At 61.0% G+C, this 56,174-nt stretch carries 57 protein-coding genes (2 of these 57 cut by a window edge); 38 read left to right on the top strand and 19 right to left on the bottom strand.

The genetic code is table 11. The annotated features are described in order from the left end of the window. Nucleotides 1-8, top strand: the end of a protein-coding gene (gene scpB, locus ACP15O_RS14010; RefSeq protein WP_425096735.1) for an SMC-Scp complex subunit ScpB. It extends 592 nt beyond the left edge of the window; 8 of the gene's 600 nt are visible here — the last part of the coding sequence; its start codon lies beyond the left edge, outside the window; its stop codon occupies nucleotides 6-8. A 47-nt stretch (nucleotides 9-55) separates the two neighbouring features. On the opposite strand, the gene ACP15O_RS14015 is transcribed toward scpB, so the two are convergent. Then, on the bottom strand, nucleotides 56-433 hold the full coding sequence (locus ACP15O_RS14015) for a VOC family protein (protein ID WP_425096736.1): 378 nt from the start codon (nucleotides 431-433) through the stop codon (nucleotides 56-58). A 180-nt stretch (nucleotides 434-613) separates the two neighbouring features. On the opposite strand from ACP15O_RS14015, the gene ACP15O_RS14020 reads away from it, so the two are divergent. The 8 genes from ACP15O_RS14020 (at nucleotide 614) to ACP15O_RS14055 (ending at nucleotide 8,726) form a co-directional block, all read left to right on the top strand. Further along, on the top strand, nucleotides 614-1,015 hold the full coding sequence (locus ACP15O_RS14020) for a winged helix-turn-helix transcriptional regulator (protein ID WP_425096737.1): 402 nt from the start codon (nucleotides 614-616) through the stop codon (nucleotides 1,013-1,015). Nucleotides 1,016-1,164: 149 nt separating this feature from the next. After that, a complete protein-coding gene (locus ACP15O_RS14025) occupies nucleotides 1,165-2,157 on the top strand; it encodes a nucleotidyltransferase family protein (RefSeq protein ID WP_425096738.1) in 993 nt (330 codons plus the stop codon). Nucleotides 2,158-2,287: 130 nt separating this feature from the next. Beyond that, on the top strand, nucleotides 2,288-3,190 hold the full coding sequence (locus ACP15O_RS14030) for a LysR family transcriptional regulator (RefSeq protein WP_425096739.1): 903 nt from the start codon (nucleotides 2,288-2,290) through the stop codon (nucleotides 3,188-3,190). 121 nt (nucleotides 3,191-3,311) lie between these two features. Further along, on the top strand, nucleotides 3,312-4,475 hold the full coding sequence (locus ACP15O_RS14035; protein WP_425096740.1) for an ABC transporter substrate-binding protein: 1,164 nt from the start codon (nucleotides 3,312-3,314) through the stop codon (nucleotides 4,473-4,475). Between the two features lie 64 nt (nucleotides 4,476-4,539). Next, on the top strand, nucleotides 4,540-5,523 hold the full coding sequence (locus ACP15O_RS14040; protein ID WP_425096742.1) for an ABC transporter ATP-binding protein: 984 nt from the start codon (nucleotides 4,540-4,542) through the stop codon (nucleotides 5,521-5,523). Beyond that, nucleotides 5,520-6,473: an ABC transporter permease gene (locus ACP15O_RS14045; RefSeq protein ID WP_425096744.1), complete on the top strand. Its 954-nt coding sequence runs from the start codon at nucleotides 5,520-5,522 to the stop codon at nucleotides 6,471-6,473. Before ACP15O_RS14040 ends, ACP15O_RS14045 begins: the two co-directional genes overlap by 4 nt. Continuing rightward, nucleotides 6,463-7,272, top strand: coding sequence for an ABC transporter permease (locus ACP15O_RS14050; protein ID WP_425096745.1), 810 nt, complete (start codon nucleotides 6,463-6,465; stop codon nucleotides 7,270-7,272). The genes ACP15O_RS14045 and ACP15O_RS14050 overlap by 11 nt, the downstream gene beginning before the upstream one ends. 29 nt (nucleotides 7,273-7,301) lie before the next feature. Then, entirely contained in the window at nucleotides 7,302-8,726 is a 1,425-nt protein-coding gene (locus ACP15O_RS14055) for a gamma-aminobutyraldehyde dehydrogenase (protein WP_425096746.1), read from the top strand. Nucleotides 8,727-8,861: 135 nt separating this feature from the next. Here ACP15O_RS14055 and ACP15O_RS14060 read toward each other — a convergent pair whose 3' ends face one another. Further along, the gene (locus tag ACP15O_RS14060) at nucleotides 8,862-9,500 is read right to left on the bottom strand and encodes a TetR/AcrR family transcriptional regulator (protein WP_425096747.1); all 639 of its coding nucleotides are present in this window, start codon (nucleotides 9,498-9,500) and stop codon (nucleotides 8,862-8,864) included. Between the two features lie 321 nt (nucleotides 9,501-9,821). Here ACP15O_RS14060 and mhpA point away from each other — a divergent pair, with 321 nt between their 5' ends. The 9 genes from mhpA to ACP15O_RS14105 all read left to right on the top strand — a co-directional run bounded on the left by mhpA (nucleotide 9,822) and on the right by ACP15O_RS14105 (nucleotide 18,503). After that, nucleotides 9,822-11,468 carry a bifunctional 3-(3-hydroxy-phenyl)propionate/3-hydroxycinnamic acid hydroxylase MhpA gene (gene mhpA / locus ACP15O_RS14065; RefSeq protein ID WP_425096748.1) on the top strand — a complete coding sequence of 549 codons (1,647 nt, stop codon included), beginning with the start codon at nucleotides 9,822-9,824 and terminating at the stop codon, nucleotides 11,466-11,468. Nucleotides 11,469-11,485: 17 nt separating this feature from the next. Further along, a complete protein-coding gene (locus ACP15O_RS14070; protein WP_425096749.1) occupies nucleotides 11,486-12,544 on the top strand; it encodes a maleylacetate reductase in 1,059 nt (352 codons plus the stop codon). Nucleotides 12,545-12,575: 31 nt separating this feature from the next. After that, entirely contained in the window at nucleotides 12,576-13,841 is a 1,266-nt protein-coding gene (locus ACP15O_RS14075) for an ABC transporter substrate-binding protein (RefSeq protein ID WP_425096750.1), read from the top strand. 55 nt (nucleotides 13,842-13,896) lie between these two features. Continuing rightward, on the top strand, nucleotides 13,897-14,616 hold the full coding sequence (locus ACP15O_RS14080; protein ID WP_425096751.1) for an ABC transporter ATP-binding protein: 720 nt from the start codon (nucleotides 13,897-13,899) through the stop codon (nucleotides 14,614-14,616). After that, nucleotides 14,613-15,326 (top strand): ABC transporter ATP-binding protein, encoded by a 714-nt coding sequence (locus ACP15O_RS14085; protein ID WP_425096752.1) that lies wholly within the window; start codon nucleotides 14,613-14,615, stop codon nucleotides 15,324-15,326. The genes ACP15O_RS14080 and ACP15O_RS14085 overlap by 4 nt, the downstream gene beginning before the upstream one ends. Continuing rightward, nucleotides 15,323-16,186: a branched-chain amino acid ABC transporter permease gene (locus ACP15O_RS14090; RefSeq protein ID WP_425096753.1), complete on the top strand. Its 864-nt coding sequence runs from the start codon at nucleotides 15,323-15,325 to the stop codon at nucleotides 16,184-16,186. The genes ACP15O_RS14085 and ACP15O_RS14090 overlap by 4 nt, the downstream gene beginning before the upstream one ends. A gap of 9 nt (nucleotides 16,187-16,195) precedes the next feature. Further along, nucleotides 16,196-17,221 carry a branched-chain amino acid ABC transporter permease gene (locus ACP15O_RS14095; RefSeq protein ID WP_425096754.1) on the top strand — a complete coding sequence of 342 codons (1,026 nt, stop codon included), beginning with the start codon at nucleotides 16,196-16,198 and terminating at the stop codon, nucleotides 17,219-17,221. A gap of 28 nt (nucleotides 17,222-17,249) precedes the next feature. Further along, nucleotides 17,250-18,098, top strand: a complete 849-nt coding sequence (locus ACP15O_RS14100) for a dioxygenase family protein (protein WP_425096755.1) — start codon at nucleotides 17,250-17,252, stop codon at nucleotides 18,096-18,098. 72 nt (nucleotides 18,099-18,170) lie between these two features. Continuing rightward, nucleotides 18,171-18,503 (top strand): hypothetical protein, encoded by a 333-nt coding sequence (locus ACP15O_RS14105; protein WP_425096756.1) that lies wholly within the window; start codon nucleotides 18,171-18,173, stop codon nucleotides 18,501-18,503. Here the strand turns inward: ACP15O_RS14105 and ACP15O_RS14110 are convergent, their stop codons facing one another. Further along, entirely contained in the window at nucleotides 18,504-19,259 is a 756-nt protein-coding gene (locus tag ACP15O_RS14110) for an IclR family transcriptional regulator domain-containing protein (protein ID WP_425096757.1), read from the bottom strand. A gap of 110 nt (nucleotides 19,260-19,369) precedes the next feature. On the opposite strand from ACP15O_RS14110, the gene ACP15O_RS14115 reads away from it, so the two are divergent. The 13 genes from ACP15O_RS14115 to ACP15O_RS14175 all read left to right on the top strand — a co-directional run bounded on the left by ACP15O_RS14115 (nucleotide 19,370) and on the right by ACP15O_RS14175 (nucleotide 32,935). After that, a complete protein-coding gene (locus tag ACP15O_RS14115) occupies nucleotides 19,370-20,077 on the top strand; it encodes a 3-oxoacid CoA-transferase subunit A (RefSeq protein ID WP_425096758.1) in 708 nt (235 codons plus the stop codon). Next, entirely contained in the window at nucleotides 20,074-20,757 is a 684-nt protein-coding gene (locus ACP15O_RS14120) for a 3-oxoacid CoA-transferase subunit B (protein ID WP_425096759.1), read from the top strand. The genes ACP15O_RS14115 and ACP15O_RS14120 overlap by 4 nt, the downstream gene beginning before the upstream one ends. A 9-nt stretch (nucleotides 20,758-20,766) precedes the next feature. Then, entirely contained in the window at nucleotides 20,767-21,963 is a 1,197-nt protein-coding gene (gene pcaF / locus ACP15O_RS14125; RefSeq protein WP_425096760.1) for a 3-oxoadipyl-CoA thiolase, read from the top strand. Between the two features lie 233 nt (nucleotides 21,964-22,196). Further along, nucleotides 22,197-23,678, top strand: a complete 1,482-nt coding sequence (locus tag ACP15O_RS14130; protein ID WP_425096761.1) for an AfsR/SARP family transcriptional regulator — start codon at nucleotides 22,197-22,199, stop codon at nucleotides 23,676-23,678. Between the two features lie 72 nt (nucleotides 23,679-23,750). Next, nucleotides 23,751-24,986 (top strand): cytochrome P450, encoded by a 1,236-nt coding sequence (locus tag ACP15O_RS14135; protein WP_425096762.1) that lies wholly within the window; start codon nucleotides 23,751-23,753, stop codon nucleotides 24,984-24,986. A 2-nt stretch (nucleotides 24,987-24,988) separates the two neighbouring features. Next, a complete protein-coding gene (locus tag ACP15O_RS14140; RefSeq protein WP_425096763.1) occupies nucleotides 24,989-26,050 on the top strand; it encodes a PEP/pyruvate-binding domain-containing protein in 1,062 nt (353 codons plus the stop codon). A gap of 31 nt (nucleotides 26,051-26,081) precedes the next feature. After that, complete coding sequence (locus tag ACP15O_RS14145; protein ID WP_425096764.1) at nucleotides 26,082-27,893, top strand: PEP-utilizing enzyme; 1,812 nt, start codon at nucleotides 26,082-26,084, stop codon at nucleotides 27,891-27,893. A gap of 53 nt (nucleotides 27,894-27,946) precedes the next feature. Continuing rightward, entirely contained in the window at nucleotides 27,947-28,552 is a 606-nt protein-coding gene (locus ACP15O_RS14150) for an HD domain-containing protein (RefSeq protein WP_425096765.1), read from the top strand. An 11-nt stretch (nucleotides 28,553-28,563) separates the two neighbouring features. Beyond that, a complete protein-coding gene (locus tag ACP15O_RS14155) occupies nucleotides 28,564-30,003 on the top strand; it encodes an aldehyde dehydrogenase family protein (protein ID WP_425096766.1) in 1,440 nt (479 codons plus the stop codon). Next, nucleotides 30,000-30,623: an HD domain-containing protein gene (locus ACP15O_RS14160; protein ID WP_425096767.1), complete on the top strand. Its 624-nt coding sequence runs from the start codon at nucleotides 30,000-30,002 to the stop codon at nucleotides 30,621-30,623. The genes ACP15O_RS14155 and ACP15O_RS14160 overlap by 4 nt, the downstream gene beginning before the upstream one ends. Continuing rightward, complete coding sequence (locus ACP15O_RS14165) at nucleotides 30,616-31,377, top strand: SDR family NAD(P)-dependent oxidoreductase (protein ID WP_425096768.1); 762 nt, start codon at nucleotides 30,616-30,618, stop codon at nucleotides 31,375-31,377. The genes ACP15O_RS14160 and ACP15O_RS14165 overlap by 8 nt, the downstream gene beginning before the upstream one ends. Before the next feature lie 7 nt (nucleotides 31,378-31,384). Next, on the top strand, nucleotides 31,385-31,699 hold the full coding sequence (locus ACP15O_RS14170; protein WP_425096769.1) for a 2Fe-2S iron-sulfur cluster-binding protein: 315 nt from the start codon (nucleotides 31,385-31,387) through the stop codon (nucleotides 31,697-31,699). A 3-nt stretch (nucleotides 31,700-31,702) separates the two neighbouring features. Then, nucleotides 31,703-32,935, top strand: coding sequence for an NAD(P)/FAD-dependent oxidoreductase (locus ACP15O_RS14175; protein WP_425096770.1), 1,233 nt, complete (start codon nucleotides 31,703-31,705; stop codon nucleotides 32,933-32,935). A 176-nt stretch (nucleotides 32,936-33,111) separates the two neighbouring features. Here ACP15O_RS14175 and ACP15O_RS14180 read toward each other — a convergent pair whose 3' ends face one another. The 16 genes from ACP15O_RS14180 to ACP15O_RS14255 all read right to left on the bottom strand — a co-directional run bounded on the left by ACP15O_RS14180 (nucleotide 33,112) and on the right by ACP15O_RS14255 (nucleotide 50,882). Further along, nucleotides 33,112-34,170 carry a phosphotransferase family protein gene (locus ACP15O_RS14180; protein WP_425096771.1) on the bottom strand — a complete coding sequence of 353 codons (1,059 nt, stop codon included), beginning with the start codon at nucleotides 34,168-34,170 and terminating at the stop codon, nucleotides 33,112-33,114. Next, nucleotides 34,167-35,774, bottom strand: a complete 1,608-nt coding sequence (locus ACP15O_RS14185) for an AMP-binding protein (RefSeq protein ID WP_425096772.1) — start codon at nucleotides 35,772-35,774, stop codon at nucleotides 34,167-34,169. The genes ACP15O_RS14180 and ACP15O_RS14185 overlap by 4 nt, the downstream gene beginning before the upstream one ends. After that, nucleotides 35,767-36,987, bottom strand: a complete 1,221-nt coding sequence (locus ACP15O_RS14190; RefSeq protein ID WP_425096773.1) for an acyl-CoA dehydrogenase family protein — start codon at nucleotides 36,985-36,987, stop codon at nucleotides 35,767-35,769. The genes ACP15O_RS14185 and ACP15O_RS14190 overlap by 8 nt, the downstream gene beginning before the upstream one ends. Nucleotides 36,988-36,995: 8 nt before the next feature. Continuing rightward, nucleotides 36,996-37,742, bottom strand: coding sequence for an SDR family NAD(P)-dependent oxidoreductase (locus tag ACP15O_RS14195; protein WP_425096774.1), 747 nt, complete (start codon nucleotides 37,740-37,742; stop codon nucleotides 36,996-36,998). Nucleotides 37,743-37,762: 20 nt separating this feature from the next. After that, nucleotides 37,763-39,211: an aldehyde dehydrogenase gene (locus ACP15O_RS14200; protein ID WP_425096775.1), complete on the bottom strand. Its 1,449-nt coding sequence runs from the start codon at nucleotides 39,209-39,211 to the stop codon at nucleotides 37,763-37,765. Between the two features lie 12 nt (nucleotides 39,212-39,223). Next, a complete protein-coding gene (locus tag ACP15O_RS14205) occupies nucleotides 39,224-40,003 on the bottom strand; it encodes a coniferyl-alcohol dehydrogenase (RefSeq protein WP_425096776.1) in 780 nt (259 codons plus the stop codon). Between the two features lie 12 nt (nucleotides 40,004-40,015). Further along, the gene (locus ACP15O_RS14210) at nucleotides 40,016-41,509 is read right to left on the bottom strand and encodes a flavin-containing monooxygenase (RefSeq protein WP_425096777.1); all 1,494 of its coding nucleotides are present in this window, start codon (nucleotides 41,507-41,509) and stop codon (nucleotides 40,016-40,018) included. Between the two features lie 18 nt (nucleotides 41,510-41,527). Further along, nucleotides 41,528-42,397 (bottom strand): alpha/beta fold hydrolase, encoded by an 870-nt coding sequence (locus tag ACP15O_RS14215; protein ID WP_425096778.1) that lies wholly within the window; start codon nucleotides 42,395-42,397, stop codon nucleotides 41,528-41,530. Nucleotides 42,398-42,571: 174 nt separating this feature from the next. Beyond that, nucleotides 42,572-43,339, bottom strand: a complete 768-nt coding sequence (locus ACP15O_RS14220) for an SDR family oxidoreductase (protein ID WP_425096779.1) — start codon at nucleotides 43,337-43,339, stop codon at nucleotides 42,572-42,574. A gap of 10 nt (nucleotides 43,340-43,349) precedes the next feature. Beyond that, complete coding sequence (locus ACP15O_RS14225) at nucleotides 43,350-44,105, bottom strand: SDR family NAD(P)-dependent oxidoreductase (protein ID WP_425096780.1); 756 nt, start codon at nucleotides 44,103-44,105, stop codon at nucleotides 43,350-43,352. Between the two features lie 94 nt (nucleotides 44,106-44,199). Beyond that, nucleotides 44,200-44,910, bottom strand: a complete 711-nt coding sequence (locus tag ACP15O_RS14230) for an ABC transporter ATP-binding protein (RefSeq protein WP_425096781.1) — start codon at nucleotides 44,908-44,910, stop codon at nucleotides 44,200-44,202. Then, entirely contained in the window at nucleotides 44,907-46,631 is a 1,725-nt protein-coding gene (locus ACP15O_RS14235; protein WP_425096782.1) for a branched-chain amino acid ABC transporter ATP-binding protein/permease, read from the bottom strand. The genes ACP15O_RS14230 and ACP15O_RS14235 overlap by 4 nt, the downstream gene beginning before the upstream one ends. Further along, entirely contained in the window at nucleotides 46,618-47,487 is an 870-nt protein-coding gene (locus tag ACP15O_RS14240) for a branched-chain amino acid ABC transporter permease (protein WP_425096783.1), read from the bottom strand. Before ACP15O_RS14240 ends, ACP15O_RS14235 begins: the two co-directional genes overlap by 14 nt. A 66-nt stretch (nucleotides 47,488-47,553) precedes the next feature. Then, nucleotides 47,554-48,738, bottom strand: coding sequence for an ABC transporter substrate-binding protein (locus ACP15O_RS14245; protein WP_425096784.1), 1,185 nt, complete (start codon nucleotides 48,736-48,738; stop codon nucleotides 47,554-47,556). An 83-nt stretch (nucleotides 48,739-48,821) separates the two neighbouring features. Further along, a complete protein-coding gene (locus ACP15O_RS14250) occupies nucleotides 48,822-49,685 on the bottom strand; it encodes a 3-ketoacyl-ACP reductase (RefSeq protein WP_425096785.1) in 864 nt (287 codons plus the stop codon). A 210-nt stretch (nucleotides 49,686-49,895) separates the two neighbouring features. Then, nucleotides 49,896-50,882, bottom strand: a complete 987-nt coding sequence (locus ACP15O_RS14255) for a helix-turn-helix domain-containing protein (protein WP_425096786.1) — start codon at nucleotides 50,880-50,882, stop codon at nucleotides 49,896-49,898. 319 nt (nucleotides 50,883-51,201) lie between these two features. Between ACP15O_RS14255 and ACP15O_RS14260 the strand changes: the two genes are divergently transcribed. From ACP15O_RS14260 to ACP15O_RS14290, 7 genes are all read left to right on the top strand, one after another. Continuing rightward, nucleotides 51,202-51,990: a FadR/GntR family transcriptional regulator gene (locus ACP15O_RS14260; protein ID WP_425096787.1), complete on the top strand. Its 789-nt coding sequence runs from the start codon at nucleotides 51,202-51,204 to the stop codon at nucleotides 51,988-51,990. A 183-nt stretch (nucleotides 51,991-52,173) separates the two neighbouring features. Further along, nucleotides 52,174-53,160, top strand: a complete 987-nt coding sequence (locus tag ACP15O_RS14265) for a thiamine pyrophosphate-dependent dehydrogenase E1 component subunit alpha (RefSeq protein WP_425096788.1) — start codon at nucleotides 52,174-52,176, stop codon at nucleotides 53,158-53,160. 21 nt (nucleotides 53,161-53,181) lie between these two features. Continuing rightward, nucleotides 53,182-54,207 (top strand): alpha-ketoacid dehydrogenase subunit beta, encoded by a 1,026-nt coding sequence (locus tag ACP15O_RS14270; RefSeq protein WP_425096789.1) that lies wholly within the window; start codon nucleotides 53,182-53,184, stop codon nucleotides 54,205-54,207. A gap of 72 nt (nucleotides 54,208-54,279) precedes the next feature. Further along, nucleotides 54,280-54,513, top strand: a complete 234-nt coding sequence (locus ACP15O_RS14275) for a biotin/lipoyl-containing protein (RefSeq protein WP_425096790.1) — start codon at nucleotides 54,280-54,282, stop codon at nucleotides 54,511-54,513. Continuing rightward, complete coding sequence (locus ACP15O_RS14280; RefSeq protein ID WP_425096791.1) at nucleotides 54,510-55,199, top strand: 2-oxo acid dehydrogenase subunit E2; 690 nt, start codon at nucleotides 54,510-54,512, stop codon at nucleotides 55,197-55,199. The genes ACP15O_RS14275 and ACP15O_RS14280 overlap by 4 nt, the downstream gene beginning before the upstream one ends. Continuing rightward, nucleotides 55,169-55,894, top strand: coding sequence for a lipoate--protein ligase family protein (locus ACP15O_RS14285; protein ID WP_425096792.1), 726 nt, complete (start codon nucleotides 55,169-55,171; stop codon nucleotides 55,892-55,894). The genes ACP15O_RS14280 and ACP15O_RS14285 overlap by 31 nt, the downstream gene beginning before the upstream one ends. A 32-nt stretch (nucleotides 55,895-55,926) precedes the next feature. Beyond that, on the top strand, nucleotides 55,927-56,174 hold the start of the coding sequence (locus ACP15O_RS14290) for a hypothetical protein (protein WP_425096793.1). The gene runs 346 nt beyond the window's last position; the window shows 248 of its 594 coding nt (coding positions 1-248); the start codon lies at nucleotides 55,927-55,929; its stop codon lies off the right edge, out of view.

The raw sequence follows: 56,174 nt of genomic DNA on the forward strand, positions 1-56,174 counted from the left end.
AGAAATAATACGGGCCGATTGCGGGCAACCGGCACCAGCAGAAACGCAGGGCTGCCTAGGGGGCGCCTGTCAGATCCTCGGCCAGCATGAAGGCATTGCCATCCGGATCATAGAAGGTTGCTGTCTTGACCATGCCTTCGACGACATCGGTTGGACCGTCAAATTGCACCTTGGCCTGTTCCAGCTTTTGCCGTGCCGTGTCCAGATCGGCGACGCCGAAGACGGGGACGCAATTTCCGGGGGCAGGTTTCGTGTGTTCGCCCAGGCCTATCGTCACCCCGGTCGTATTGGTTTGCAGCTCTGACCATCCGGCCTCGTCTGCATGATAGATCGTGTCAAACCCCAGCATCGTTTTGAACCACTCGGCGCTTGCATGGCGATCGCTGACCGAAAACGAAATAGTGATGGTGTTGTCCAATGAAACTAGCGACATAGTATTTCCTTTGTTGTGAAATTATATTAACTATACATTATGGACATTAAGACACTTGTCAACACCACCTCAAGGGCCTGGACCATACCGATTTTGGCGCAGTTGCACGCGGGTGTCGCTGGGCGGCAGGCGCCGCTTCTGGCCGCCACTGGCGCAAGCCGGACGGCATTCGCGCAGAGCATGGAACATTTGATTTCTATAGGCCTGTTAGAGCGGAACCCCGGTTACGGCCACCCGCTGCGCCCCGAATTTCGCCTGACAAAACATGGTGTTACGGCTGCGACCATCGCCAGCAAAATCCTAAATGTCACCGCTGACGAGGATCAGGGCCTGTTGCGCCGGTCCTGGACGGTGCCGGTGCTGACGGCTCTCCACAGGCCCAGCCATTTCAATGAGATCAAGCGAAACCTGCACACGATTTCGGACCGGGCTTTGTCGCAGTCGCTGAAAACGATGGAAGCCAAAAACTGGGTGCAGCGGAATGTGGACGAGACCGCCCGCCCGCCCCGGCCGCTCTATCGTGCTGCGAACACTGGCGCGCTGGTCAGCCGGGTCACGGCGGCCGAGGTTCGCCTTCTCTAACCAGGTCTGAACCGCAGGTATTCCTGGGCGTTACGGATGGCCTTGACGATGCTTGCTCGCTCTTGCCTAGCAATTTATAGTTTTGATAGGTATATTATGCCAAGCAAAACCAGAAAGTGATAGGTATGGCCCCTCTCAGCAGTATCGCAATGAGCGCATACACCGATCTTGTGCGGCTTTTGAAGGACGATGCCCTATCCGGTGTCGAGGGCAAGCCGACGCTCAAAACCCGTGGGGATAAGGCCTATTGGTATGCGGCGCGCCGGGTCGGGCGGGCAATGCGCTTCTTCTATATTGGAGAAGATTCAGAGGAAACCCGCACCCGCATTGACCGTATCGAAGACCTGCGCGCCACGGCCAAAGAGCGTCAGGCCGAGCGGTCTCGTCTGGTTCGGCTGCTGCGCGCGGAGGGCATGACGCCGACGGATCGGGCGACTGGCTCGATCCTCTCGGCGATGGCCGGGGCGGGGACGTTCCGGCTGGGCGGTACGCTTGTCGGTACGAATGCGTTCCGGCTCTATGAGGGCGAGCTTGGTGTTCGCCTGCCTCTGGGCGGTATGGCCAATACCGGCGATATCGACATTGCCCAGTTCGAAAAGCTGAGTGTCGCGCTGCAAGATCAGGTTGATCCGGGGCTGGCGCAGACATTCTCGACCCTGAAATTCGCGCCTGTTCCGGGGCTTGACCGGGGGCGGACCTGGCGATGGGCGCAGGGGGGCAGCGGCCAGCTGGTCGAGTTCCTGACCCCTGCTTTCGGCCATGAAACCATCCGTGACCTGCCGGCCCTGGGCGTTTGTGCGCAGGCGCTGAACTATCTTAACTTTCTGATCGCCGAGCCTCTTCACGCTGCGGCCCTGTACCGTTCGGGGATCCTTGTTCAGGTGCCGCGCCCTGAGCGCTATGCGATCCACAAGCTGATCGTCGCCGATCGCCGCCGGGGCGGAGAGGGGCGGCTGAAGTCATCGAAAGATCGGGAACAGGCGGCCTTTCTTATTGAGGCACTGGCCGAAGACCGGCCCGATGATCTGTTCAGGGCCTATACTCATGCGCTGACTGTCGGCCCCCGCTGGCGCGCGCATCTTGGCAGCTCGCTGGATCGGATGGCGGGGACGAAAGCCATTCTTGAGGGGCTGGGGGCCTGAAAGTCGATGGCCACGGTGTTGTCGCGGGCTTGGGATGGGCCGCGCGGCGGATTGAAGGTGGCTTGCAAAGCGGCGGGCGGACGGGCAGAGATGGGGCTATCCCCCTCCCAGCCCGCAGCGGACAGGCCCGATGGCGTTCACATTCAAACAACTTAGGTATTTTGTCGCCGTTGCGGAAAATGGCACCGTGTCGGGCGCGGCCCAGGCCCTGGCGATTTCGCAATCCGCCGTCACCGAGGCGATCCGCGAATTGGAAACCGATCTGGGCGTGCCGCTCTTCACCCGCCATCCGCGCGGGCTTGATATCACGCATAAGGGGCATCAGTTTCTGCGCCACGCCACGGGGATTCTTGCGGGGGTGTCTGATGCGCGCCACGCGCTTACGCAAGAGGGTGAGGCCCTGACAGGGACGCTGCATGTTGGGGTGACATCGCTGGTGGCGGGCTATGTCCTGTCCGATATTCTTGCCCGTTTCCGCCGCGCCAATCCGCAGGTAGAGGTGACAGCGCTGGAGGATACGGGCGATTACCTGGAGCATCTTCTGGTCGGCGGCGAGCTGGACGTCGCCGTGATGGTGACAACGAACATGCGTGACCGCATGGCGCTGCACACCGAAATCCTTGATACCTCGCCCTATCAGCTTTGGTTGCCGAATGGGCATGATCTGGCGACGCGGCCCTCTGTGTCGATCGAGGATCTGACCGATGAACAGATGATTATGCTGCGCATCGACGAAATCGAAGAACCCACCCGGAAACTGCTCTCGGCGTTTGGAGCGCGTCCGCGGGTGGCGTTCCGCACCCGCTCGGTCGAGGCGGTGCGTTCCTTGGTGGCGACGGGGGCGGGAATCGCACTGCTGCCCGAGATGGTCTATCGGCGCTGGTCTCTCGAAGGTGATCGAATTGTGTCCAGAGATGTGTCCGGAAGCCTACCTGTTGTGCAGGTTGGAACCGTCTGGCGAAAGGGTGCACCGCTGAAACGGGTAACGCGTGAATTTATTCAGGCGGCGCAAACCCATAAAAACACAAAGTAATTTCTTGGTATCAATTTTTCCGATACCCAAAACCAGAGAATTGAATTTGTGAAACCGGGCAGAGTTTTACAGGCTTGAGCGCAAGGGAGTTTGAACTCCCGTCGCAACAGGGAAAGCCATTATGAAACAGATTTTCAAGGTATGCGTGTCGGGCCTTGCGCTCACCGCTGCCACCACCGTTCCGCTGCACGCCGCCGATATGATGACCGAACTGGGCGCGGGCGAAGGCACCGTTTCTATCGTTGCCTGGCCGGGCTATATCGAGCGCGGCGAAACCGATCCGGCCTTTGACTGGGTAAGCAAGTTCGAAGAGGCCACCAGCTGTAAGATCGAGATCAAGACCGCCAACACCTCTGATGAGATGGTCGCGCTGATGAACGAAGGCGGGTTCGATCTTGTGACGGCCTCTGGCGATGCGTCGCTGCGGCTGATCGCGGGCGGACGTGTGCAGCCGGTCAACACCGATCTGATCCCCAGTTGGGCGCGGGTCGATGACCGCCTGAAAGAGGCCCCCTGGCACACGGTCAAGGGCACGCATTACGGCACGCCGTTCATGTGGGGGCCGAACGTGCTGATGTACAACACCGAGGTGTTCGATGAGGCCCCGACCAGCTGGAACGTGGTCTTCGAGGAAGTCACCCTTCCCGATGGCGAAAGCAACAAGGGCCGGGTGCAGGCCTATGACGGGCCGATCTATGTGGCCGATGCCGCGATGTATCTGATGGCGCATCAGCCAGAGCTGGGCATCACCAGCCCCTATGAGCTGAACGAGGACCAATACGCCGCTGCGCTTGATCTGCTGCGGACCCAGCGCACGCTGGTGTCGCGTTACTGGCACGATGCCTTCATCCAGATTGACGACTTCAAGAACGAGGGCATGGTCGCCTCGTCTTCCTGGCCGTTCATGGTCAACCTGCTGAAGGCCGACGGTGTGCCGGTGTCCTCTGTGATCCCCGAAGAGGGCGCAACCGGCTGGGCCGATACGCTTATGCTGCATTCCGAGGCAGAGCACCCGAACTGCGCCTATATGTTCATGGAACACTCGCTGAATTCTAACCTGCAATCCGATCTGTCAGTGTGGTTTGGTGCCGTGCCGTCCGTGCCCTCTGCCTGTTCGGACGGATCGGGGATGCAGACCGCCGAGGGCTGCTCGGCCAATGGTCTGGACGATTTCGACAAGATCAAGTTCTGGCAGACTCCGGTGTCGCGCTGTGAAAGCCAGGGCACCTGCGTGCCCTATTACCGCTGGGTGTCCGACTATATCGGTGTGATCGGCGGCCGCTGATTTCACCCAATCAGCCCGGACCCTTGCCTCTTCCTGGGTCCGGGCTCTCTTTGAAAGACCAAAAATGACTGATGCCGTAACCTTCCGGGGCGTGTCGCGCCATTTCGGAACCGTAAAAGCCGTGGACGAGGTCGATCTGTCGATCCAGGACGGCGAATTCTTTGCCATGCTTGGGCCGTCCGGTTCCGGCAAAACCACCTGTCTGCGCCTGATCGCCGGGTTCGAGCAACCGACCGCAGGACATATCGAGATTTTTGGCGAACGCGCCGAGGGCGTGCCGCCCTATCTGCGCAACGTAAACACCGTGTTTCAGAACTATGCGCTGTTCCCGCACATGAACGTGCGGGACAACGTGGCCTTTGGGCTGAGGGTCAAGGGCATCAGCCGGGCCGAACGCCACCGCGCCGCCGAAGAGGCATTGGAGCTTGTCGAACTTAGCGGGTATGGCAACCGCCGCGCCGGAGAGCTGTCGGGCGGGCAGCGTCAGCGGGTGGCTCTGGCCCGTGCTTTGGTGAATAAGCCGCGGGTGGTGCTGCTGGATGAACCCCTGGGGGCGCTGGATCTGAAACTGCGCGAACAAATGCAGGAAGAGCTGCGTAAATTGCAGCGCGCGCTTGGCCTGACCTTTGTTTTTGTGACCCATGATCAGGACGAGGCCCTGTCGATGGCTGATCGTGTGGCGGTCTTTGCTGACGGTAAAATTCAACAGGTCGGCACGGCCGAGGACATCTACCGCCGTCCCGACACGCGTTTTGTGGCGGATTTTGTCGGCTCGTCCAATGTGTTGCCGGCCGATCTGGTCGGAGCGGGCGCGGCGGGGCAGTGGATTTCCCTGCGTCCCGAAGATGTGGTGCTGGACCCGGCCGGGCGCGAGGCCACGGTAACCGGCCGCTATTTCCACGGGCGCGTTACCAAGCTTTCGCTTGATCTGGGCGGGCAGAGCATCACTGCTCTGGTCTCTGCCCATGAGGCGGCGCCGGATGTGGGCGAAGTGGCAAAAATCTCGTGGGATCCGACGCGGGTGCATATCATGGGGCAGGGCGCATGAGCGATCTTACCTCAAATGCTGCGATTTTCGCCCCGCGTTCCGGCCCTCTGGCGCGCATGGTGGACTGGATCATCCGTCATCCGCGTATGTTCGTTTTCCTGTTGGTGCTGCCGATCACGCTGTGGCTGGGGATCGTCTATATCGGCGCGCTGATCGCGCTGCTGATCCAGAGCTTTTTCTCGATCGACGAGTTCTCAGGCATTATCGTGCATGAGTTCACGTTCAAAACCTATGGCGAACTGCTTAGGCCCTATAATCTGGACATCATCGTCCGCACCGTTGCCATGGCTGCTGCGGTTACCGTGGCGGCCGCCATTATCGCCTTTCCCATCGCTTATTTTGCGGCGCGGTATGCCACGGGAAAATGGAAGGCGCTGTTCTACATCGGGGTGATGCTGCCGCTGTGGTCAAGCTATCTGGTCAAGGTCTACGCCTGGAAACTGGTGCTGGCAAAAGAGGGCATTCTGAACTGGGTCTTTGCCAAGCTGCACCTGACCTGGCTTCTGGATGGCATTCTGTCGATCCCGGTGATTGGCGGCAATTCCCTGTCGGTCAGCTATACCGGCACCTTTCTGGTGTTTCTCTATATCTGGCTGCCCTACATGATCATCCCGGTACAGGCCGCGCTGGAGCGGGTTTCCAAAGACCTGACCGAGGCCGCCGCCGATCTGGGGGCCACACCAAAGCAGAGCTTTCGCATGGTGCTGTTTCCGCTGGCGCTTCCGGGTGTTGTGGCCGGGTCGATCTTCACCTTTTCCCTGACGCTGGGCGATTACATCGTGCCGCAGATCGTTGGCAATTCGCGCCTTTTCATCGGTCAGGCGGTCTATACCCAGCAGGGCACCGCCGGGAATATCCCGCTGGCTGCGGCCTTTACCGTGGTGCCGATCGTGATCATGGGGGTTTACCTTTGGGGCGCGCGCAAAATGGGGGCTTTCGATGCACTCTGATACCCGGTCACCTTTGGGCCTGAAACTGGCTGCTTTCGGAGGTCTGTTTTTCCTTCTGGCTCCTATCGCGCTGATTTTTCTCTATGCGTTTTCGACCGAGGAAAAGAGCTTTCAATGGCCGCCGCCCGGTTTCACGACGAAATGGATCGGCGTCACATTGGGCCGCAGCGATGTCTGGGAGGCCATGGCGCTGTCCGTCAAAGTCGCCGCGATTTCCACCGTTCTGGCGCTGATCCTGGGAACGCTGACAGCCGCTGCGGTGGCCCGGTCCAGGTTCTTTGGGCGTGAAACCATTTCGCTGCTGGTGATCCTGCCCATTGCCTTGCCGGGGATTATCACCGGGATTTCGCTGCGGTCTGCGTTTTCTCTTCTGGAGATTCCATTCAGCACCTGGACCATCGTTTTGGGGCACGCGACCTTCTGTATCGTGATCGTCTACAACAATGCGGTGGCCCGGTTCCGGCGGACCTCGGGGGCGCTGATCGACGCGGCGATGGATCTGGGTGCAGATGGGCTTCAGACGTTCCGGCTGGTGATTCTGCCCAATATCGCAACCGCTTTGCTGGCGGGGGGAATGCTGGCCTTTGCCCTCAGTTTCGATGAGGTCATCGTCACCACCTTCACTGCGGGCAATCAGACCACCCTGCCGATCTGGATGCTCGAAGAGCTTGTTCGCCCGCGTCAGCGCCCCGTGACCAATGTGGTTGCCATGGCTGTCGTGATCGTGACGATCCTTCCGATCCTGGCGGCTTATTACCTGACAAAAGACGGCGAACACACCGCCGGTTCTGAAAAATAAAGACCCGAATAATGAACAGGGAGACACCCATGGACACGCAAATGCTGATTGGCGCAAAGCTCGTTTCCGGCACCGAGACAGAGGAGAATATCCTCAATCCGCGCACGGGCGAGATCATCACCACCTTGCCCGAAGCCTCGCTGACACAGGTTGAAGAGGCCGTTTCTGCGGCAGAGAAAGCCTTTGAGCGCTGGTCGCGTACCACGCCTGCCGACCGTTCGGCCTATCTGTTGAAGATCGCGGACCGGATCGAGGCAGAGGCGGATACTCTTGCCGGGCTGGAATCGCTGAATTGCGGGAAACCCGGCCCCTTGGCGCTGGGGGATGAGCTGCCGGCGATTGTCGATTGCTTTCGGTTTTTTGCCGGTGCCGTGCGCTGCATGACCGGGCCGGTGGCCGGGGAATACCTGGAAGGGCACACCTCGATGATCCGGCGCGATCCCATCGGTATCGTTGCCTCTATCGCGCCGTGGAATTATCCGCTGATGATGATGGCGTGGAAAATTGCGCCGGCGATTGGTGCGGGCAATACGGTGGTGTTCAAACCGTCCGAGCAAACCCCGCTGACGGCGCTGGCCATGGCGAAAATCTTTGCCGATGTGCTGCCCGAAGGCGTGGTGAACATTATCCTCGGACGGGGCGAAACCGTTGGCTCTGCGCTGATCAACCATCCGAAAGTGGCGATGATTTCGCTTACTGGCGATATCGCGACCGGGCGTAAAATCCTAGAGGCCGCGAATAAGACGATCAAACGCACGCATCTTGAACTGGGGGGCAAGGCCCCGGTCATCGTGTTCAACGATGCCGATCTGGAGGCCACGGTCGAGGGGCTGCGCGCGTTCAGTTTCTACAATGCGGGGCAGGATTGCACTGCGGCGTGCCGTGTCTATGTGCAGGGCGAAATCTATGACAAATTCGTCGCCGATCTGACGGCCACCGTATCGGATATTCCCTATGGTCAGCAGGACGATAGCCTCAATGAAATCGGCCCGCTGATTTCACTGCGTCAGCGTGACCGGGTGGCCAGCTTTGTGGCCCGCGCGCGCGAGGCCAACCATATCGAGATCACAACGGGCGGCGAAATTCCCGACAGTCCGGGGTATTACTACAAACCGACGGTGGTTGCGGGCGCGCTTCAGACCGACGAGATCGTCCGGCGCGAGGTTTTTGGCCCCGTGGTGTCCGTGACCCGTTTCGACGATGCGGACGAGGCCATCACATGGGCCAATGACAGCGATTATGGCCTGGCCTCGTCGGTTTGGACGAAGGACGTTTCGAAAGGGATGCAGGTGGCCTCAAAGCTGCAATACGGCTGCACCTGGGTGAACACGCATTTCATGCTGGCCAATGAGATGCCGCATGGGGGCATGAAGCAATCGGGCTATGGTAAGGACATGTCGTCCTATGCGCTGGAGGATTACTCGACGGTGCGCCATGTGATGATCGCGCATTAAGGGGCTGACACAGGTCCGTTAAACACTGTGGGTCCAGCGCCTTTGGGGCTGGACCATGCGTCCAAGGGCGGCCGCACACAGGATGCCGAGGCTTTCTTATGTGCCAGCGGGCCCGCCCGGACGCATTGCAAATTCCTATGTCTGCGGCAGTTCGGGGCGGGGTCTGGCGGCCAGCTCGATGGCGGCATTCGTTCCGATTCCCGTCATGCACAGCAGCCGGGCGATGATCTGCTCTTTGCTGCCAGAGGGGATGGTGCCGTTGGTGATGCCCAGGCTTGCCCCGATCAGCGCGTGCGTGGTCATGCGCCAGACCAGCTCGGCATTGGCGACTTCGAACCGCCCGGCCTGAGAGGCCAGCCGCATATCGCGGATCGCGAACGGGCCCATTTTGCGAAACATTGCGTCTGCGATCACCTCTGATCGGTGCAGCATCTGGGCCCACCGGGAATCCTCGGTTGCGGTGTCCAGAACGGTGCGGATGCCGAAGGCATAGACCTGCGCGGGGTCTTCGAATGTGTTTGTGATTTCCTCGATGCGCAGCGCCAGATCGTGCATCAGATCCTCCAGAACGGCGATGGCCAGCTCGTCCTTGGACTTGAAATAATTGTAGACCGTCCCGGCCCCGACATCGGCACGTTCGGCGATTTCAAGCATGGTTGTGGAGTCCACGCCCTTCTCGGACATGATGTCTCGTGCGGCCTCGATCAGGGCGGCGCGGTTACGCCGTTGCCTGCGGGCGACGCGTCCTTCGGTGGGTTGGGCCTTCTGTGCCATGATTCCTCGTGCTTTGCTCATACCCGAATCATATTCATTTTTGAGCGCAGTCACAATTACATCAATGCAACTGACGTATCTCTGATCAGGAGAGGATTCGGATGCGATAAACTCCAATCAAGCTACTGATATATAACATAAAAATTCCTGAAATCCGGGCAGGGATGCAGGGGAAAATAATGACGATTATTCAAACTTGACGATGATTCATTTTTACTACAGCCTTTAGGAAATCCAGCTGGAAGGACGGACCGGCGGGAATGGGACTTAGGTTGGCGCCCCCTTTTGGGGAAGGGGCCACCGGCGCGAGGAGGAGAAAGAATGAGCGTTTCATCCGCGAAGGATAGTTTTGACACCGATGTGGCCATTGTGGGCGCAGGGCCGGTGGGGACATTGCTGGCGATCCTGCTGGGGCAGCGCGGCAAGAAGGTCACCTTGATCGAGCGTTGGACAACGCATTACGGACTGCCGCGCGCTGTCACCTATGACCACGAGATCGCGCGGATTTTCGCGACTCTGGGTATCGATTCCGAAAACGACGATGCGATCAGTTTCCATGACGAACTGTATTATTGGAAAAACCGCGACGGTCAGAACCTGAGCATCGTTGACTGGCAAAGCCAATCGGCCAGCGGCTGGCGGGTGCGTTACTGGTTCAATCAGCCTCTGATGGAAAAACGTCTGCTGGCGATCGCGGCGACGCTGCCCGATATTACCATCCTGCGCGGCTGGGAAGGTGTTGGCCTTGAGCAAGACAGCGAAGGCGTCACCCTGTCGCTGAAACAAAACCCCGAGGAATACGGCTCGAATGGCGAGCATAAGGTGATCCGGGCCAAGTTCTGCGCCGGGACCGATGGGGCAAACAGTTTCGTGCGGGAAAGCCTGGGCATCGAAAACGAGGACAAGGGCTATTTCTTTGACTGGCTGATCCTCGATATGATCCCGAATTTCGATTATGTCGCCGCCAGCGCGCCCGATCCGGCACAGTGGCAGCTGTGCGACCCCAAACGCCCGACCACCATCGTTCCCGGTGGTCCGGGGCCCGATCCCAAAGGTCCGGCCCGCCGCCGTTGGGAATACATGCTGCTGCCCGGCGAAAACATTGACGAAATGCAAAAGCCCGAAAAAGCATGGGAACTGCTGGCGCCGTGGGGCATCACGCCCGAGAACTCCGAGCTTGAACGCAGTGCTGTCTATCGGTTCCAGGCCCGCTGGGCCAAGCAATGGAACAAGGGGCGCTGCATGATCGGGGGCGATGCGGCCCATCTGATGCCGCCCTTCGCAGGCGAGGGCATGTGCGCCGGGGTACGCGATGCCGTGGGCATGGCCTGGCGTCTGAACGGGGTGCTTGAGGGCAAATACGGGCTGGATGTTCTGGACAGCTACACGACCGAGCGCAAAGAGCACGCCAAGCATTACATCAACTTCAGCCAGGAACTGGGTCAGATCATCTGTATCGCGGATGAACAAGAGGCCGCCGAGCGCGACGCGCGCATGATTGCCGAACTGGCCGAGCGCAACAACGCGCCGGTGCCCACGGATATCTGCCAGCTGGGGCAGGGGGCCTGGTGCGCGGACAGTGCTCATGCCGGGGAACTGGCGGTGCAGGGCGTTGTCGAGGCGAACGGCAAACGGGACCGCTTTGATCAGGCCGTGGGGCAGGGCTGGGTTCTGCTGGGCTATGAGGCCGATCCGGCGCAGGCCATCACCGAAGAACAGCGCGCCCAGCTGGCAGCACTGGACGGGATGACGGTGCAGATCTGCGCCCCCGGCGGTGCGTGTGACGTGGTGGATGCCCAAGGCACCTTCAAGGCATGGCTGGACGAGATTGACGCCAAATACGTGCTGATCCGCCCCGATTTCTATGTCGCGGTGACGGCCAACAGCCCCGAGGCATTGCAGACGCGTTTTGCCAAGGTGATGAAAGAACTGCATCTGACCGGCGCTCCGGCGCTGGCGGCCGAGTAACCGGGCCGCCGATCATGATGACAGCCTTCACATGTAACCTGAACCCTGCCCGGATCGTGTTCGGGCAGGGGGCTCTGACCAAGGTCGCCGAGGAAATCCGCAGCCAGGGCTGCGCGCGGGCGCTAATCCTTTCGACGCCGTTTCAGGCGGCGGATGCGCAGGCGTTGGCGGCGGATCTGGGCGATCTGGCGGCGGGCGTTTTCGCGCAGGCCGCGATGCACACGCCCGTTTCTGTGACGCAACAGGCGCTTGATGCCTATAAGCAGGCCGGAGCCGATTGCGTTGTGGCTTTGGGGGGCGGGTCTACTGTCGGCCTGGGCAAGGCGATCGCCTATCGGAACGATTGTCCGCAGATCGTGGTGGCAACGACCTATGCCGGGTCCGAAGTGACGCCGATTCTGGGCCAGACCGAGGACGGACTGAAAACCACGCTGCGGGACGCCCGCGTACTGCCCGAGGTCGTGATCTACGACCCGGCGCTAACATTGGGCCTGCCGGTCGCGATGAGCGTGACCTCGGGTCTGAACGCGATGGCTCACGCGGTCGAGGCCGTCTATGCGCAGGATCGCAACCCGGTGTCCTCGCTACAGGCGGTCGAGGGCGTGCGGGCGTTGCGCGACGCGCTGCTGGTGATCGTAGAGCAGCCGCAGGACATGGCCGCCCGCGCGCAGGCGCTGTACGGATCGTGGCTGTGTGGGACGGTGCTGGGCACCGTCGGCATGGCGCTGCATCACAAGATTTGCCACACGCTGGGCGGCTCGTTCGATCTGCCCCATGCCGAAACCCACGCGATCATGCTGCCGCACACAGCGGCCTTCAACGCCTCCGCAGCCGAGGCGGAAACCCGGCCCCTGGCGGATCTGTTCGGGGGGGATCTGGGCGCCGGCCTATGGGACTTTGCCAAGCGATTGGGTGCGCCTCTGGCGTTGAAAGATCTGGGCCTGCACGTGGCGGATCTGGACAGGGCCGCCGATCTGGCCACGCAAAACCCCTATTGGAACCCGCGCCCCGTGGAGCGCCCGGCAATTCGGGCCTTGCTGCAACGCGCCTGGGAGGGCGCGCGGCCAACGGAGTGATCAAACACAATCGCATCAGGGAGGAGACAAGATGCTTACCAGACGTACACTGCTTAAAACCGGGGCTGCCGCGGCAGCCAGCACCCTGGCCATGCCGGCCCTGGCCAAGAACACGCCAATCAAGATCGGCTATGTTAGCCCGCAATCGGGGCCTCTGTCGGCTTTTTCCGAGGCCGACGACTATATGATCGCGCAATTCACCAAGACGGCGGCGGCTCAGGGCCTGAATGTCGAGGTGGTGGTCAAGGACAGCCAGTCCAACCCCAACCGCGCCGCCGATGTGGCGCGTGAACTGATCGTCCGCGATGAGGTGAACCTGATCTGCGTTGCCTCGACGCCGGAAACCACAAACCCTGTCTGTACCATCGCCGAAGCCGAAGAAGTGCCGGTGATTTCCTCGGTCGCGCCGTGGCAGCCGTGGTTCATCGGTCAGCAGGGCAATCCGGGCGATCCGGCCAGCTGGCAGGAATTCGATTATGTGTACCACTTCTTCTGGGGGCTGGAGGATAACGTCAGCGTTTTCCTGAACATGTGGAACAGTCTGGATACCAATAAGGTGCTGGGCGCGCTGTGGCCCAATGACGGCGACGGCAACGCCTGGTCTAGCGGTGTCGGAATGCCACCGGCTGCGGCTGCGGCGGGCTATCAGGTGATTGATCCGGGCCGGTATCAGAACCTGACCGACGATTTCAGCGCGCAGATCAACGCGTTCAAACAGGCGAATGCCGACATTTTCACCGGCATCCCGATTCCGCCGGATTTCACCACGTTCTGGACGCAGGCACGCCAGCAGGGGTTCACGCCCAAGATTGCCTCGGTTGCCAAGGCGCTGCTGTTCCCCGAAACCATCGGGCAGCTGGGCGATCTGGGCCATAATCTCAGCTGCGAGGTCTACTGGACCCCGGAATTCCCCTACAGCTCGTCCCTGACCGGCGAAAGCAACCGCGATCTGGCCGCCGGGTTCGAGGCCGCGGCAGGTCGCCGCTGGACCCAGCCGGTGGGCTTTACCCATGCGCTGTTCGAGGTGGCCGCCGATGCGATCAAACGCGCGGATGACCCCACCGATGGCGACGCGCTGGCCGAGGCCGTGGCCGCAACGAACCTGAACACGGTGGTCGGCAACATCGGCTGGGGCAAGGATAACCTGCCGCCTTTTGCCCGCAAGAACGTGGCCAAGACCCCGCTGGTGGGCGGTCAATGGCGGCGTCAGGACGATGGCAGCTATGACCTTGTGATCGTCGAAAACGGCAACGCCCCGGACATTCCGGTGGGCGGCGCTTTCGAAGCCATCGCCTGAGGTCAAGGCATCGGCGGCGGTGGTGCCGCCGGTGCCTGCAATAGGAAACGCGCACATGTCCATACTTTCACTGAACTCCGTGTCGAAATCCTTCGGCGCGCTCAAGGTCACCGATGACGTCAGTTTTGACGTGGCCCCCGGCGAAGCTTTGGGGATCATCGGCCCCAACGGGGCCGGGAAATCGACGCTCTTTAACCTGATCACGGGCAATATCCGTGCCGACGCGGGGCAAATCGTGCTGGATGGGCGCGATGTGACACGCGACACGCCCATGCAGCGGGTGCAGGCGGGGGTGGGGCGGTCCTTCCAGATTCCGCAGCCCTTCACGCATCTGTCCGTCTACGAAAACCTGATGGTCGCGGCGCAATTCGGCGGCGGGCATCACGGGGCCGAGGCCGGGCAGTTCTGCATGGATATTCTGGACCGCACCGGCCTGGCGGACGAGGCCGAGAGCGCCTCGGGCGGGTTGTCACTGCTGCAACGCAAGCGGCTGGAACTGGCGCGGGCGATGGCGACCTCGCCGCGCCTGATCCTGCTGGATGAAATCGCGGGCGGGTTAACGGACGCGGAATGCGGCGCATTGATCGACACGATCAAGGGCATCCATGCCGAGGGCACCGCGATCATCTGGATCGAACATGTACTGCACGCGCTGACCTCGGTGGTCGAGCGGCTGATGGTGCTGAATTTCGGCCAGATGCTGATGATTGGCGAGCCCGCCGAGGTGATGGAGGCCCGCGCCGTCAAGGAAATCTATCTGGGGATCGAAGTATGAGCGACGTTCTACTGTCCACGCACGATCTGACGGCGCATTACGGGGATTTCCAGGCCCTGTTCGGCGTCGATATCGAACTGCGCCGGGGGGAAACCGTGGCGATCATCGGGGCCAATGGCGCGGGCAAAACCACGCTGATGCGGGCCATCACCGGCCTGTTGCCCCACGCGCCGGATGCGATCCGGTTCAACGGTGAAAATATTGGCGCGCTCAGTGCGCCCGAGGTGCTGGAGCGCGGGATTTCCATGGTGCCCGAGGGACGCAAGCTGTTTCCCTCGCTCAGCGTCGAGGAAAACCTGATGATTGGTGCGCATAAGCGCAAGGGCAACGGCTATTGGACGCTGGAAACCGTCTATGACATCGTGCCCGCCCTGCGCGAGCGTCGCCATCATCCGGGCACCGCCCTGTCGGGCGGACAACAGCAGATGGTGGCCATAGGCCGCGCGCTGATGTCCAACCCCGAGGTGCTGCTGTGCGATGAAATCAGCCTGGGTCTGGCGCCGGTGGTGATCAAGGAGATCTACGCCTCTTTCCCGAAGATCAAGGAAAGCGGGGCCTCGATTGTCGTGGTGGAGCAGGACATCGGTCAGGCACTGAAAGTGGCCGACCGGGTCTATTGCATGATGGAGGGGCGCGTCACCCTGCAAGGCACCCCGGCAGAGCTGTCACGCGACGACATCCACAACGCCTATTTCGGAGTAAGCGCATGATCTGGGTCGATACAATCGTGCAGGGCATCCTGCTAGGCGGTCTTTACGCCCTGTTCGCAGCGGGTCTGAGCCTGGTTTTTGGCATTATGCGGCTGGTCAATCTGGCTCATGGAGACCTGATCGTGCTGGGCGCGTTCCTGATCCTGATGGCCGCGACGGCGCTGGGGCTGCATCCGTTTCTGGCGGTTCTGATCGCTGCGCCGGTGATGTTCGTTCTGGGCTGGGCCTTGCAGACATGGGTTCTGAACCGGGTGCTGGGCGATGATATTCTGCCGCCGCTGCTGGTGACTTTCGGCTTGTCGGTCGTGATCCAGAACGCCTTGTTGGAGGGGTTCAGCGCCGACAGTCAGAAACTGTCCGCCGGCGGGATCGAGGCTGCCTCGATTTCCCTGGGGCCGGTGACGGTGGGGGTGATGCCCCTGTTGACGCTGGCCTCGGCTGTGGTGGTGATTTTCGGGTTGAACCAGCTGTTTTACCGCACCGCTTTGGGGCGGGCGTTCCGGGCGACTTCGGATGATGCGGTGACGGCGGGGCTGATGGGGATTCGTCCGCAGAACGTCTTTGCCATTGCCACCGGGATTGCGATGGTCGTGGCGACGATTGCGGCGCTTTACCTGGGTATCCGCGCCAATTTCGACCCCTCCATCGGCCCTGCGCGCCTGATCTACGCTTTTGAGGCGGTGATTATCGGCGGGCTGGGCAGCCTGTGGGGTACGCTGGCGGGCGGTATCGTGATCGGAGTCGCGCAGGCTCTGGGCGCGGCAATCAATCCTGAATGGCAGATCCTGGCGGGGCATGTGGCCTTTGTCGTTATCCTGCTGGTGCGCCCGCGCGGCCTGTTCCCGCGTGCGAATGACTGAGGTGCAAAGATGAGCAAGACACAAAAAACCAATCTGATGCGCCTGCTGGGGCTGGGGGCTGTGATACTGCTGGCGCTGGTGCCGGTGATCGGAACCCGCGCGGCTGTGCAGGATCTGTTCATGGTGATGACCATGCTGGTGCTGGCGCTGAACTGGAACATGCTGGCGGGATTTGCGGGGCTGGTTTCCGTCGGGCAGCAGGCTTTCGTGGGCGTGGGGGCTTATGCAATGTTCGGCGCTGTGATCCTGTGGGAGATGGACCCTCTGGTGGGGATTTTGATCGGCGGGCTGGCGGCCTTTGCCCTGTCCATCCCGATGGCGTTTTTCACCTTCCGCCTGAACGGGGCCTATTTCGCCATCGGCACCTGGGTCGTGTCTGAAATCGTCCGGCTGAGCCTGGCGCAATGGAAGGCCCTGGGCGGCGGCACCGGCACATCGCTGCCCAAGGGCACCACGAAAACCATGTTCGGTGTGCCTCAGATCAAGGACATGCTGGATGTCAGCTCGGCTGCGGCGGCGGATGCGCTGACCTATTGGCTGGCTCTGGTGCTGGCGCTTGCGACGCTGGGGATCAGCTATGCCTTTTTGCGCTCGCGTATGGGGCTGGGGCTTCAGGCGATCCGCGACAATGCCGAGGCGGCGCGCTCTGTCGGTGTCGATCCCACCCGGCTGAAGGCGCTGGTGTTTTTGCTGACGGGGTTCGGCACCGGCCTGTGCGGGGCGCTGCTGTTCATCCAGATCACCCGCGTCACGCCCGAGGCCGCCTTCTCGGTCGTGGACTGGACCGCCTTTGTGATCTTCATCACCGTGATCGGCGGTATCGGTACGCTGCCCGGCCCCATCGTTGGTGTGATCGTCTTTTACGCCCTGCAACGCCTGCTGGCCGATTACGGCACCGTTTACCTGATTGTCCTGGGGCTGATCGGCATTGCCATCATGCTGTTTGCCCGCCGTGGCCTGTGGGGGCTGTTTACGGACCGAACCGGGCTTGAGCTATTGCCGCTGCGTCAGACCCCTCCGCAACCGGCCAAATAAACGCGCGACCCTTATGAAAGGAACCGACATGACCAAGTATTTTACCGAAGAGGGCTCTGTCGAGGCGGTAAACGCCCGTATGGGGGATGGCATCAATCCCCGCCTGAAACAGGTGATGGCCAGCCTGATCCAGCATCTGCACGCCTTTGCCAAGGATATCGACCTGACCCAGGAAGAATGGGATCTGGCCATAGATTTCCTGACGAAAACCGGGCAGATCTGCTCGGACGAGCGGCAAGAGTTCATCCTGCTGTCCGATGTGTTGGGCTTTTCGATGCTGGTGGATGCGATCAACAATCGCCGCCCGGCGGGGGCCACCGAAAACACCGTTTACGGCCCGTTCCATGTGCTGAACGCGCCGATCCGTCAGATGGGTGACACCATCAGCCTGGATGGCAAAGGCGAGCGGTGCCTCTATGAGGGCCGGGTCATCGACATCCATGGCGAACCGCTTGAAGGCGCCTGCGTCGATGTCTGGAGCGACAATGCCGATGGGTTCTATGACGTGCAGCAGCCCGGCATCCAGCCGCAATGGAACAATCGCGGGCGGTTCATCACCGGCAAGGACGGGGTGTATCGTTTCTATGGGATCAAACCTGTCAGCTATCCCATCCCCGACGATGGCCCGGTGGGCAAAATGCTGGGCGCGTTGGGGCGGCACCCGTATCGGCCGGCGCATATGCACTATCTGGTGACCGCGCCGGGGCATCAGAAAATCGTCACGCATACGTTTGTGGGCGATGACGAATATATCGGTGACGACACTGTGTTCGGGGTCAAGGAAACTCTGGTGGCGCCGTTTGAGCATATCAATGATGGCGATACGATCTGGCGCTCGCCTTTTGATTTCGTGATGGTCCCCGAGGGTGAAGCCTGACGTCCGGCGGGCAATAGCGGGCGGGGCGCGAGGTCTTGGATCGTGCGCCGCCCGGTTGAGAAGGGAATGGATATGCCGAACCTGAAAATCTATGTAGACGAGACAGTCGATCCCAGAAGTCGCCAGGCGCTGCGCGCTGGCTTGCAGGATGTGCAGGACATGCTGTGCCGGGATCTGTCGGTGCCCGTTGCCGCGTGCCAGCTGAACATCGTTGCGGTGACTGGGCTACCCGATCAGCCTTTGGTGAACGCTGAAATTCAGATCCTGGCCAAACCGGACAGAACGCCGGATATGGTCAGGGCTGTTTGTCAGAACCTGCAAGACCACCTGACCCAGGCCTGCGGAACCCCCGCAGCAATACGCGCCAGCGCGCTGGACCCGGAAACATACATCGCCTTGAAATAACTATAAAATTCTGGAAAGCCCGGTCTGTACGCTTAGCAGCGGAGGCAGGAAATCGCGCACCAGGGTGCTGGGGTCTTCGGCCGCCGCCATCCCGGTGTTCAACGCAGCGACCGTACGGTTTTTGGCATCTACCAGCGGCACGGCAAGCGAACGCAGCCCCATCTCGATTTCCTGATCGTTGACCGAGTAACCATCCGCGCGGATCTGTGCCAGCCTTTCCATGATTGTGTCGGGGTCCGATAGGGTGCGGGGGGTGCGCGGCGACAGATCGGACGCGTCCAGAACGGCGCGGGCTTGCTCGGCCGGAAGGCTTGCCAGCAGCACCCGCCCCATGGATGTGCAATGGGCGGGCAAGCGGGATCCGGGCATCAACCCGATAGACATCACTCGTTTTTGCGCAGCGCGCGCGATATAGATGATCTCGGTTCCGTCCAGAATGGAAACCGAGCACGACTGACCGATCTGTTCGGCCAGCTGATCCAGCCAGGGCTGCACGATCTGCGGCAGCGGCATGGCGGACAAGGCGCCCAGCCCCAGGCGCAGGGCCCGTGGCGTCAGGCTGAAGAATTTCCCGTCGTAATTGGCATATCCGCCATGATGCAGCGTCAGCAGGCAGCGCCGGGCAGTGGCGCGGTCGAATCCGGTCTGCCCCGCAACGTCGGAAATAGTAAGCCGCGCGGTCTGGCCATCGAAACATTCAAGCACCTGAAGCCCTTTTAACAGGGATGCGATGGTGTCGGTCGGTTTGTTCGTCATGCGAACTAAATTACTCATATATTGAACAAAGATCAACATGTGAACAGTTTTCCTGGCGCGATACAGGTGTTGCGGCTAACCCGGTTACACAAACGAAGAAGGAGACTGGCATGGATAAGGTGGTGCCCTCGCTTACCGAGGCGGTCGGGGATATTCCCGACGGGGCCACGGTGATGATTGGCGGGTTCGGGGGATCGGGCGCTCCGATCGAGCTGATCCACGCGTTGATTGACCACGGCGCAAAGCATCTGACCGTGGTGAACAACAACGCAGGCAACGGCCATGTCGGGCTGGCGGCGCTGATCGAACAGGGGCAGGTGGATAAGATCATCTGCTCGTTTCCGCGCTCGGCCGATCCGGTGGTGTTCAACGACGCCTACAAGGCCGGCAAGATCGAGCTGGAGCTGGTCCCGCAGGGCACGTTGGGCGAGCGTATTCGCGCGGGCGGTGCGGGTATTCCGGCGTTCTACACCCCCACCAGCGTCGGCACCGATCTGGCGCAGGGCAAGCCGACCGCCGCATTCGACGGGCGGGAATACGTGCAGGAACGGTGGCTGAAGGCGGATTATGCGCTGATCAAGGCGCAGCTGGGCGATGCCCATGGCAACCTGACCTATCGGATGGCCGCGCGGAACTTCAACCCGCTGATGGCCATGGCCGCAACCACCACCATTGTGCAGGTGTCCCAGATCGTGCCGTTGGGCGGGATTGACCCGGAAAACGTGGTCACGCCGGGCATATTCGTTGACCGCGTGGTGCATGTCGGCGCTCCGCAGCAAGAAGAAGTTCTGAACCGGGCAGAGGCCGTTTACCCATGACTGACATCAGCGCAATCAAACTAAGCAATGCCCAGATCGCCTGGCGCGCCGCGCAGGACATCGCCGACGGGGCCTATGTGAACCTTGGGATCGGGTTTCCCGAAATGGTGGCGAAATACCAGCCTCCGGGCCGTCAGGCGATTTTCCACACGGAAAACGGTGTGCTGGATTTTGGCGAGGCTCCGGCCAATGGCCAGGAAGACTGGGATCTGATCAACGCCGGTAAGAAGGCCGTCACGCTGCGCCCCGGCGCCAGTTTTTTCCACCATGCAGACAGTTTCGCGATGGTGCGGGGCGGGCATCTGGATGTGGCTATTCTGGGGGCCTATCAGGTGGCGCAGAATGGCGATCTGGCGAACTGGTCCACTGGCAAAGGCGGCGTTCCGGCCGTGGGCGGCGCGATGGATCTGGTGCACGGGGCCAAGCGCGTCGCGGTTCTGACGGATCACGTCACCAAGACCGGCGCGCCCAAGCTGCTGGCGCATTGCACCTTGCCCCTGACGGGGGTGGGCTGCGTGACGCGTGTCTACACCTCGCTTGCTGTGCTGGACATTGTGGATGGGTGTTTCGTGCTGAGAGAGAAGCTCTCTCAGCTGTCGCTGGACGCGCTGCAATCCGTGACCGGCGCTGAATTGAAGATCGACGCTCCGGTCACCGACCTGAGCGTCCCCGAGCTGTAAGAGGAAACCATGGAAGCCTATATTTGCGATTACGTCCGCACTCCGATCGGGCGCTTTGGCGGGGCGCTGTCCAGCGTGCGCGCCGACGATCTGGGGGCGGTCCCGATCCGCGCGCTGATGGAACGGCACGATGTTGACTGGTCTCGTATCGACGAAGTGTATTACGGCTGTGCCAACCAGGCAGGCGAGGACAACCGGAATGTCGCGCGTATGTCGGCCCTGTTGGCGGGGCTGCCGGTGGATGTGCCGGGCACGACGCTGAACCGGCTGTGCGGGTCCGGCATGGATGCCGTCATCGCCGCCGCACGGGCGATCAAAGCCGGAGAGATTCACCTGGCCATCGCCGGTGGCGTAGAAAGCATGTCGCGCGCCCCCTTTGTGATGCCCAAGGCCGAAACCGCGTTTTCCCGCGCGGCTGAAATTCACGATACCACGATTGGCTGGCGCTTCGTGAACCCCGAGATGCAGGCGCAATACGGCGTGGATTCCATGCCTGAAACCGCTGAAAATGTGGCCGAGGATTTCAAAATCAGCCGTGCCGATCAGGATGCTTTCGCGCTGCGCAGTCAGGCAAAGGCCATCAGTGCGATTGCCTCGGGGCGGTTGGCGAAAGAGATCGCCGCCGTCACCATCCCTCGGCGTAAGGGCGAGCCGGTCGTGTTCGATACGGACGAGCATCCCCGTGCCTCCACCCCGGAGAAACTGGGCAGTCTGCGCCCGATTGTGCGCCCCCAGGGCACTGTGACGGCTGGGAATGCCAGTGGCGTCAACGATGGGGCTGCCGCGCTGATCATTGCCTCGGAAGAGGCCGTAAAAACCCATGGTTTGCGCCCGATTGCGCGGATCATGGGCGGCGCAACCGCTGGCGTTCCGCCGCGTGTTATGGGCATTGGTCCCGCGCCGGCCTCGGCAAAGCTGATGAGTCTGCTTGGTCTGGGGCAGGCGGATTTCGATGTGATCGAACTGAACGAGGCATTTGCCTCGCAGGGGCTGGCAACGCTGCGTGAGCTGGGCATTGCCGATGATGATCCGCGCGTGAACCCCAATGGCGGGGCAATCGCGCTGGGGCATCCGCTGGGCATGTCGGGCGCGCGCATCACCGGAACCGCCGCGCTGGAGATGCAATTGAACGGCGGAAAACGCTCGCTTTCCACCATGTGCATCGGCGTCGGCCAAGGCATCGCCATCGCGCTAGAGGCGGTCTGACCCGGCCAGCGCCGCGGCCGCTATCGTGAAATCCAAACCCGCCGGCTGTTCAGGCTTGGCGGGTTCGGGCAATCATGTTGGTCTGGGCTTGGCGCATCCGCACTGTTTGGGGTGCGGATCAACATGTTTTCACATGAGCCCAATTTGATGCTAGACCTCTTTTTCAGCCGTTGGCCAGGCATTCACCGGCTAAGCTCAGCGGTTGATCCAGCCATTCCAGAACGGGGGCACGCATGGCTACAGACGGTTTCCGAGTATCCTTGCTGGATGTTGGGCCAGTCAATGCCTCGGTTATTTGCAACGATACGGATGTGGGGTTTGTCGAGCGGACAATCGGGGGCGCCCTGAGCCTGTCACATGTTCTGGTGGTTACCGATGATCTGGAATTGATGCGATCTGCGGGCCCCGAAAGACGCATGAGCATCGTTGCCTCGGGCCTGAGCGATGTGCCCGTGCGCTTTGATGAGGTGCGCAGCCGGCTCGGCCTGGCCGCGCAGGATCTGGATGGCTGTAGCGCGATTGTCGTCGATATGCGCTGGGGCATGGGCAGTGTTTCTGCTGCGGCCAATTTCGAACGCTGGGGTGGCCAATGCGATCGGTTGGTGGCGCAATTGGGCATCCCGGTGATTTCCGTCTACAAAAGCGAGCTGCTGGTCGAGGATCAGCTGCTGGCCGCGTTGCGCGGGCACAGTCATTTCCTGTCTCCGTCGGGGGCCTATTCCAATCCCTACTGGCTGCCGCCTGACTATCTGACGGGGGCAAGCCTGACCAAACAGGCGCAGTTCCTGTTGGGGCGCATTGTGCCTGAATATGCCGGGCTGGCTCTGGATCAGGACAGCGGGGAAAACGCGGCGTCGGGGGCGAATCCGGGGTGGATTGCCACACGCAAACGGATCACGCCACGATCCGGCAATGACGATATCTGGAAAATCAGGTGTTTTGGCCGTTTGCGCATTTATCTGTCGGATGGCACCCAGCTGCAATGGGACATTCAGGGCAGCTCTCCGAAACGGTCGAAGACGTTATTCGCCTGTTTGCTTCAATGCGGAGAGCGCGGCGCAAAATCCGACGAACTGGCAGAGCTGCTGTGGGACGACGACGTTGCACAAGAGGTGAAACGCTCGCGGCTGCATCACGCCATCGCCATGCTGCGCAAGACACTGGGCGGTGCCCGGTATGTGGCCCGGACGGGGGAATATTACAGCCTGGTGCCTCCGTCTGGGACATGGATCGACGTGGCCAGCTTCGAACAGCTGTGCCAGAAGGCCAAGATACTGGCAAAAACCGGCATGGACGCAGAGGCCATTCAGATGCTGGACGCTGCTGACCGGCTGTATACGGGGGATCTGTTCGAAGATATGTCGCCCGAATTTTCAGATGCCGACTGTCTGGATTGGGTGGTTCCGCGCCGAATGTGGTTCAAGGAAATGGCGTTGAAAGTCTTGCGCGACAAGGCCGAGATCCTGCGTGGTCAGGGCCAGTTGCGAGAGGCTCTGGCCTGTTGTCAGAAAGCGCTGAGCGCCGATCCGGCCTGCGATATGGTTCATGCCGAAGCGATGAAGATTTTTCATGCCCAAAGCCGCCCGGACGCTGTGGCCCGTCAGTACCGGCTTTATCGTTCGGCCATGGCGGCAGTGGGGGCATCGCCTGATTCCGATGAACTGGCGGATCTGTGTCGAAAGCTTATGCAAGTTGATGAAAATAAACGAATTTAATTTCGCAAAGAAATCCCAAAGATAAGCGCGTATTGTGATTCCCAACGCATGTATTTGTTAGGGAGGACAAGCATGACCGAGCCACACGTGGCCTCCGATACGCCGACACTTGATGTGTTCGATCTCAAGGCGCCCCACGCAATCTGGAAGACGCTGCGCGACCACGATCCCGTGCATTATGACGCGGATAGCGGCTATTGGGTCGTGACCCGATACGAGGACATCAAAGCCGTTTTCGACGATTACAAAACCTATTCGGCCGAGATTGCCCAGGCACCGTTCCGTCCGCTGTGCGACGCGGCCAAACAGATCATCGCGCAAAGCGGTTTTACCTCGGGTCTGTCGGCGCGGATGCCGCCGGATCACACGCGCATCCGCAAGGTTGCGCAATCGGCCTTTGGCCCGCGGCGGTTCAAATCCATCGAGCCAAAGATCGAGGCAATCATCGACAAAGCCCTGAACGAAGCCGCGCAACTGGGACGTTTCGATTTCTTCCGTCAGGTGGCCTATCCGGTTCCGGCGCTGGTGCTGTTCACCATGATGGGCATTCCGGACGAAGATGTCCCGCAGGTAAAGGAATGGGCCGTCAGCCGCGCCTTGCTGACCTGGGGCAATCTGGAGGATGACGAGCAGATCGTCCATGCTCGCGCCATGACCGAGTATTGGGCCTATTGCCGGAATCTGATTGCCGCACGGCGCGAAAACCCAGGTGACGATTTCCCCAGCGATCTGCTGCGGGCTCAGGCCGATGGGGCGGACATCACGGATGAGGAAATCGCCGGTGTCATGTATTCGACCCTGTTTGCCGGGCATGAAACCACCACGACCTTGATGGCCAACGCAGTGATTGCACTGATGCACCAGCGCGATGCCTGGGATGCGATCTGCAAGGATCCGGGGCTGATCAAAAATGCGACCGAGGAAATCCTGCGCTACACGCCCTCGATCGTCAGTTGGCGGCGTCTGGCCAAGGTGGATACCTCGATTGCGGGGGTCGCTATTCCGGCCGGGTCAAAAATCCTGATGGTCATGGGGTCGGGCAACCGCGATGAGGCCGTATTCCCCGGCGGAGAAGCGTTCGACATCACGCGCCAGAATGCGCGCACCCATCTGAGCTTTGGCTACGGCATTCATTTTTGTCTGGGCTTTCAACTGGCCAAGATGGAGTTTGGCATCATGCTGCGGGAGCTGACCAAACGCTTCCCCAACATGACCCTAAGCAGCGATCAGCAGATCGACTATCTGAAGAATATCTCGTTTCGAGTGCCCCTGCGTGTCGATGTCGATCTGGGGTTGGGAGGCAAATAAACATGACGACATTCACTTTACCCTTCGCCGAGATCGGCTCGGCGGATCACGCGCGCGTTGGCGGCAAATGCGCCAGCCTGGGCGAGATGACCCAGGCCGGGGTTGCCGTGCCGCCCGGATTTGCCGTCACCACCGATGCCTATCTGGAAATGCTGAACGCCACCGGGCTGCGCGCCGAGATCGAGCAGCAACTGGCCCATACCGATTTCGGGGATGTCAATTCGCTGGAGCGCTCGGCGCAGGCGATCCAGGTGCGGTTTCGTTCGCATCATCTGCCGCCATCGGTGACGCAGGCCATTGCCAGCAGCTATGCGGCGATGGGCAGTCAGATGCCGGTGGCGGTGCGCTCTTCTGCCACGGCCGAGGATTTGCCCGATGCGTCCTTTGCGGGGCAGCAGGATACCTATCTGTGGGTGGTCGGGGCGCAGGATGTTGTTGAACATGTGCGCGATTGCTGGGCGTCTTTGTTCACGGCCCGCGCGATGAAATACCGCCATGACAACGATCTGGGCCAGATCGACGTTCTGATGAGCGTCGCTGTGCAGAAAATGGTGAATTCCCGCGCCGCAGGGGTGGCGATGACGCTGGACCCGCTGAACGGGGATCGGACGCGGATCGTGATAGATGCCTCTTACGGTTTGGGGGAACTGGTGGTGTCGGGCATCGTGACGCCGGACAATTACAGCGTCGAAAAGGTTCTGATGGAGGTCGTGGACCGGAAAATTGCCGACAAGCATATCGAGCTGATCCCCGACGGGGCTGCGGCAACCACGGTCGAGCGCGCCGTCAGCGACGACCGGCGCAAGGCGCAATGTCTGACCGACAGCGAAATCATCGCGGTTGCCAAACTGGCCAAGCAGTTGGAGCGGCAGAACGGCTGCCCTCAGGACGTGGAATGGGCCTTTGATGCGGACCTGCCCGACGGTGAAAACCTGATGGCCCTGCAAAGCCGCCCCGAAACCGTGTGGTCTCAGAAACCCAAAGAAAAACCCAAAACATCCTACGCAACCGGCATGGCCGGGATCGTGGGGGCGCTGAACAACCCGATCGGCGCCAGAAAATAAGCTCATTGGACAATCAGGGAGGATAAACCCAATGGACGCACAGACTTCGATGTTTCCCAGTGCCTATGATCTGAAAGCCCCTGCCGGGGCCGAAGGCTGGGAAGACCTGTACCCGTATTACCTGACATTTCAGCCGAAGCTGCGGGAAAAAGAGGACGCCAAATTCTGGTTCTGCGACAGCCAGCACTGGCCGAACCCGTTCAAACCCTTCGACGCGCTGACGGTGGAATTCGCGGTCAAATGCCTGGGCCAGTATAACACCCGCCACTATCTGGTGCCGCCGGCCAATGGTGTGGATTACCGGATTCACAATGGTTACTGCTATATGTCGCCGATTGCCGTCGCGCCTGACCAGATCGAGGGCCGGGTGCCGCAATTCCTGGATCGCGCGGGGCATTATTTCCAGAACTGGCCCGATCTGCTGGAGAACTGGCATAAAAAAGTCCGGGCCAATATCGACGCGATGGAGGCGCTGGAGTTCGAAAAACTGCCCGAGGTGGTCCCGGCCGAGTGGGTCAAGGATGGTGTCGGTCTGGATAACACCACCCATCTGACCGAGGCCTATGATAAGGCAATTCAGCTGCTGTACCGCACCTGGCAGTATCATTTTGAATTCCTCAATCTGGGCTATGCGGCCTATCTGGATCTGTTCGGGTTCATGAAGGAACAGTTCCCCTCGATCCCCGATCAGGCGATTGCAAAGATGGTGCAGGGCCATGACAGCGATCTGTTCCGCCCCGATGACGAGTTGAAGAAACTGGCGCGTCTGGCCATCGAGCTGGGGGTCGCGGATGCGTTGAAATCCGGCACTGTGGACGAGGCTCTGGCCGCTGTCGGCGCGCAGCCGGGCGGGGATAAATGGCTGGCCGCCTGGGAAGAGGCCAAAGACCCCTGGTTCAACTATACCACCGGCAATGGGTTCTACTCGACAGACAAATACTGGATCGAGCATCTGGACATCCCGATGGGCTATCTGCGTGATTACATCGCCCGCGCCGAAGCCGGCGACACGATCGAGCGCCCCACCGCCCAGCTTCATGCCGAGCGCGACCGGATCACCGCCGAATATCAGGAAATGATGGACCCCGAAGCGCAAGAGGTGTTCCAGGGCAAACTGGGCCTGGCGCGGGTCGTGTATCCCTATGTAGAGGATCACAACTTCTATATCGAACATTGGTCGATGGGGGTGTTCTGGAAAAAGATGCGCGCCCTGTCGAAACTGCTGCACGAGGAAGGCTTCTGGCCGACCGAGGACGGTATGTTCTATCTGACCCGCAACGAGGTGCGCGACGTTCTGTTCGATTACGGCAACGCCTGGGCGACGGGGGGCGATTGGATCGGGCCCAGCTACTGGCCGCAGGAAATCGAACGCCGCCGCGGGATCATTGATGCGCTCTCGACGCAGGCGCCGCAGCCCGCGCTGAACAACCCGCCCGAAGTCATCACCGAACCTTTCACCATCATGCTGTGGGGGATCACCTCGGAGTCGATCAAGAACTGGACGGGCGGCGATGACGAAAGCGGGGATCTGACCGGCATGGCCGCCAGCCCCGGTGTGGTCGAAGGTCTGGCCCGTGTCATCCGCAATCCCGATCAGTTGGATGAGATTCAGGAAGGCGAAATTCTGGTGGCCCCTGTCACCGCCCCCAGCTGGGCGCCGGTCTTCGGCAAGATCAAAGCGACGGTCACCGATATCGGCGGCATGATGAGCCACGCCGCGATTGTGTGCCGCGAATACGGCTTGCCGGCTGTGACGGGAACGGGCAATGGCAGCTCGCGCATTGAAACCGGGCAGCGTGTGCGCGTTGACGGCAACACCGGCCAGGTCACGGTCCTGAGCTGATCTTACCAATGGGAGGATCCGTTCGCGGGTCTTCCCTCTCGCAGGAGATAGAAATGTTGGACAAACCTAACGACCTTTCGCGGTATGATCCGGTTTGGCGGGCCTCGGAACGCTATATGCGGGCGCGCAAGAACGATGTTCACATCCCGCTGTCCTTTGCCTGGGCGCAGAAACTGCTGGATGAATATCCCGATGCGGATCGTGATGTGTGTTCGCTGGCGATTTTGCTGCATGACATCGGCTGGTATTCCATCGACATGCAGGACATCATCGAAAAGGGGTTTTCCGGCCCGAATATGCTGCAATCGGATGTGCGGTATCTGCATGAATCCGAAGGCGTGCGGCTGGGCACGCAGGTGTTGCAGGATACCGGCTGGCCGCAGGATGTCATTGATCAGGTCTGCGAAATCATCGACGGGCACGACACCCGGCCAAAGCCGCGCCATCTGAATGACCGGATCGTGCGTGATGCGGACAAGCTGTGGCGGTTCGAGGTGACGGGCGTTGCCGTGGCCTGCGACTGGTTCAAGATCACGCCGCATGGCTATGCGGATCGGCTTGAACAGCAGAAAACCCAGCTGGAGACAGACGCGGGCATTCGTATGGCAAGCGAAACTTTGGCGCAGACACGGCTGTGTCTGATGCTGCATGTGATCTAGGGGAAACGATTATGGACATGTTTATCGACGGAGCGCCGCGCCCGGCCCTTTCCGGTGCGCGTCAGGATGTGATTTCCCCGACGACGGGGCAGGTTGTCGATACCGTGCCCACCGGCTCGGCCGAGGACGCGGAACAGGCCATCGCCGCCGCCGAAAGGGCCTTTGCGGCGTGGAAAACGGTTCCCATGCCCGAGCGGGTCCGCATTCAGAAAGCCTGCGCGCAGGCCATGCGCGACAATGCCGAACGGGTGGGCTTGGTGCTTAATCAGGAACTGGGGCGCCCGCTGGCGGCCTGTATCGCGGAAATCACGCGTTCGGCCGATTTGCTGGACGTCTACGCCGAGGAAGGGCTGCGCCTGTCGGCCACGATGTCTTTGGCCTCGGGGGCGGGTGAAAAGACGATCGTCACGCGCGAGCCTTTGGGGGTGGTGATTGCGATCACCCCGTTCAACTATCCGATCACGCTGTTGATGTTCAAACTGGGGGCGGCCGTCATTGCCGGCTGTAGCGTCGTGGCAAAACCGGCCGAGGACACCCCCCTGTCCACGCTGATGCTGGCCGAGATTTTTCACAAGGCGGGCCTGCCGGCGGGGGTGTTCAATGTGGTCACGGGCCGCGGGCGCGGCATTGGCGCGGCGATGATCGAACACCCGACCCCGCGCAAGATTGCCTTTACCGGCGGGACAACGGCGGGCAAAGCCATCGCCGCAGCGGCGGCAGGCACCATGAAACGCGTGACACTGGAACTGGGCGGGCAAAGCGCCGCCATTGTCTGTGCCGATGCCGATCTGGACAAGGCCACCACGGCGATTGCGCGTCACGGCTTTGCCAATTCGGGGCAGTTTTGTTACCGGGTCAATCGCGTCTATGTCGAACGCCCGGTTTACGAGAGCTTTCTGAAAAAACTGGCCGCCAAGGCGGGCCGGCTGACCCTGGCCCCCGCCGGGGGGGATGGTGACCTGGGGCCGCTGGTAAACGAGAAGATTTACGCCAACAGCGAACGCCAGGTGGCCGATGCGCGGGCCAAAGATGCTCGCATCTATCTGGGGGGCGAGCGGCGCACCGGTGCAGGGTTCGATGGGGGTTTCTATTTCCCGCCAACGATCATCGCGGACGCGACCCATGACATGCTGATCCTGACCGAGGAAACCTTTGGCCCCGTGCTGGGGGTTTGCCCGGTGGACAGCGCCTTTGACGGGCTGCGCCATGCCAATGACAATCGCTATGGTCTGGCCGGGTTTGTGTTCGCGGGGGATCTGGCCAGAGGGCTGACATTGTGTGAAGGGCTGGAGGCTGGCTCGGTCTGGCTGAACGATATTCACCGCTCGTCGCATTACGTGCCATTCGGCGGCATGAAGGAAAGCGGTCTGGGCCGGGAAAAGGGCCGGTATGGCGTCGAAAGCTACCTTGAGTACAAGACCATGTATCTTAGCTATGAGGTGCCGCAATGACGGACGAGGCCCTGATACTGCCGCGCGATTTGCCGCTTTGGCACGCGGCCCGGCCCTATCTGGATGTGCGCAACAATGACGAGCACACTCTGGTTGCCTATGGTCTGGCGCGTATGTTGCTGGCGCAGGAACCGCAGGCCGAAGAAAGCGTCGTTCTGCCCGCGATCCTGCTGCACGATGTGGGGTGGAAACGTATTGATCCCGATCTGCTGCTACTGGCCGTTGGCCGCAATCCGACCCGCAAGGATCTGGTGCGCGATCACGAAATTCACGGCGTGGAAATCGCACGGGACATTCTGGAACGTCACCGCCCCGAAGGTGTGGATATTGCCGCCGTTCTGGCCATCATCGACGGGCATGACACGACGAAACAGGCCCGCTCGGTGCATGATGCGGTGGTCAAGGATGCCGACAAGGGCTGGCGCGCGACCCCGCACGGGATGAAAACGATCAGCCGCTGGTACGATTGTTCGCTGCTGGAAACCGTTGAAACGCTAGAGCAGGTTTCCAACCCCTACATGCTGACAGCCGCCGGCCGCGCCTATGCCCAGGGCATGTGCGCCGCTGTGCGCGCCGAAGCGCAGATACAGACCTATATGAAGGAGCCCTGCGATGGCTGAGCTTGGACTAACCGGCAAACGTGTGGTGGTTACGGGGGCTGCGGGCGGGCTGGGCCGGGCTTTTGCCGAAGGCTTCGCCGCGTCGGGGGCCAGGGTGGCCGTGGCCGACATCAATGCCGATGGCGCCGCTCAGACCGCTGCGCAGATCACCGCCACCGGACAAGAGGCGCATGGGCTGGACGTAGACGTCACCCGCGCCAAATCCTGCAAGGCCTTGGCCGACCGGGTGCAGTCGCTTTGGGGCGGGGTGGATATTCTGGTCAACAATGCGGCGATCTATGCCGGGTTGGAACGCAAACCCTTCGAAGACATTGACGAGGGCGTCTGGGACAAGGTCATGGCCGTCAATGTCAAAGGCGTCTGGCAAATGAGCCGCGCCCTGACCCCTCTGATGCGTCAGGCGGGCGGTGGGGCAATCGTGAATGTGGCCTCGGCGACGGTATTCTCGGGCTCGCCCATGTGGATGCATTATGTCGCCTCGAAAGGGGCGGTGATCGCCATGACGCGCTCGATGGCGCGGGAATTGGGGGATGACGGGATCCGGGCGAATGTTCTGGCCCCCGGCTTCACCCTGACCGAGGCCAGTCTGGACCTGATCGAAGACGCGGCCTCCTACGGCGTCACACGCGGGGCGCTGAAGCGATCTGCCTCGGCCGAGGACATGGTGGGCGGCGCGATTTACCTGGCCTCTGATCTGGCCGGGTTCGTCACCGGGCAAACTCTGGTCGTCGATGGCGGCCGGCAATTCATCTGAGGAAAACATGACAAAACTGATCTTTATCGAACCGTCGGGAAACCGCCGCGAAATCGAGGCAACACCCGGCGAAAGCGTCATGCAGGCGGCGACGGTCGCAGGTGTCGAAGGCATTGATGCGGAATGCGGGGGCTCTTGCATGTGTGCGACCTGCCATTGCCTTGTGATCGAGGCTCCGGGCGGTTTGCCCGCGATGGAAAGCGCCGAGACGGATACGCTGGAATTCACCGCCGAAGAGATGCGCGACAACAGCCGACTGACCTGTCAGATCGCGGTTTCGGATCAGATTGCGGGAACCGTGTTTCAGGTTATGGGGGGATAAGCCATGGCCGGGATTGTGATTGTCGGGGCAGGCCACGCGGGCGTTCAACTGGCCGCCACCCTGCGCGAGACCGGATATGAGGGGGCATTGCGTCTTGTCTCGGCGGATCCGGATATTCCGTATCACAAACCCCCTTTGTCCAAGTCTTTTATGAAGACGCCGGATGCCTCTTTGCAATTGCTGCGGGCCGAAACCTTCTATCAGGCCAATGACATTGCGCTGGATTTGGGGCGGACTGTGGCGCGCGTGGATACTGCGGCCTGCAGCGTGGTGTATTCGGATGGCACGGCCCAGGGCTATGATCAGCTGGTTCTGGCCACGGGAACGCGTGCACGCGACCTGCCTGTCGCGGGGGCGGATCTGTCTGGGGTGCATTCATTGCGGACGGCACAAGATGCCAGGGCCCTGCGCAAAGAGCTGCCCCAGGCCCGCCGGGCCGTACTGATCGGCGGAGGGTTCATCGGGCTGGAGGCCGCAGCCATGCTGAAAGCCCGCGGCCTGGAGGTGGATGTGATCGAACTGGCCCCCGGTCTGCTGGGGCGCGCCGTCAGTGAACCGATTGCCCAAGCCGTGGCGCAATATCTGACGCAAATGGGGGTGCGTCTTCATTTCTCGGAAACCGTCCGCGCGATCGAGGGGCAGAACGGAGGTGTCAGCGCGGTGCGCTTGTCTTCGGGGACTCTGCCGGCCGATTTGGTGCTGGTGGGGGTGGGGGCTGTGCCTCTGGTCGATTTGGCGCGCGATGCGGGGATTGCAACGGAAAATGGCATCGTGGTTGACCAATACATGAAAACCAGCGCTGCGCATGTCTATGCCATTGGCGATTGCGTTAGCTTTCCTCAGTCTCATCTGGGGCGACGGATGCGGCTGGAATCGGTGCAGAACGCAACGGATCAGGCGCGGGCATTGGCGCAGACGCTGACGGGTTTGCCAACCGAATACACCGCGCTGCCATGGTTCTGGTCGGATATCGGGACGGTCAAGCTTCAGATCGCGGGGCTGGCCCCCGAAAATACCGAACGTCTTCAGGCCGTCGATACCGAAGGGCGGGTGAAATCCGTTTACCATCTGAAGGACGGCAAGCTGGTGGCCTGTGAAACACTGAACAGCGCAGGCGAGCATATGCTGGCGCGCCGCATGATTGCCGACGGTTTCACACCGCCACGAGACTGCATGGAAACAGGGGACATGGCTGCCTTGAAACAGAGTTACATGTCCCGCACCAAGCGCGGATAGCGCCCGCAGGGTTTCGTCAGATGCACATGACGCAAGGCCGTCGTATCAGCGCAAAGCGAGACAAGACCAAAAGCAGGCGATTGCAAAGGATGCTTGCAGAATTGAGGGCGGGCAATGGCTACATGGGGATGACGTGGAAGGCAAAGCCGTCGCGCGGTGTTCCCGCGCGACGGTGGTCACGGTTTGCTCTGCCCGGCGGCGTCCAGAATGGCGTTTGCACGGATCGCGAATTGCCGGGCCAGGGGCGCAAGCGAGGCAGCATTGTCGCCCGAAGCCACGCCCGCCTGCGCACGATCCGCGATGCCCACGAAAATCACGGCAAACCGAAAGAGAGCAAAGGCCTTATGGAACGGTTCAAGCGGCGCGACCTGTGGTAGATGTTTGTGATACTGCGCGGTGAACTCTTGCTCGGTGGGGATGCCAAGCGCGTCGCGATCAAGATCGAGAATGCCGCCATATTCGTCGGAACTGGTGTTCCAGGGCATACAGCAAAAGCCCAGGTCAGCCAGCGGATGGCCGATGGTGGACAGCTCCCAATCCAGCACAGCGATCACGCGGGGCTGGGTGGGGTGAAACATCATGTTCCCGATGCGGAAATCGCCATGGGCGATGGACACCGCGCCGTCGTCCTCGGGCAGGCTGGCCTGAATGCGATCGCGCAGCACGAAAAGAGCGTCAAGCCCCGTCAGGCTTGTGGTGTCAAGCTGCTCTGACCAGCGGCGCACCTGCCGTTTGAAATAGCCGCCGGGGCGTCCGAAATCGCCCAGGCCGATTTCATCGGGCCGCACCGCATGAAGCCGCGCAAGCGTCTGGGCCACGGAAAGATAGCAGGCGTGCCGCTCGTGGGGCGAAATACCGGGCATCCGGGCGTCGCCAAACACGCGCCCATCCAGAAATTCCATCAGGTAAAACGGGGTGCCGATCAGGCGGGGGTCATCGTGAAAATGGATGGCTTTGGGCACGGGTACATCTGTGGATTCAAGCGCCTGCTGAACACGGTATTCACGGTCAATCGCATGGGCCCCTTTCGCAACGATTGCCGGCGGCTGTTTGCGTAGGATCATCCTCTGCGTGCCCAGGCGCACCTTGTAGGTGGGGTTGGACTGTCCGCCGCTGATGCGCTCGAACGATACGGGCGCGCCTGGCGCATCGAACGTATCGCGCAGGAAATCGACCAATGGGCCGGGCGTGAAATCCAGGGTGCCGTTCACCGTGATTTGTGTATCGAGGGTCATGCTTTTGTCTCCTGCGGGTGAACGGATTTGGCGGTTTCCCGAAGCGCGAATTTCTGAATTTTCCCGGTGGCTGTTTTGGGCAGTTCGGTAAACACAAAGCGGCGGGGGATTTTGAAATGCGCCAGATGCTCGCGGCAGAAGAGGGACAGCTCGGTCGCGTCAAGCTCGGCACCGGGGTGTGGTTCGATAAAGGCGCAGGGGATTTCGCCCCATTTCGGGTCTGGCGCGGCGACAACAGCAGCCAGCGAGATCGCGGGGTGACGATGCAGCGCTTCTTCTACCTCCAGACTGGAAATATTCTCGCCGCCTGAAATGATCAGGTCCTTGGCGCGATCGCGGATTTCAATCTGATTGTCGGGATGGCGCACCGCCAGATCGCCGGTATGAAGCACACCGCCGGCAAAGGCTTTCTGCGTGGCCTGGGCGTCTTTATGGTAACCGGACATCACCGTGTTGCCGCGCAGCACAATCTCGCCCAGAGTCGCGCCATCGGCGGGGACATCATTGCCGTGCGGATCGACCACGCGCAGCAGGTTCGCCGTGATATGGCGCGTACCCTGACGAGAAAGCAGCCGGGCCTGTGCTGCGCTGCTTTCACCGGATTCTTCGTTGCTGATCTTGCGCATCGTGGTGGGGCCGAAACATTCGGTCAGCCCGTAAAGATGAATGAATTCAATGCCAAGCGTCTGCATCTGGGCAATCAGAGCGCTTGTGGGGGCCGCCCCGCCACTGGCCACCCGCAGCGGGCGCGACGGGTCGCGCAAGCTTTTTGAGGGGTCATTCAGAAGCATATAGAGCACCACCGGCGCGCAGGCCATATGAGTGACACCGTGCCGGGCAATCAGCGCAAAAATGTCTGCGGGCACCACCTTATCCAGGCAAACATGCACGCCGCCAACGGCGGTGACGGCCCAGGTGTGGCTCCAGCCGTTCACATGAAACATGGGCAGCGTCCAAAGATACACGGACTGCGATGTGAACCCAAGCGAGATTACATTGCCCAGCGAATTCAGATAGGCCCCGCGATGGTTCAGCAGCACGCCCTTGGGCTTGCCCGTTGTGCCCGACGTATAGTTAATCGCGATCGGCATGAACTCATCGCGCACCTCTTCGGCAAAGTTCGCCTGGGTGACAGGCGGTGCATCCAGCAGGCTCAGGCCGTCAGCGGTGCCGTGATCTGGGGCAAAGACCAGGCAGGCCAGACCGGCCTGCTGGGCGGCGGGGCCTGCCACTTCTGCCCCAGCGGGATCGGTCAGAACGACTTTGGCCTCAGAATGGTTGAGAATGTATTCCACAACGGACGGATCAAGCCGTGTATTGAGCGCATTCACCGCCGCGCCGAGCGCCGGAATGGCGTAATGCGCGGCCAGCATTTCAGGGCGGTTACTGCTCATGATGGCCACCACATCGCCCTGCCCGACGCCATGGGCGCGCAGCGTGTCGATCATCGCGGCCACGATGCCGCCCAGTTCGGCGTAGCTCCAGCTGCGGCCCTGCCAGATCACCGCCGTGCGGTTTGGGAACGCCTCTACCGCCCTATCGAGAAAATCCACAGGGGTCAGGGGGCGGTGGTTGGCCTTGAAACGCGGCAGAAGATCACCCATCGGACGCGGTGCCTGTCACATCCCACGACCAGAAATCGCGCTTTAACTGGTTCAGATGACGGCTGAGCACCATACGGTGTACCTCGTCTGCGCCATCGACAAGACGCGCCTGGCGGGCGTAGCGATAGATCCATTCAAGCGGCGTGTCGGTGGAATAGCCCCGCGCGCCGTTAAGCTGGATCGCGGTGTCGGCTGCCTGATGTAGCAGGTTGGCAACGTGGATTTTCGCCATCGACACTTCTTTCTGTCCATAGCGGCCTTGGTCAATTTCATAGGCGGCCTTCATCACCAGCAGCCGCCCTATTTCGATGTCCATCGCCAGTTGGCCCAGCATCATCTGCACGCTCTCGCGTTCGATCAGGCGGATGCCAAACCCCATGCGACTGGAGGCATAGTCGGTGGCGATTTCAACGCAGCGTTTGGACAGGCCCAACCAGCGCATACAATGCGTCAGGCGGGCCGGACCCAGACGTGCCTGAGTAACCTTGAGCCCCCGGCCAACCCCCACGAGAATATCCTTATCGGGGACGCGGAGCCCGTCGAACACGATTTCGCAGTGCCCGCCGTGCTCTTCGGGGCCCATGATGGGGATGCGGCGCGCGATATGCCAGCCGGGCGCGTCCTTGTGGAACTGGAATGCCGTCAGGCCCGTGCGCGGATCGTCAGACGTGCGGGCCATCAGCGTGAAATGCGCGGCGCCCTCGGCGCCGGTAATGAACCATTTACGCCCTTCGATCAGCCACGTATCGCCCTCGCGTCTGGCATGTGTCTGGATCATACCCGGATCCGAGCCGCCACCGGGGTGCGGCTCGGTCATGGCAAAGGCGGAACGCACATCGCCGTTCACAATCGGGGTAAGCCAGCGCTTTTTCTGATCCTCGGTGCCAAGCATGTCGAGCATCATCATGTTGCCGTCGTCCGGCGCGGCGGAATTGAACACCACGGACCCGAAAATTGAACGGTTCATTTCCTCATAGCACACGGCCATGCCCATCTTACCCAGGCCCTGCCCCCCCCATTCAGGCGAGACCTGCAACGCCCACAGCCCCTGAGCCTTGGCCTTGGCGCGCAGCGGCTCCAGCGCGGTTTCGGTGATATTGCCATGCGCATCAAATGACGTTCTGTCGGCCTCTACCGGCAGAATTTCCGTTTCAACGAATGCAGCGATGCGGGCGCGGTAATCTTCTACCGCGGGGGAAAGAGTGAAATCCATGGGTCTCCTCAGAGGCTAGAAACAAGATGGCCGCCATCCACGGGCAGCGCGCAGCCGGTCAGATAGGCCGCGCCGGGCGACAGCAGCATCAGCAAAGGCGCGTCAAGGTCTGCAAGCTGCCCAAGCCGGCGCTGGGGAATGCGCCGAACCAGGGCTTTGCCTGGGTCGGTTTCGAAAAACGCGCGGTTCAGCGGGGTTTCGATATAGCCGGGACAGAGCGCATTCACGCGGATACCATAGCGCGCCCATTCAAGCGCCTGTGCCCTGGTCAGTTGCACCAGCGCTGCTTTGGAGGCGCTATAGGCCGAAACCCCGCCAGCCACCCGCAGCCCGAGAATCGAAGCGATATTCACGATTGCACCGCCCGAGCCGCGCTTTTTCATGGCGCGCGCGGCCGCTTGCGAGACCAAAAAAACACCTTTGAGATTGGTATCGAGCACTTGCGTGAATACCTCTTCGGGCATTTCCAGTGCTGTGCCTTCTCCGGCAATTCCGGCGTTGTTGATCACCACGTCCGGGGCGCGTGACATCGCTGCAAAAGCCGCCGTGACCGATGCCGCATTGGCGACGTCCAGTTCAATGGCCTCGGCGCTTTTGCCTTCGGCGTTCAGCGCGTCGGCCAATGCGGTCACCTTGGCTTTGCGTCGCGCGGCCAGGATAACATGGAAACCATTCGCGGCCAGCACCCGCCCGAAATGAGCCCCAAGCCCGCTGGACGCCCCAGTGATCAGGGCCGGTATCAGATCGTCTGACATGACATGCCTTTCCAAGCCGATCAAAACGGATAGTGCTGGCCGGGGTCTTCGATGGTGATCCACCGCAAGTCGGTGAACTCATTGATCGCCGCCTTGCCGCCGAAACGCCCATAACCAGAATCCTTTACGCCGCCGAAGGGCATTTGAGGCTCGTCCGATACGGTGGGGCCGTTGATGTGGCAGATTCCGCTGTGCAGGCGATTGGCTACTGCGATCGCCTGGGTGATGTCCTGGCTGAACACGGCCGCAGCAAGGCCATATGCGGTGTCATTGGCCACGCGCACGGCTTGCTCGGTGTCGGCCACGCGGATGATCGACTTGACCGGGCCAAAGCTTTCCTCGGTATAGATGCGCATCTGGGGGGTGACATGATCAAGCAGCGTGGCCGAATGCAGCGCGCCTTTGCCCGCGCCGCCCGCCACGCGCCTGGCGCCCTTGGATTCCGCATCGGCCAGAAGCGCCTTCATTTTCGCGCCGCTTTCAGGGGTGACAAGCGCGCCAAGCACCACATCGCCCGCCGCAGGATCGCCCCATGGCAGCTCTGCCGCCCGTTCTGACAGCCGGGCGACGAAGGCATCGGCGATGGCCTCGACAACGATGATCCGTTCGGTTGACATGCAAATCTGGCCCTGGTTCATGAAGGCCCCGAAAATGGCCGCGTTCACCGCGCCATCCAGGTCGGCATCCTCCAGCACCACCAGAGGGGCCTTGCCGCCCAGTTCCAGCAGCGAGGGTTTGAGGTTTTCGCCGGCAAGACGGCCAATAATGCGCCCAACGTCAGACGATCCGGTGAAATTGACGTGGCGCACTTCGGGGGCTTCGATCAGCGTGCGCACGATGTCGGGCGCATCGGCGGGATCGTTGGTCAGCACGTTGATCGCGCCTTCTGGCAGTCCGGCCTCAACCAGACAGTCGCCGATCAGCACATGCGTCTGGGGGCACATTTCGGAGGCCTTCAGGATCGTTGTATTCCCGCAGGCCAAGGGCATCGCCACCGCGCGCACGCCCAGAATTACGGGGGCATTCCACGGCGCAATCCCAAGGCAGACCCCGCGCGGGCGCGGCACCGACATCGCCAGCGTGCCCGGTTTGTTGGCCGGGATCACTTCGCCGTTTATCTGAGTGGTCATTGCCGCGGCTTCGCGCAGAATGCCCGTCGCAAGATGTGCGTTGAACCCTGCCCAGACGCCGGTGGCGCCGGTTTCGCGCTGCATGGCCTGCACGAAATCGCCCGAGCGGCTTTCCAGAATGTCGGCAGCTTTGCCGAGGATCGCGCGCCGCTCGGCCGGGCCGGTGGCAGACCAGGCGGGGAAGGCCGCCTGCGCGGCGGCAACAGCGGCCTTTGCGTCCTCGACGCTGCCGGCGGCGGCGCGTGTTGCCAGCGTCCCGGTGACGGGGTTGCTGCGGTCATATGTGCGGCCATCTTTGGCCGGAATGCGTTTCCCGGCGATCAGCAGTTCGGTGTTCATGAAGCCCTCTTCTCAATTCAGCCCGTTGGATGTGGCGTCAATGTTGGCGCGCATCCCGCCATCGGTGGCAATATTGGTGCCGCGCAGCCAAACAGACCCCGGCGACAGTAGGAAGGTCACAACCGGCGCGATGTCCTGTGGGGTGCCGGGCCGGTCCATGATGCGCGTGTCTTCTTCGGCGCGCTCTCCCAGCGTCTCAAGAAAGTCCTTCAGGATAGGTGTTTCAACCGGGCCGGGGCTGACCGCATTCATGCGGATGCCGCGGGCGCGCCACGTCCAGCGGTTTTCATGTGTCCAGGCGACAACCGCTTGTTTGGTAAAGAAATAACTGTTCTCCTCCGTGATGCCATTTGCATCGCAGAACGCGGGTACATCGGCATGGGTCAGCCCCTCGGCGGCCTTGATCTTTGCCACTTCGGCTTCCCATCCGATCCCGGCCAGCGAGGCCAGGTTCACGATTGACGCGCCCTCGGCCAGGCTGTCGATAAGCCCGAGCGTGAGCCGTTTCAGCGCCACAAGATTGACGGTCACAACGGTTTCTGGCCGCGCGGTGGGCGGAACGCCGGCGATATTCGCCAGGCCATCCGCCTGCACATCCTTGAGATCCGCAATAAGCGTATCGAGCGCGGCTTCGTCCGTCAGATCCACCTGATGAAACGCATCTACCTTAACCGAGGGCGCATTCCGATCGACGCCGATCACTTTGCCGCCGGCGGCAGCCACCTGGCGCGCTGTCTCTTGTCCGATGCCGGAGGACACGCCAGTGACGATGATTGTCTTCCCTTTGAGCATGAAACCTCTTCCTTATTCAGCGGCTGTCGTGGCGGGAGTGCCGGTGTAGCCTTCGGGATGGAACGTGCCGTTCTCGTCGCGGAAGGCATAGGCGAAATCGGGCCAGAGTACGGTGAGGCGGTCGCTACGCGGATCGCGGTACCAGAACTTGCACCCGCCCTCGACCCACACGGTGCCTTGTGCCCGTGCGTCGATCCCTTCGAGATATTCGGCCTCCGCTTCGGGTTTGGCTTCGAGCACATCGAGCCCTTTTTGCTGCATGAAATCGAGCGCCCCAAGGATGTAATCCACCTGTGCTTCGATCATGAACACCATCGTGTGGTGGCCAAGCCCCGTGTTGGGACCAAGCACCATGAACATATTCGGAAAGCCAGGAATGGCGGTGGAATCATAGGCCTGCATTCCGCGATCCCACTGATCGACCAGACGCTTGCCCCCCTTGCCGTGCACCAGATGGGCGACGGGCGGTTCGGGCGCTTCGAAGCCGGTGGCGAAGACAAGCACATCCAGATCGTATGCGTTGCCGCTGACGGCTTTGGCCGTGCCGACATCCACGCTGGCCAGGGCCGAGGTTTCCAAAGTGACGTGATCTTCGTTGAAACTGGGGTAGTAGGTGTTGGCGATCAGCACACGTTTACAGCCGATTTCATAGTCTGGCGTCAGACCAGCGCGCAGTGTCTCGTTCGGAACCTGATCAGCCAGATGGCTCAGCGCCATGGTGCGCGCTTCGGCCACTGCCGTGGGCACATTGCGGCGCTGCGCGAACATCGATTCGCCAAACCAGAAGATATCCTCGCGCAGGTTTTCCATTGTCTCGGGCAGGCGCGCGAAGGTGCGTTTTTCGGCATCGGTATAGGCGCGATCCGGACGTGGGATGATATAGGGTGCCGAGCGTTGAAAGACGACAAGCTCTTTGGCCAGCTTGGTCAGCTCGGGTACGATCTGAATGGCGGATGCGCCGGATCCCACAATGCCCACGCGCTTGCCTTCAAGACATACCGAATGATCCCATTTCGAGGAATGGAAAGCAGCGCCCGTAAACCCGTCCATGCCCGGAATATCAGGCAGAACGGCATCTGCCAGAACGCCCGTTGCGGTGATCAGGAACCTGGCCCGCCAGGTGCCCAGGGGCGTTTCGACGGTCCATAGGTTTGTCTGTTCGTCCCAGGATGCCTTTTCCAGATTCGCGCCGAAATGGATATGCGGCACCAGCCCCGATTTGCTGGCGCAATCGCGCAGGTAGTCCCAGATTTCACCGCCGGGCGAGAACACGCGCGACCAGTCGGGCTTGGGCATGTAGGAAAAAGAGTAAAGATGCGAAGGCACATCGCAGGCCACACCGGGATAGGTGTTGTCGCGCCAGGCGCCGCCGACATCCTCTGCGCGTTCAAGGATGACGAAATCGTCCATCCCGTGCTCTTTCAGCTTCATCGCCATGCCCAGCCCGCCAAAGCCGGCGCCGACGATGATGATAGACGTCTCGTGAATGATGCTGTTGTCGGTCATCTTGGTCTCCTCCAGGGCTTAGGGTTTGATCGCGGGGATGGTGTCGCCGGCGGCGTATTCGTTGGGGTTCATGTTGAACCGATCGACAAGCCGCGTGACTTCGGCGGCGCGTTCAAACACCACGGCGTGCCCTGAACCGACCTCGGCATAGCGGGCATCGTCGATCATCCCGAACAGCGCGCGACAGTGGTGCTTGGCGACCATCTGGTCATAGGTGCCCGCGATCACCAGAGTCCTGGCCTTGATCTGCGGCACCAGATCCGAGATGTCGATGCGGGCGTTCAGTTCCATCTGAGCATCTACAAAGGCATCAAGCGGCATCGCGCCCGCCGTCATCATTTCAATCGTTTTATCGGCCAGGAACGGCGCGCCGAACGCGGCGTAGATCGTGTAATCGTTGATTTCGGGCACGCCTGCATTGCGCAGGGCAAACCAGGTGCGATTGAAGAAGGTCATCATCGTATCGGTCTTGGCCCAGCCCGCCAGCAGCACAAGGTTTTCAACGCTCTTGGGGTTGCGGGCCGCAAGGAACGCAGCGACAACAGCCCCAAGAGAAAAGCCAAGCAGCGTCACTGGCGTGTTGCCGCAGGTCTCTTTCATCACGGCCAGCACCTGGGCTTCGATATGCTCCAGCTCCAGTTTTTCGCCCTCGGCGACCGGCATCGCAAGATCGACCGAGATCACCCGATGGCGTACCGCAAGCATCGGAAAGACGAAGCCAAAGTGCCCCAAAGTAGACCCGGAAGATCCATGGATCAGCACAATCGGCGCGGTGTCCGTATTGGCCTGCCCTGCCTCATGATAGGTGACGGAAACGCCGTTTACTTCGATCCGACGCGTTTCCATCCCGACGGCCATGTCTGGCATCGTGGTTTCGGTATCTTTCATCGTTTTCCTCTCCCATTTGCGCCGGTCTCTGGCTGGCGCATATGTGTCTGTCCGGGCGCAGATAGGCGCACCGTTCAGAGACTTTCCTGCGTTTCCCGGTCATGCTAGGCGGCGGCTGATTTCTGCTTTCGCCCCGCAGGCACAATTCTTTTGCATCGGCGGAACATTTGGCGCTCAGTAGCCCGTGGCGGTGGCGATAATCTCGCGCCGTTTCTCTATCGGGGTAGAGTCGAAGTGGTTACAGGCGTCCCTGTCATCTTCGCGCACGAACCAATGGACCTGTCGGTCTTCGGTTGCGGCCAAGACCGTCCGAGCCACCATCTGAGGCGTCACGTTAATACCCGCCATCCCAACCGATTTTGCCGTGACATCTGCCGCCGAGAGCATGGGCGTATCGACATACCCCACCATCACGTCGCACACCCAGATGCCCATTGCTTCGAATTCTACGTTCAGCGCTTCGGTAAGGCCGCGCACGGCGAATTTGCTCGCCGAATAGACAGCCAGATCGGGCACGCCATAGATCGCAGCGGCCGAGCTCATGGTGATTATGCGGGCTTCATCGGTGGCGCGCAGGAAAGGCAGGGCTTCGTGGATGCAATGGATCACGCCTTTTACGTTCACATCCACAATTGCATCCAGCCGGTCCGGGTCTGCCTTGGCAAAGGGGTGCATATCGAGCAACCCGGCACAATTGAAAATGGCATGTAGGGCGCCGCCTTCGGCTGTAAAGCTTTCCAGTGCAGCGCGGATGTCCGTGCGGCTTTGTACGTCGATGCCGTAGGCCCGTGCCGGTGCACCAAGCGCGCGGGCCAGAGCCTTTACCGCGTTCTCATCGCGATCAGCCAGGCCAACACGCCATCCATTTGCCGCGAAAAGACGGGCGGTTTCAGCCCCAATACCCGAGCCTGCTCCGGTAATGAAAATTGAACGCTTGTCCATTGTGGCCTCTTTAATCAACGAATTGGCCGCCAGCGGAATACAGCGTCTGGCCAGTGGTATAGCTGCTGTCGCTGCTGGCCAGGAACAGACAGGCCTGCGCCTGTTCTTCGGCTGTGCCGGTGCGGTTCATGGGGGTCAGGCTCATTGCCCACTTGTCTTCTTCGGTGCCTTTTTCGAAATCCCACATGGGGGTTGAGGTGAACCCCGGCGCAAGCGCGTTCACGCGCACTCCGGTTTCGGCAAGTTCCAGCGCCATCACCTTTGTCATCATGATGACGCCCGCTTTGGCCATGCAGTAGGGGCCAGATCCGGGGATCGGTATTTTGCCCGCGGTAGAGGCAATGTTCACAATCGTGCCGCCTTCGCCTTGTTGAACAAGCTGCCTGGCAAGGGCTTGGGCGGAATGCAGAACGCCGATCATGTTGATGTCGATCATCCGGCGGAACGTGTCCATCTTCAGCTCAAGCATCGGGATGGGATCCAGGCGGATGCCCGCCGCAAAGACGCCCGTATCCACGCGGCCAAACGCTTTGACGGCGCTTGCCACCATCGCGCGGCACGCGTCCTCCGAGGTGGTATCCACCTTCACTGCCTGCGCGGTGCCACCGGCGGCCTGGATCAACGACAGCGTTTCATTGCAATCGTTCAGATCGGCCAACAGAACCGCCGCGCCCTTTTTGGCAAAAAGCACGGCAACCGCTCGGCCAATGCCACTGGCTGCGCCCGTTACGATCGCCACTTTGCCGTCAAGCTTTCCAGAACTCACAAGCTTTTCCTCTCAGTTGGATTTTTGCGCCGTCTTGTGGCGCTGTCGTGTTTGTGTGGGGCCCGTCGGGCCGGATGTGATGAACGGCCGGGCGCTAGGCCGCGCTGTCCCCCAGATCGCCGAGATACAGATGATGCAGCCGGTCAGGATCGGAGATCAGCGTCTGGCAATCGCCTTCGTAAACGATTGCGCCGCGGCGCATCACATAGGCCCTGTCGCCGATCTCAAGCGCGAGATTGGCGAATTGCTCTACAAGCACAACGGCAAGGCCCTGATCGGCCAGACGGCGCACGCCCTTCATCAGCCGGCTGACGACAACGGGCGCAAGACCTGCCGACATCTCGTCGATCAGCACCACGCGCGGACGGCCGACAAGCGCCCGCCCGATCACAACCATCTGTTGCTCGCCGCCGGATAACATCATGGACAGCACATCCCTGCGGGCCAGAAGCTCGGGGAAAAGCTCATAGACTTCATCGAGGCTGGAATCCTTGTGCAGCCCAACCCTGAGATTTTCCTCGGTGGTCATGGTGCCGAAAATCGTGCGCCCCTGCTCCACATGGCCCACACCCGAAAGCGCGCGCTTACCGGCCTTCATTTTCGACAGGTCGTTCCCGGCAAGCTTGATCGTGCCGCTGGCCACAGGTGCCACGCCTGAAATACCTTCCAGCAGCGTGGTTTTCCCCGCGCCATTCGCGCCAAGCAGAACACTGATTTCCCCGGCGCGCGCGATGATGTCCACCTCTTTGACAACGGGTATTCCGACACGTTTGATCACAAGATCGGCGGTTTCCAGAATGTTCATTCGGCGGCCTCCTGTTCAAATTCAATGCCCATGTAGGCTTTCTTCACAATGGGCATATCGAGCACCTCTTGCGTGGGACCGGCGGCCAGAACAGTGCCGAAATCGAGCACGGTGACACCCGAACAGGCCGTGCGCACCAGATCCATGTCGTGCTCGATCAGCAGGACAGACGATCCGAACCGGGCCGGAATTTCGGCGATGCGCTTGCCAAGCATCACGGCCTCTGCGTAGCTCTGCCCTGCTGCCGGTTCATCCAGCAGCACGATCGGCGGGCGGGCGGCAACAACGCCCGCGACATCCAGCAGACGGCGCGCGCCGGAATCCACGGCACTGATCGGCTGATCGGCACAGGGGCATTCCAGCCAATCCAGAACGGCATTGATCTGTGCATCGCTCAGCCCGCCGCCAGATGCCAAGTGCACATACTGGCCCACGGTCAGGTCAGGCGCCATGCGCGTGGTCTGCCATGTGCGCCGGATCCCCGCTCGTGCCCGCTGCGTGGCCGAGAAAGCGTTGACGTTTTTCCCCTGGAAAATCACGTCGCCTTCGTAGCTGTGCAAAAAGCCGGTGATCGCGTCCACAAAGGTGGATTTGCCCGCGCCGTTGGGTCCGATCAGCCCAATCACCTGGCCTTTGGGCACAGTGAGCGAGGCACTGCTAAGGGCAACAACATTGCCATAGCGCACGGTCAGATCGCGCACATCCAGCGCGATTTCATGATCCCCTTCCGGGCGGGCCTCAGGCAGGGTGCTGGCAGCGCTACGCGCGGGTTTGGACAGGCGCTTGGGCATGATTTTGCGGCCCAGACGGCCCAGGGCTTCGCTCATGGTTTCGCCGGTCGAAAGGGCCTGCACCGCGCCAATGCCGAAGACGACGCTGCCCAGATCCTGCGGCAGGCTCAGCCGGCGCAGAAGCTCTGGGAAGAGTGCGACCAGAATGCCGCCAAGGATCGCCCCCAGCGGGTATTGCGCGCCCACCATGATAGCCACCGCAAACAGCACAAGCGATTGCATCATCGAGAAGTTTTCGGACAAAAGCGTGCCCATATAGCCCGCCAGCAACCCACCGGAAACACCGGCGATGAACGAACTGATGGCAAAGGCGCTTAGCTTGGCGCGCGGCACCGAAACCCCCAACGAGGCCGCAGCGCGTTCGGAATGGCTGATCGCCAGCCAGGACGCCCCCAGCCGCGAACGCGACACGAACTCCAGCGCCACGGCGACAAGGACGTAAATCGCCAGCACGAGGATAAAATACCCCCGGTCGCTGCTGAACTGATCGGGGCGGGCGACCATTTTAAAGGTGGTCTGGCCCGGATAGGTGATGGTGCCCAGCACAACGCCAAACGCCACGGCAAACCCCAGCGTGACAATCGCCAGGTTGATGCCGCGCAGCCGCAGCGCGGGCAGGCCGATGATCAGCCCAAAAGGCAGGGCAGCCAGACCGCCGATCACAATCCACACCAGCAATCCCCCCGGAAAGCCGATCAGGTTCAGATAGCCCACTGTCCAGGCTCCAACGCCGGCAAAGCTCATCTGACAGAGCGAAATCATGCCGGACCGGCCAACCACCAGCCCAAGGCTTTGCAGTGACATGCCGATGATAAACACGGCAGTGAGCAGGAAAATCCAGTAATTCGGCAGCATGAACAGGCACAGGGCCCCAACCGCAGAAACGGAACCAACGATTTTCAGAGCAGAGAGGGTACTAGCGCGCTTCATCCCAACGGGCTCCTCTTTGTGACCACAGCAGAACGGCCAGAATGACCAGGAAAGGAACAGCAGAGCGATATTGCGCCAGTTCGACAAAGCCACTGGCCAGGCCCTCGATCACGCCGATCAGGATGCCGCCGGCCAGGGCCGCGCGGAAACTGTTGAACATACCCACAAGCGCTGCGGCAAAGGCAGGCACGACCAGCAGGCTCAGCGATCCGAAATCGGGGGACCGCAGCGGTGCGATCAGCATCAGCGCAACGGTTGTCATTGCGCCGCTCAGGCCCCAGACTCCCAGTGCCAGAGGACGCACCGGAATGCCCAGCAGCTCGGCCGCCATGGGTTTTTCTGACAGCGCCCGCAATTGCAGCCCGGTGCGGGTCCGGGCGAGGAATTGCTCGACCGCGAATGTCAGAACCACGGCCATGGCAATCGAGAACAGCGAAGCGGCGGTGATGGTCACCCCGGCGATGCGCAGCCCCTCGCCGCCGATCAGATCCGGAAAGGCGCGGGGGTGCTGACCGCCTGTCAGCCGCAGACCAAGGGCAATGAAACACACAAGCAAAGCCGCAGTGACGGCGGCCTTGACGGTCTGGCTGGCACCCGAAAACCAGACGGTCGTCACAAAGCCCACGACAACCGAACTGACAGTCCCGGCGACAATGCCGGTCAAGACGGCGGGGAAGGTTGGATAGCCGGCCTCGATCAGAAAGACCATGGTAAAGGCCCCCACGGCCCCCAGCGCGGTTGCGGTGAAATTCACCACCGCCACCAGACGAAAGGTAAAGACAACGCAGACCCCGAGGATCGCGTAGGCGCCGCCTGCCGAAAGCCCGGCCACAGCAGAAGTTAGTAATGAATCCATTGGGATATCCTGAAAGAGACGGGCATAGACAAGGGCCACATGGCCCTTGTCAGGCTCGGGTTTGGGTTACTCGGGGCTTGGCAGGTTCATCCATTCGGGCGTCATCACGCGCCATTCCCCAGCGTCGAGTTTCACCACTTTCGTGGCGCGCATCGGGCCATCGGTTGCCCCTTTGCCGAACACAAACGGCCCGGCGGCGATGGGATAGCTGACCGGCTCCATGCTGCGCAGCGCGGCGGCGACACTGTCATTGTTGACCGGGCCGTCGATGCTCTGGATCACGCCTGTGATGACTTTGCCGGCCAGATACCCGGCCTGCGAAAAGGCGCTTGGCGTGATGTCGGCCTGGGTGATCATATCCAGCCAGCCCTGATTGGCCGCGTTGCGCAGGGTATAGGGTTCCCACTCGGTGCCCACATAGATCGGCTGCGGCGAGTCCTTCAGGGCGCTGGCCACGCCTTCGGTAAAGCCCGAGGCCAGAAACACCCAGTCGATACCCTCAATCCCTTGTGCGTCGGCGGTGTTGATCAACTGCACGATGCCCGGTTCAACCTGATTGGTGAAAACCGCGTCACAGCCAGAATCGCGCGCCCGGATGACATAGGGGGTCAGGTCGCCCTGCACGGGCAGGGTCATGTCCAGAATGTGCAGCGTGTTGCCGGTGATCTGTTCCCATTCGGCCATGGCGTTTTCCATGGCTTCCTTCCAGCCGCCGATCACATAATTGAAGGCACAGAGCTTTTCATTGCCCAGCTTCTCGCTGGCATAAAAGAGCATCGCGGTTGACAGCACATAAGGTCCAGGGGCAACGCCCGAAACCGATGGCGCGGTATAGCACACCGGATCGACAGCAAGCCCCGCCACGTCCAGTACGTTGGAACGCTGATAAAGCTGCGCGTTCACCCCGCAATCCAGCAGGCTGGCGCTGCCGGTCATGGCGACAACGCCTTTGTTGTCAATCAGGTCGCGCGCGGTCTGGGTGGCTACCAGGGGGTCTCCTCGGTCGTCGCCCATGAAATACTCAACCTTGCAGCCATTGATCCCCCCGGCTTGGTTAAGCTGGTCGAAATAGGCTGCGGTCGCTTTCGGCGTTGCAGAGAAATCGACAGGTCCGGTGATTGTCGATACCGATCCGATCTTGATTGTGCCGCCATCGCAGCTTGGCCCGGCTGCGAATGCAGCGCCAGACAGTGCCATAAAGCTTAGCCCGGCGATTGCGCCGACACGAGTCGCTGTGTGTTTGAGTGCCATTTGGTTCCTCTCCCGTTTTGATTGTTTGGTTGGGTGCGGTGTTCTGCGCCGCCGGCCAGGCCGGAACCGGCTAAGATCATCCGTTATGCGGTGTGGATGCCGTAGCCGCCGTCAACATAGACGGGGTGGCCCACTGAAAAGGGCAGACCACCAGAGGCGAGCATCGCCACCGTGGCGCCCACGTCGCCTTCTTCGCCCCAGCGGTTCATCGGTACATGCCCGGCGGCGATATGCGCCTCGATGGCCTCGGTCGGAGACCCCTCGCCCTGGGTTGTCATGGCCGTGCGGATGAAACCGGGGCGGACTTCGTGGACCTGAATGCCGGTGTGGGCAAGCGTCAGGGCGAACAGGCCAGCCACCATGGACAGGCCCGCCTTAGAGACACAATATTCCGGAATCGCGACAGAAACGTGATTGGCGGCAATCGAGGTAATGAACACCATGCTGCGATGGGTCTCTTCGTTCTGAGCCTGGGCCATCAGCCGGGCAATGGCCTGCGCAAAGAAGAAATTACCGCGCAGGTTGATATTCAGGTTCCGGTCGAAATTTTCGGGGGTCAGGCTCAGGACATCGGCCAGTTCGACCGGCGCGACACCTGCGTTATTGACAAGGCACTCTACCCCGCCGAACGCATCCCAGGCGGCTTGGGCCAGTTGCGCATGGTTGTCGATATCCGCGATGTCACCCTGCAAAAAGGCAGCCTGAGCGCCCTTCTCTCGCAGCGCAGCCAACGTGTCGCGCGCGGCTGCGTCATCATGCAGGTCGATGATAACGATGTTGAACCCGCGTTCAGCCAACGACATGGCGCAGCCGCGCCCAAGCCCCTGTCGCCCTCCTGTTACAACCGCAACCGGCCTTTTTCGTGATGCCACGACTGTCTCCTCCCTTGGTCCTGACACTGGGCCGTTCGGCCCTTTCTTTGCAGATGCGAGGAATGCGCAGAGCATGGGGCAGCGGCCCCGGCCTGGTCCGTCGCGTGCTGCAAAGCTCGCGCTGTTTCAGGAACTCTATGCAGAGCGAAAGGGGTGTCTTTGACGCTCTCAGCACAAAAACTTTGCATGTTGGGTGCAGGGAGTGCGCAGTTTGCGACCGCGCAGGCCACACAACGCCGCCCCCCCGATTGCACATCAGATCGGCGGGGCAGCGTTTCGGTTGCGTCAGTTCAAACGCTTGGGTGTGCCGGATTTCTTTGCGATGAATTCGCGGGGCGATTGGCCGAAATGCGCTTTGAAGGCGCGGTTGAAGCTGGACACGTTGGTGAACCCCATCGAATAGGCGATTTCGCAGATCAACTGCTGCCCGCTGCCCTGGCGCTCTAATTCCATCCGGCACAGTTCCAATCGGCGCTGACGGACGAACCGCATCGGTGACAGCCCTTCTGCGGCGAAGATGTCCGACAGATAGCGCGTGCTGATCCCCACGCCCTTGGCAATGGTGGCGGGGTCCAGATCGTCATCATATATGTGTTCGTTGATGAATTCTTGCGCTCGCATCAGGATCATACGCCGCCCGCGGGTGGAAGAGGCGGAGTCAGAGGTCAGCTTTGCCGTAACGACTTCGCCCAGAAAGCTGACCAGAGATTGTGAAAAGACCCGCGCGCAGCGGTCGCTTAGCGCGGTTTCCTCTTCCAGCGCGGCTTGCAGCATCTGTTTGGCCATCAGGCCAAGGCCGGTTTGCACATCAATCGGACAGCCCAGCAGATCGTCCACCGAAATCGCATGAGCACGCAGCAGCCCGGTTGGAATGCGCAGCCAGATCGCGTCCAGTTCATCGGACATTGCGATCTCATATTCTTCATTGGTGTTCACCAGCGCCATCTGCTGATGTTTGATAACCCCTGTTTGCCCCTGGCCGCATTCCCGATTCAGGTGTTGCACCTCAAGCGATCCATGAAGCGGCATACAGGCAAAGTAGTGGCCCTCATCGCCGGTCATGTGGCGTTCCAGACGGCGCGAGCGGCTGCCGCTTGCACGGTGCATCGAGCGGATCAGAGACAAGTCCCCCAGATCGCGCACAACGAACTGGGCGGTGGCCCCTTTCGACCAGGCCATATCGACCCGCGTGAAGATTGACCCGACGATATCGGGGTCAAAGGCCCGCATACTTACCACGGACGATCCAGTCTTTGTTGTGCTGGCTTTCATTGTCTCCTCCCAGACAATTATTTCCGGACACCGGGCCGATCCGCGTCCTCCTCGCGTTTCGGATCAGTGGCGCAGCCTGATCCATGCCCCTGCTTTTGGTCTCAAGGGGGATCAGCATGTTGATCTTTTCTAAACGATGTAGGATTGTCGGACAACGAAAATAAAACGGGTCCGCCATCAGCCAAATGGCAAGGCGCTGTGCAGATGTCAGAAGTTTAAATGTAATCAATTGCCTGAACAGATTGCCGAGCCTGTCCGATAGCCCGTTTCAATGGCGCTGTATGGTGGGCGTTGCGGATGTCAGAAGGAAAGAATCACGATGGCGACGACACCTGAAGGCCGGAAATCCTCGTTGACGAATCTCCGGGTCGAGCCGGGATACAAACGCGTCGCGGCAGCGATCGAGGAACAAATCCTGAATGGTCAGATGACGGCGGGCGAAGTGCTGCCCACCGAAACCGAGCTGTCTGAAATTCTGGGTGTGCATCGTTCGACCGTACGCGAGGGGATCCGCGCGCTTGAAAATGCGGGGCTTGTGCAGCGGGGGGCAGGCAAACGGCTGCGCGTTTCGGTGCCAGAGATGTCGGCGGTCAGCTCGGTTGTGACCCGCGCGCTGGGGATGAAGCAGGTCAGCTTTTTCGAATTATGGGAAATGCAGATGCAGCTTGAACCCTTTGCCGCAAAACTGGCCGCCGAGCGGATCGACCCCAAGATCGCACAGGCTCTGCAAGACAATGTGACGGCCCTGCGGCAGAATCTCTATGACGACGATTTCGTCATCCAGAACGACATCGAGTTCCACCAGCTGATCGCGCAGGCTGCGAAAAATCCGGTTTTGTCGATGTCCACCGCGCCGATCGGGGCTTTGCTGTTTTCGGCGACGGTGAACCTGTATTCACAAGTGAATCAGGCGCGGCATCGGTTGCTGGCGGCACATGAATTCATCCTGGCGGCAATTGTTGAGAAGGACATCAAAGCCGCCGAAACCTGGATGACCCGCCACATCAAGGATTTCCAGCGGGGCTATGCGATGTCAGGTGTTGATTTCCATGCACCGATTCCGCTTGATCCGCGGGCGTTGCGTTTCGTCGAATGGGGCTCGTTCTAAGGCCAGCCGATCAGCAAGACGCCCGCAGGCTCTGACCGGAAAAACCGGCGCGGGATGTATCGGGCAGTGTCTCAAGGCTACCCAAATGAGACAATTTCCGGCGGCTGACGCGTAAGGCTGCGAAGTCCTTTCGCGCAAATCCCGCCCGTTTCCTATCGTGACCGAAAATCATGGGAGGAAATCATGACACCACCGAAAGACACATTGGCCTGGATGTACGAAAAGATGGTCGCCAGCCGTCATTTCGAAGAGGAAATCGAAAAGATCTACATGGAGGGCAAAACGCCGGTCTTTAACATGGCCGACGGGCCGATTCCGGGCGAAATGCACCTGTCCAACGGGCAAGAGCCGGTGGCTGTCGGCGTCTGCGCGCACCTGAACCCCGAGGACATCGTGACCGCAACCCATCGTCCGCACCATCAGGCGATTGCCAAGGGTGTGGATCTGAAAAAGATGGCAGCCGAGATTTTCGGAAAATCCACCGGCCTGTCAGGTGGCCGCGGCGGCCATATGCATATCTTTGATGCGGATGTGAATTTCGCCTGTTCGGGCATCATTGCGCAGGGCATGGGGCCGGCCGCCGGCGCGGCTCTGTCGCGTAAATTACAAGGTAAGCCTGGGGTTGCGATCTCGTTCATCGGGGAAGGTGCGGCCAATCAGGGCGCCTTTCACGAAGCGCTGAACCTGGCCGCCGTCTGGAAGCTGCCGATGGTTGTGGTGGTCGAAGACAACGCCTGGGGCATTTCCGTGGCCAAGGAGGATTCCACCGCCATTCCGTGTAATGCCGACCGTGCTGCCGCCTATGGCATTCCTGGCCATTACATCCCCGGCAACGACCCGCTGAAGATTTACGAAGTGGCCGGTCAGGCCATTGAACGTGCCCGCAACGGCGAGGGTCCGACTCTGATCGAGATTGAAACCTACCGCCTGGCTGGGCACTTCATGGGCGATGCCGAAGGCTACCGCCCCGCGGGCGAAAAGGACGCGCTGTTCGCCAAGGATCCGATCCCCAAGCTGCGGCAGCTTCTGGCGGCCGATTACGGCTTTGCCGAGGCCGATCTGGAGGCGATCGAAACGAAGGCCCGCGCCGATGTGGACGAGGCCATCGCCTTTGCCCGCCAGAGCCCCGATCCGAAGCCCGAAGATGCACTGACAGCCGTGTTCGCCTGAGCGCGCAAGGGAGGAAAACAGATGGAAAACGAACGTAAACTGACAATCGCGCGCGCCATGGCCGAGGCCACGGCACAGGAAATGCGCATCGACCCACGGGTCTTTGTAATGGGCGAAGACATTGCCGATCTGGGCGGTGTTTTTGGTAACACTCGTGGCCTGGCCGAAGAATTTGGCAAAGAACGGGTGCGCGATACGCCAATCTCGGAAACCGGGTTCATTGGCGCTGCTGTCGGCGCGGCCCAGGACGGGATGCGCCCTGTGGTCGAACTGATGTTCGTCGATTTCTTTGGGGTGTGCTTTGATGCGATTTACAATCTGATGGCCAAGAACACCTATTTTTCGGGAGGCAAATTCAATGTGCCGATGGTGCTGATGACCTCGACCGGGGGCGGTTATTCGGACGCGGGCCAGCATTCGCAATGTCTCTATGGCAGTTTTGCCCATCTGCCGGGTATGAAGGTGGTCAGCCCGTCCAACGCCTATGATGCCAAGGGGCTTATGACGGCAGCAATCCGTGATCCAAATCCGGTGATCTACATGTATCACAAGGGCTTGCAGGGCATGGGCTGGCTGGGCACCGAAAAAGGCGCCATCGTGCATGTCCCCGAGGAGGCCTATGAGGTCGAGATCGGCAAGGCCAAGATCGCCCGCGAAGGCCGGGACGTGACAATCGTATCCATCGCGCAGGGCGTACATCACGGGCTGAAGGCGGCAAAAGTTCTGGAGGAACAGGGCATTAGCGCCGAGGTCGTAGATCTGCGTTCTCTGGTGCCGCTGGATCGCGAAACCATCCGCGTCAGCGTGGCCAAGACCGGGCGCCTGATTGTGGTGGATGAGGATTACCACAGCTTCGGCGTGTCGGGCGAAATCATCGCCACGGTGACCGAAAGCAACCTGTCCGATCTGAAGGCCCCGCCGCGCCGCATCGCCTATCCGGATGTGCCGATTCCCTTTGCCCGCGTGATGGAGCAGCACTGCCTGCCGAACGCGGACAAGATCGTCGTCGCTGCGCGCGAGCTGTGCCAGGCTCCGATCCCGGCCTGATCTCTTCAAACCCTCAAACTCATGGCTGCCACTCTGGAACATCCCAGAGTGGCCAAGGAAGGACTTTGTCATATGGCTACTGAAATCATCATCCCGTCAGATCTGTGGGACGGCGACGAGGAAAGCGTTATCACCGCATGGCTGGCTGACGATGGCGCTCAGGTTACCAAAGGCGCGCTGATTGCCGAGATCATGACGGCAAAAGTGCAGCACGAAATCAGCGCTCCGGCAAGCGGCACGCTGTCGATCACCAGGGAACAGGACGCTGTTGTTGCCAAGGGTGACGTGATCGGATCCATCGCATGACAGGCGTGGCGGACAAGAATGACCGCGTTGTTCCACTGCGCGGTGCGCGTGCCATGATCGCGGATAAGATGCTGTCGTCCCTTCAGGGGTCGGCGCAGCTGACACACCACGCGCGCGCCGACCTGAGCGCGCTTCTGGCGACCAAAACCGCGTTCAAAGCCAAAGGCGTGGCCCTGTCGGTCGAGGATCTGTTGATTGGGGCGGTGGTACAGACATTGGGCCGCCACCCCGACATCAACGGCACGCTGAAGGACCGCTCGATCACCCTGTCGAAATCGGTGGATCTGGGCGTGGCGATTGCTCTGCCCGGAAACCTGCTGGCCGCCCCGGCGATTTTTGGGGCGGATCGGATGAGTCTGCCCGAGCTGCGCGCCGCGCGCCGTGATCTGGCGGCCAGGGCCAGGGTCAACAAGCTGAGCGTCGCCGAGATGACCGCCGGCACTTTCACCGTATCGAACCTTGGCCTGTCGCGGGTCGAGCAGTTCACGCCGATTCTGAATACGCCTCAGATCGGGATTCTGGGGATCGGGCAGGTTGTGGAGACGGCAGTGCGCGCCGAAGACGGGATCGCATGGCGCCCCTATGCGGGGCTGTCGCTGACCTTTGACCATCGGGCCATCGACGGCGCGCCTGCGGCCGATTTCCTGACGGATCTGTGCCAGACGGTCGAAGGCTATACGCCGTGATCGTCGCCGGGTTCGATACCGCGTCTGACGGCATCGCCCGCGAAATGGTGCTGTTGCAACAGGCACGGCCTGCGCTGTTGCTATGGCACAGCAAGGCGCCCGCGCTTGTCCTGCCGGCAGCGCTGATGCGCCAGGCGGATGTGCAGCAGGCTGCCGCGCAGGTGGGGGGGCTTGGCTGGCCGGTTGTGACCCGGCGCAGTGGCGGGGGGATTGTGCCGCAGGGTCCGGGGACGCTGAACCTGGCACTGGTACTGCCCGCCGCGCAGGGGTTTCGTCTGGAAGACGGCTATCGCCTGATCTGCGGCGCTGTAGCCGAGGCCCTGAGCCGGTTCGACATCCGCGCAACGACGGGCGCGTGCGATCATGCGTTCTGCGATGGGGCGTGGAATGTCCTGGTTGCGGGGCGCAAACTTGCCGGGACGGCACAGCGCTGGCGCAGCGCAGCTACGGGCCCGGTGGTTCTGGCCCATGCCGCTATTCTGATGGCCCGGCCCGATGCTGCGTTTTGGCCGGTGATGGACGCGCTGCACCGTGCGGCGTTTCCGGGCAGCGACGGGCTGCGCCCTGCGGCCCATGTGGCGCTGGCCGACCTGATCGGCGCGCGCACCAATCCAGAAAGTTTCCCCGGTGCGCTGGCTCGGGCGGCGGAGGACCGTCTGACCAGCCTGATGCGCCGGGATTACCAGGCGGCCTGAGCGCCGCATACCAACCCAAAAGGGAGGAAACCATGACCATTCAGTTCCACCGGCTGCGGCCGGAAAAAGAGACACGCGCCGGGATGAGCCGACGGATGTTTCTGATGACAACAACCATGGCCGGGATCACCACCAGTGCCATGCTTGGCAACGCATCCTTCGCCGCCTCCGGCGCGTTGGATGCCCCCCAGAAGGCCAGCCTTCTGCGGATGATTCAGGATATTTACCCGCACCCCGGTGTCTTACAGTTATCGCATTACGAGGCGATCGCGGCGACTGT

The sequence above is a fragment of the Youngimonas ophiurae (nom. illeg.) genome (assembly GCF_049803795.1).
In the GTDB taxonomy this organism is placed as follows: domain Bacteria; phylum Pseudomonadota; class Alphaproteobacteria; order Rhodobacterales; family Rhodobacteraceae; genus Thalassobius.

Bases quoted from the DNA above. Each gene is read 5' to 3' on its own strand.
- ACP15O_RS14020 (WP_425096737.1), top strand. From the start codon at position 614: ATGGAACATTTGATTTCTATAGGCCTGTTAGAGCGGAACCCCGGTTAC.
- ACP15O_RS14050 (WP_425096745.1), top strand. From the start codon at position 6,463: ATGCACTCTGATACCCGGTCACCTTTGGGCCTGAAACTGGCTGCTTTC.
- ACP15O_RS14235 (WP_425096782.1), bottom strand. From the start codon at position 46,631: ATGAAGCGCGCTAGTACCCTCTCTGCTCTGAAAATCGTTGGTTCCGTT.
- pcaF (WP_425096760.1), top strand. From the start codon at position 20,767: ATGGAAGCCTATATTTGCGATTACGTCCGCACTCCGATCGGGCGCTTT.
- ACP15O_RS14025 (WP_425096738.1), top strand. From the start codon at position 1,165: ATGAGCGCATACACCGATCTTGTGCGGCTTTTGAAGGACGATGCCCTA.
- ACP15O_RS14080 (WP_425096751.1), top strand. From the start codon at position 13,897: ATGTCCATACTTTCACTGAACTCCGTGTCGAAATCCTTCGGCGCGCTC.
- ACP15O_RS14135 (WP_425096762.1), top strand. From the start codon at position 23,751: ATGACCGAGCCACACGTGGCCTCCGATACGCCGACACTTGATGTGTTC.
- ACP15O_RS14130 (WP_425096761.1), top strand. From the start codon at position 22,197: ATGGCTACAGACGGTTTCCGAGTATCCTTGCTGGATGTTGGGCCAGTC.
- ACP15O_RS14110 (WP_425096757.1), bottom strand. From the start codon at position 19,259: ATGACGAACAAACCGACCGACACCATCGCATCCCTGTTAAAAGGGCTT.
- ACP15O_RS14200 (WP_425096775.1), bottom strand. From the start codon at position 39,211: ATGAACACCGAACTGCTGATCGCCGGGAAACGCATTCCGGCCAAAGAT.
- ACP15O_RS14100 (WP_425096755.1), top strand. From the start codon at position 17,250: ATGACCAAGTATTTTACCGAAGAGGGCTCTGTCGAGGCGGTAAACGCC.
- ACP15O_RS14230 (WP_425096781.1), bottom strand. From the start codon at position 44,910: ATGAACATTCTGGAAACCGCCGATCTTGTGATCAAACGTGTCGGAATA.
- ACP15O_RS14035 (WP_425096740.1), top strand. From the start codon at position 3,312: ATGAAACAGATTTTCAAGGTATGCGTGTCGGGCCTTGCGCTCACCGCT.
- ACP15O_RS14105 (WP_425096756.1), top strand. From the start codon at position 18,171: ATGCCGAACCTGAAAATCTATGTAGACGAGACAGTCGATCCCAGAAGT.
- ACP15O_RS14015 (WP_425096736.1), bottom strand. From the start codon at position 433: ATGTCGCTAGTTTCATTGGACAACACCATCACTATTTCGTTTTCGGTC.
- ACP15O_RS14170 (WP_425096769.1), top strand. From the start codon at position 31,385: ATGACAAAACTGATCTTTATCGAACCGTCGGGAAACCGCCGCGAAATC.
- ACP15O_RS14160 (WP_425096767.1), top strand. From the start codon at position 30,000: ATGACGGACGAGGCCCTGATACTGCCGCGCGATTTGCCGCTTTGGCAC.
- ACP15O_RS14280 (WP_425096791.1), top strand. From the start codon at position 54,510: ATGACAGGCGTGGCGGACAAGAATGACCGCGTTGTTCCACTGCGCGGT.
- ACP15O_RS14260 (WP_425096787.1), top strand. From the start codon at position 51,202: ATGGCGACGACACCTGAAGGCCGGAAATCCTCGTTGACGAATCTCCGG.
- ACP15O_RS14115 (WP_425096758.1), top strand. From the start codon at position 19,370: ATGGATAAGGTGGTGCCCTCGCTTACCGAGGCGGTCGGGGATATTCCC.
- ACP15O_RS14045 (WP_425096744.1), top strand. From the start codon at position 5,520: ATGAGCGATCTTACCTCAAATGCTGCGATTTTCGCCCCGCGTTCCGGC.
- ACP15O_RS14255 (WP_425096786.1), bottom strand. From the start codon at position 50,882: ATGAAAGCCAGCACAACAAAGACTGGATCGTCCGTGGTAAGTATGCGG.
- ACP15O_RS14220 (WP_425096779.1), bottom strand. From the start codon at position 43,339: ATGGACAAGCGTTCAATTTTCATTACCGGAGCAGGCTCGGGTATTGGG.
- ACP15O_RS14270 (WP_425096789.1), top strand. From the start codon at position 53,182: ATGGAAAACGAACGTAAACTGACAATCGCGCGCGCCATGGCCGAGGCC.
- ACP15O_RS14155 (WP_425096766.1), top strand. From the start codon at position 28,564: ATGGACATGTTTATCGACGGAGCGCCGCGCCCGGCCCTTTCCGGTGCG.
- ACP15O_RS14210 (WP_425096777.1), bottom strand. From the start codon at position 41,509: ATGACCGACAACAGCATCATTCACGAGACGTCTATCATCATCGTCGGC.
- ACP15O_RS14040 (WP_425096742.1), top strand. From the start codon at position 4,540: ATGACTGATGCCGTAACCTTCCGGGGCGTGTCGCGCCATTTCGGAACC.
- ACP15O_RS14175 (WP_425096770.1), top strand. From the start codon at position 31,703: ATGGCCGGGATTGTGATTGTCGGGGCAGGCCACGCGGGCGTTCAACTG.
- ACP15O_RS14090 (WP_425096753.1), top strand. From the start codon at position 15,323: ATGATCTGGGTCGATACAATCGTGCAGGGCATCCTGCTAGGCGGTCTT.
- ACP15O_RS14275 (WP_425096790.1), top strand. From the start codon at position 54,280: ATGGCTACTGAAATCATCATCCCGTCAGATCTGTGGGACGGCGACGAG.
- ACP15O_RS14070 (WP_425096749.1), top strand. From the start codon at position 11,486: ATGACAGCCTTCACATGTAACCTGAACCCTGCCCGGATCGTGTTCGGG.
- ACP15O_RS14055 (WP_425096746.1), top strand. From the start codon at position 7,302: ATGGACACGCAAATGCTGATTGGCGCAAAGCTCGTTTCCGGCACCGAG.
- ACP15O_RS14265 (WP_425096788.1), top strand. From the start codon at position 52,174: ATGACACCACCGAAAGACACATTGGCCTGGATGTACGAAAAGATGGTC.
- ACP15O_RS14250 (WP_425096785.1), bottom strand. From the start codon at position 49,685: ATGCTCTGCGCATTCCTCGCATCTGCAAAGAAAGGGCCGAACGGCCCA.
- ACP15O_RS14030 (WP_425096739.1), top strand. From the start codon at position 2,288: ATGGCGTTCACATTCAAACAACTTAGGTATTTTGTCGCCGTTGCGGAA.
- ACP15O_RS14095 (WP_425096754.1), top strand. From the start codon at position 16,196: ATGAGCAAGACACAAAAAACCAATCTGATGCGCCTGCTGGGGCTGGGG.
- ACP15O_RS14185 (WP_425096772.1), bottom strand. From the start codon at position 35,774: ATGGGTGATCTTCTGCCGCGTTTCAAGGCCAACCACCGCCCCCTGACC.
- ACP15O_RS14150 (WP_425096765.1), top strand. From the start codon at position 27,947: ATGTTGGACAAACCTAACGACCTTTCGCGGTATGATCCGGTTTGGCGG.
- ACP15O_RS14245 (WP_425096784.1), bottom strand. From the start codon at position 48,738: ATGGCACTCAAACACACAGCGACTCGTGTCGGCGCAATCGCCGGGCTA.
- ACP15O_RS14165 (WP_425096768.1), top strand. From the start codon at position 30,616: ATGGCTGAGCTTGGACTAACCGGCAAACGTGTGGTGGTTACGGGGGCT.
- ACP15O_RS14190 (WP_425096773.1), bottom strand. From the start codon at position 36,987: ATGGATTTCACTCTTTCCCCCGCGGTAGAAGATTACCGCGCCCGCATC.
- ACP15O_RS14180 (WP_425096771.1), bottom strand. From the start codon at position 34,170: ATGACCCTCGATACACAAATCACGGTGAACGGCACCCTGGATTTCACG.
- ACP15O_RS14120 (WP_425096759.1), top strand. From the start codon at position 20,074: ATGACTGACATCAGCGCAATCAAACTAAGCAATGCCCAGATCGCCTGG.
- ACP15O_RS14215 (WP_425096778.1), bottom strand. From the start codon at position 42,397: ATGAAAGATACCGAAACCACGATGCCAGACATGGCCGTCGGGATGGAA.
- mhpA (WP_425096748.1), top strand. From the start codon at position 9,822: ATGAGCGTTTCATCCGCGAAGGATAGTTTTGACACCGATGTGGCCATT.
- ACP15O_RS14145 (WP_425096764.1), top strand. From the start codon at position 26,082: ATGGACGCACAGACTTCGATGTTTCCCAGTGCCTATGATCTGAAAGCC.
- ACP15O_RS14060 (WP_425096747.1), bottom strand. From the start codon at position 9,500: ATGGCACAGAAGGCCCAACCCACCGAAGGACGCGTCGCCCGCAGGCAA.
- ACP15O_RS14075 (WP_425096750.1), top strand. From the start codon at position 12,576: ATGCTTACCAGACGTACACTGCTTAAAACCGGGGCTGCCGCGGCAGCC.
- ACP15O_RS14240 (WP_425096783.1), bottom strand. From the start codon at position 47,487: ATGGATTCATTACTAACTTCTGCTGTGGCCGGGCTTTCGGCAGGCGGC.
- ACP15O_RS14205 (WP_425096776.1), bottom strand. From the start codon at position 40,003: ATGCTCAAAGGGAAGACAATCATCGTCACTGGCGTGTCCTCCGGCATC.
- ACP15O_RS14140 (WP_425096763.1), top strand. From the start codon at position 24,989: ATGACGACATTCACTTTACCCTTCGCCGAGATCGGCTCGGCGGATCAC.
- ACP15O_RS14085 (WP_425096752.1), top strand. From the start codon at position 14,613: ATGAGCGACGTTCTACTGTCCACGCACGATCTGACGGCGCATTACGGG.
- ACP15O_RS14195 (WP_425096774.1), bottom strand. From the start codon at position 37,742: ATGTCAGACGATCTGATACCGGCCCTGATCACTGGGGCGTCCAGCGGG.